The organism is Pseudomonas sp. SMV71 (genome assembly GCF_052042015.1).
In the GTDB taxonomy this organism is placed as follows: domain Bacteria; phylum Pseudomonadota; class Gammaproteobacteria; order Pseudomonadales; family Pseudomonadaceae; genus Aquipseudomonas.
On record NZ_JBKGGU010000003.1, the window covers coordinates 173,014 to 228,305 of the forward strand.

Annotated in this window: 48 protein-coding genes and 3 pseudogenes (2 of these 51 only partly in view); 29 read left to right on the forward strand and 22 right to left on the reverse strand. The window is 60.7% G+C overall.

All coding sequences use genetic code 11. From position 1 onward, the window contains the following. The 5 genes from ACLEJQ_RS03885 to ACLEJQ_RS03905 form a co-directional block, all read right to left on the reverse strand. A protein-coding gene (locus ACLEJQ_RS03885) for an acyl carrier protein (protein WP_440792358.1) crosses the window boundary here: on the reverse strand, positions 1-93 show its 5' portion. 990 nt of this gene lie to the left of the window's left edge; the window shows 93 of its 1,083 coding nt (coding positions 1-93); it begins with the start codon at positions 91-93; its stop codon lies off the left edge, out of view. A 130-nt stretch (positions 94-223) separates the two neighbouring features. After that, on the reverse strand, positions 224-1,987 hold the full coding sequence (locus ACLEJQ_RS03890; RefSeq protein ID WP_440792359.1) for an FAD-dependent monooxygenase: 1,764 nt from the start codon (positions 1,985-1,987) through the stop codon (positions 224-226). Positions 1,988-1,990: 3 nt separating this feature from the next. Next, complete coding sequence (locus ACLEJQ_RS03895; protein WP_440792360.1) at positions 1,991-2,602, reverse strand: HAD-IB family hydrolase; 612 nt, start codon at positions 2,600-2,602, stop codon at positions 1,991-1,993. Beyond that, positions 2,592-4,112, reverse strand: a complete 1,521-nt coding sequence (locus tag ACLEJQ_RS03900) for a class I adenylate-forming enzyme family protein (protein ID WP_440792361.1) — start codon at positions 4,110-4,112, stop codon at positions 2,592-2,594. The genes ACLEJQ_RS03895 and ACLEJQ_RS03900 overlap by 11 nt, the downstream gene beginning before the upstream one ends. Before the next feature lie 81 nt (positions 4,113-4,193). Continuing rightward, positions 4,194-5,207: an SDR family oxidoreductase gene (locus ACLEJQ_RS03905; RefSeq protein ID WP_440792362.1), complete on the reverse strand. Its 1,014-nt coding sequence runs from the start codon at positions 5,205-5,207 to the stop codon at positions 4,194-4,196. Positions 5,208-5,592: 385 nt separating this feature from the next. Between ACLEJQ_RS03905 and ACLEJQ_RS03910 the strand changes: the two genes are divergently transcribed. Further along, positions 5,593-6,189, forward strand: a complete 597-nt coding sequence (locus ACLEJQ_RS03910; protein WP_440792363.1) for a TetR/AcrR family transcriptional regulator — start codon at positions 5,593-5,595, stop codon at positions 6,187-6,189. 30 nt (positions 6,190-6,219) lie between these two features. On the opposite strand, the gene ACLEJQ_RS03915 is transcribed toward ACLEJQ_RS03910, so the two are convergent. Next, positions 6,220-7,017, reverse strand: a complete 798-nt coding sequence (locus ACLEJQ_RS03915) for a helix-turn-helix transcriptional regulator (protein ID WP_440792364.1) — start codon at positions 7,015-7,017, stop codon at positions 6,220-6,222. 96 nt (positions 7,018-7,113) lie between these two features. Here ACLEJQ_RS03915 and ACLEJQ_RS03920 point away from each other — a divergent pair, with 96 nt between their 5' ends. The 6 genes and pseudogenes from ACLEJQ_RS03920 to ACLEJQ_RS03945 all read left to right on the forward strand — a co-directional run bounded on the left by ACLEJQ_RS03920 (position 7,114) and on the right by ACLEJQ_RS03945 (position 14,472). Further along, a complete protein-coding gene (locus ACLEJQ_RS03920; RefSeq protein ID WP_440792366.1) occupies positions 7,114-8,070 on the forward strand; it encodes a threonine dehydratase in 957 nt (318 codons plus the stop codon). A 393-nt stretch (positions 8,071-8,463) separates the two neighbouring features. Continuing rightward, the gene (locus ACLEJQ_RS03925; protein ID WP_440792367.1) at positions 8,464-9,786 is read left to right on the forward strand and encodes an APC family permease; all 1,323 of its coding nucleotides are present in this window, start codon (positions 8,464-8,466) and stop codon (positions 9,784-9,786) included. Between the two features lie 123 nt (positions 9,787-9,909). Beyond that, the gene (locus ACLEJQ_RS03930) at positions 9,910-10,686 is read left to right on the forward strand and encodes an EAL domain-containing protein (RefSeq protein ID WP_440792368.1); all 777 of its coding nucleotides are present in this window, start codon (positions 9,910-9,912) and stop codon (positions 10,684-10,686) included. Positions 10,687-10,945: 259 nt separating this feature from the next. After that, positions 10,946-11,623, forward strand: a pseudogene (locus ACLEJQ_RS03935) (PAS domain-containing protein); the annotation flags it as partial. A gap of 114 nt (positions 11,624-11,737) precedes the next feature. Continuing rightward, a pseudogene (locus ACLEJQ_RS03940) lies at positions 11,738-12,211 on the forward strand (methyl-accepting chemotaxis protein); the annotation flags it as partial. Between the two features lie 206 nt (positions 12,212-12,417). Further along, entirely contained in the window at positions 12,418-14,472 is a 2,055-nt protein-coding gene (locus tag ACLEJQ_RS03945; RefSeq protein WP_440792369.1) for a 2Fe-2S iron-sulfur cluster-binding protein, read from the forward strand. Positions 14,473-14,481: 9 nt separating this feature from the next. Here the strand turns inward: ACLEJQ_RS03945 and ACLEJQ_RS03950 are convergent, their stop codons facing one another. Continuing rightward, on the reverse strand, positions 14,482-15,387 hold the full coding sequence (locus ACLEJQ_RS03950; RefSeq protein ID WP_440792371.1) for an AraC family transcriptional regulator: 906 nt from the start codon (positions 15,385-15,387) through the stop codon (positions 14,482-14,484). Between the two features lie 110 nt (positions 15,388-15,497). Between ACLEJQ_RS03950 and ACLEJQ_RS03955 the strand changes: the two genes are divergently transcribed. Then, entirely contained in the window at positions 15,498-15,845 is a 348-nt protein-coding gene (locus ACLEJQ_RS03955; protein WP_440792373.1) for a carboxymuconolactone decarboxylase family protein, read from the forward strand. Positions 15,846-15,983: 138 nt separating this feature from the next. Next, positions 15,984-16,556, forward strand: coding sequence for a DUF488 domain-containing protein (locus tag ACLEJQ_RS03960; RefSeq protein WP_440792375.1), 573 nt, complete (start codon positions 15,984-15,986; stop codon positions 16,554-16,556). Here the strand turns inward: ACLEJQ_RS03960 and ACLEJQ_RS03965 are convergent. Next, positions 16,518-17,714 carry an MFS transporter gene (locus ACLEJQ_RS03965; protein ID WP_440792377.1) on the reverse strand — a complete coding sequence of 399 codons (1,197 nt, stop codon included), beginning with the start codon at positions 17,712-17,714 and terminating at the stop codon, positions 16,518-16,520. The two genes, ACLEJQ_RS03960 and ACLEJQ_RS03965, sit on opposite strands and share 39 nt — an antisense overlap. 138 nt (positions 17,715-17,852) lie before the next feature. On the opposite strand from ACLEJQ_RS03965, the pseudogene ACLEJQ_RS03970 reads away from it, so the two are divergent. Continuing rightward, positions 17,853-18,786 (forward strand): annotated as a pseudogene (locus ACLEJQ_RS03970) (LysR family transcriptional regulator). 4 nt (positions 18,787-18,790) lie between these two features. Here ACLEJQ_RS03970 and ACLEJQ_RS03975 read toward each other — a convergent pair. Further along, positions 18,791-19,738, reverse strand: a complete 948-nt coding sequence (locus tag ACLEJQ_RS03975) for a DMT family transporter (protein WP_440792378.1) — start codon at positions 19,736-19,738, stop codon at positions 18,791-18,793. Between the two features lie 74 nt (positions 19,739-19,812). Here ACLEJQ_RS03975 and ACLEJQ_RS03980 point away from each other — a divergent pair, with 74 nt between their 5' ends. Further along, positions 19,813-20,667 carry a LysR family transcriptional regulator gene (locus tag ACLEJQ_RS03980; protein ID WP_440792380.1) on the forward strand — a complete coding sequence of 285 codons (855 nt, stop codon included), beginning with the start codon at positions 19,813-19,815 and terminating at the stop codon, positions 20,665-20,667. A 6-nt stretch (positions 20,668-20,673) separates the two neighbouring features. Here the strand turns inward: ACLEJQ_RS03980 and ACLEJQ_RS03985 are convergent, their stop codons facing one another. After that, positions 20,674-22,014 (reverse strand): OprD family porin, encoded by a 1,341-nt coding sequence (locus ACLEJQ_RS03985; RefSeq protein ID WP_440792382.1) that lies wholly within the window; start codon positions 22,012-22,014, stop codon positions 20,674-20,676. A 630-nt stretch (positions 22,015-22,644) separates the two neighbouring features. Beyond that, positions 22,645-24,363, reverse strand: a complete 1,719-nt coding sequence (locus ACLEJQ_RS03990) for an amidase (protein WP_440792384.1) — start codon at positions 24,361-24,363, stop codon at positions 22,645-22,647. Positions 24,364-24,629: 266 nt separating this feature from the next. On the opposite strand from ACLEJQ_RS03990, the gene ACLEJQ_RS03995 reads away from it, so the two are divergent. From ACLEJQ_RS03995 to ACLEJQ_RS04005, 3 genes are all read left to right on the forward strand, one after another. Continuing rightward, positions 24,630-25,361, forward strand: a complete 732-nt coding sequence (locus tag ACLEJQ_RS03995; RefSeq protein WP_440792386.1) for a GntR family transcriptional regulator — start codon at positions 24,630-24,632, stop codon at positions 25,359-25,361. 135 nt (positions 25,362-25,496) lie between these two features. After that, complete coding sequence (locus ACLEJQ_RS04000; protein ID WP_440792388.1) at positions 25,497-26,786, forward strand: MFS transporter; 1,290 nt, start codon at positions 25,497-25,499, stop codon at positions 26,784-26,786. 27 nt (positions 26,787-26,813) lie between these two features. Further along, positions 26,814-27,644, forward strand: coding sequence for an amidohydrolase family protein (locus ACLEJQ_RS04005; RefSeq protein WP_440792390.1), 831 nt, complete (start codon positions 26,814-26,816; stop codon positions 27,642-27,644). Positions 27,645-27,708: 64 nt separating this feature from the next. Here the strand turns inward: ACLEJQ_RS04005 and ACLEJQ_RS04010 are convergent, their stop codons facing one another. Continuing rightward, the gene (locus tag ACLEJQ_RS04010; protein WP_440792392.1) at positions 27,709-29,064 is read right to left on the reverse strand and encodes a S8 family serine peptidase; all 1,356 of its coding nucleotides are present in this window, start codon (positions 29,062-29,064) and stop codon (positions 27,709-27,711) included. A gap of 452 nt (positions 29,065-29,516) precedes the next feature. Here ACLEJQ_RS04010 and ACLEJQ_RS04015 point away from each other — a divergent pair, with 452 nt between their 5' ends. From ACLEJQ_RS04015 to ACLEJQ_RS04025, 3 genes are all read left to right on the forward strand, one after another. Continuing rightward, positions 29,517-31,691, forward strand: a complete 2,175-nt coding sequence (locus ACLEJQ_RS04015) for a PAS domain-containing sensor histidine kinase (RefSeq protein ID WP_440792394.1) — start codon at positions 29,517-29,519, stop codon at positions 31,689-31,691. Positions 31,692-31,693: 2 nt separating this feature from the next. Continuing rightward, positions 31,694-32,074 (forward strand): response regulator, encoded by a 381-nt coding sequence (locus tag ACLEJQ_RS04020; protein WP_440792396.1) that lies wholly within the window; start codon positions 31,694-31,696, stop codon positions 32,072-32,074. Between the two features lie 213 nt (positions 32,075-32,287). Beyond that, complete coding sequence (locus tag ACLEJQ_RS04025; protein WP_440792398.1) at positions 32,288-33,115, forward strand: gamma-glutamyl-gamma-aminobutyrate hydrolase family protein; 828 nt, start codon at positions 32,288-32,290, stop codon at positions 33,113-33,115. Between the two features lie 35 nt (positions 33,116-33,150). Here ACLEJQ_RS04025 and ACLEJQ_RS04030 read toward each other — a convergent pair whose 3' ends face one another. After that, positions 33,151-34,020: an AraC family transcriptional regulator gene (locus ACLEJQ_RS04030; RefSeq protein ID WP_440792400.1), complete on the reverse strand. Its 870-nt coding sequence runs from the start codon at positions 34,018-34,020 to the stop codon at positions 33,151-33,153. A gap of 327 nt (positions 34,021-34,347) precedes the next feature. On the opposite strand from ACLEJQ_RS04030, the gene ACLEJQ_RS04035 reads away from it, so the two are divergent. From ACLEJQ_RS04035 to ACLEJQ_RS04055, 5 genes are all read left to right on the forward strand, one after another. After that, on the forward strand, positions 34,348-34,863 hold the full coding sequence (locus tag ACLEJQ_RS04035) for a hypothetical protein (protein ID WP_440792402.1): 516 nt from the start codon (positions 34,348-34,350) through the stop codon (positions 34,861-34,863). A 339-nt stretch (positions 34,864-35,202) separates the two neighbouring features. Then, complete coding sequence (locus ACLEJQ_RS04040; RefSeq protein ID WP_238962161.1) at positions 35,203-35,685, forward strand: formate dehydrogenase subunit gamma; 483 nt, start codon at positions 35,203-35,205, stop codon at positions 35,683-35,685. Beyond that, positions 35,679-37,238, forward strand: coding sequence for a formate dehydrogenase beta subunit (locus tag ACLEJQ_RS04045; protein WP_440792403.1), 1,560 nt, complete (start codon positions 35,679-35,681; stop codon positions 37,236-37,238). Before ACLEJQ_RS04040 ends, ACLEJQ_RS04045 begins: the two co-directional genes overlap by 7 nt. After that, a complete protein-coding gene (gene fdhF, locus ACLEJQ_RS04050; protein ID WP_440792405.1) occupies positions 37,235-40,111 on the forward strand; it encodes a formate dehydrogenase subunit alpha in 2,877 nt (958 codons plus the stop codon). The genes ACLEJQ_RS04045 and fdhF overlap by 4 nt, the downstream gene beginning before the upstream one ends. Beyond that, on the forward strand, positions 40,108-40,329 hold the full coding sequence (locus ACLEJQ_RS04055; RefSeq protein WP_440792407.1) for a formate dehydrogenase subunit delta: 222 nt from the start codon (positions 40,108-40,110) through the stop codon (positions 40,327-40,329). The genes fdhF and ACLEJQ_RS04055 overlap by 4 nt, the downstream gene beginning before the upstream one ends. Positions 40,330-40,459: 130 nt before the next feature. Here ACLEJQ_RS04055 and ACLEJQ_RS04060 read toward each other — a convergent pair whose 3' ends face one another. The 7 genes from ACLEJQ_RS04060 to xylA form a co-directional block, all read right to left on the reverse strand. Continuing rightward, on the reverse strand, positions 40,460-40,774 hold the full coding sequence (locus ACLEJQ_RS04060) for an isochorismate lyase (protein WP_440792409.1): 315 nt from the start codon (positions 40,772-40,774) through the stop codon (positions 40,460-40,462). 69 nt (positions 40,775-40,843) lie between these two features. After that, entirely contained in the window at positions 40,844-41,119 is a 276-nt protein-coding gene (locus tag ACLEJQ_RS04065) for a fructose-bisphosphate aldolase (protein WP_440792411.1), read from the reverse strand. Between the two features lie 498 nt (positions 41,120-41,617). After that, complete coding sequence (locus tag ACLEJQ_RS04070) at positions 41,618-42,757, reverse strand: epoxide hydrolase family protein (RefSeq protein WP_440792413.1); 1,140 nt, start codon at positions 42,755-42,757, stop codon at positions 41,618-41,620. Between the two features lie 17 nt (positions 42,758-42,774). Then, positions 42,775-43,911 (reverse strand): sugar ABC transporter permease, encoded by a 1,137-nt coding sequence (locus ACLEJQ_RS04075; RefSeq protein WP_440792415.1) that lies wholly within the window; start codon positions 43,909-43,911, stop codon positions 42,775-42,777. Then, a complete protein-coding gene (gene xylG / locus ACLEJQ_RS04080; protein WP_440792417.1) occupies positions 43,912-45,468 on the reverse strand; it encodes a D-xylose ABC transporter ATP-binding protein in 1,557 nt (518 codons plus the stop codon). Between the two features lie 195 nt (positions 45,469-45,663). Then, on the reverse strand, positions 45,664-46,665 hold the full coding sequence (gene xylF, locus ACLEJQ_RS04085; protein ID WP_440792419.1) for a D-xylose ABC transporter substrate-binding protein: 1,002 nt from the start codon (positions 46,663-46,665) through the stop codon (positions 45,664-45,666). Between the two features lie 190 nt (positions 46,666-46,855). After that, complete coding sequence (gene xylA, locus ACLEJQ_RS04090; protein WP_440792421.1) at positions 46,856-48,172, reverse strand: xylose isomerase; 1,317 nt, start codon at positions 48,170-48,172, stop codon at positions 46,856-46,858. A 152-nt stretch (positions 48,173-48,324) separates the two neighbouring features. On the opposite strand from xylA, the gene ACLEJQ_RS04095 reads away from it, so the two are divergent. The 3 genes from ACLEJQ_RS04095 (at position 48,325) to ACLEJQ_RS04105 (ending at position 51,289) form a co-directional block, all read left to right on the forward strand. Next, entirely contained in the window at positions 48,325-49,506 is a 1,182-nt protein-coding gene (locus ACLEJQ_RS04095) for a XylR family transcriptional regulator (RefSeq protein ID WP_440792423.1), read from the forward strand. Positions 49,507-49,664: 158 nt separating this feature from the next. Continuing rightward, entirely contained in the window at positions 49,665-50,792 is a 1,128-nt protein-coding gene (locus ACLEJQ_RS04100; RefSeq protein ID WP_440792425.1) for a saccharopine dehydrogenase family protein, read from the forward strand. 2 nt (positions 50,793-50,794) lie between these two features. Further along, complete coding sequence (locus ACLEJQ_RS04105) at positions 50,795-51,289, forward strand: DUF2269 family protein (protein ID WP_440792427.1); 495 nt, start codon at positions 50,795-50,797, stop codon at positions 51,287-51,289. A gap of 22 nt (positions 51,290-51,311) precedes the next feature. On the opposite strand, the gene ACLEJQ_RS04110 is transcribed toward ACLEJQ_RS04105, so the two are convergent. Then, positions 51,312-51,764: a thiol-disulfide oxidoreductase DCC family protein gene (locus ACLEJQ_RS04110; RefSeq protein WP_440792428.1), complete on the reverse strand. Its 453-nt coding sequence runs from the start codon at positions 51,762-51,764 to the stop codon at positions 51,312-51,314. 95 nt (positions 51,765-51,859) lie between these two features. On the opposite strand from ACLEJQ_RS04110, the gene ACLEJQ_RS04115 reads away from it, so the two are divergent. Further along, positions 51,860-52,759: a hypothetical protein gene (locus ACLEJQ_RS04115; protein ID WP_440792430.1), complete on the forward strand. Its 900-nt coding sequence runs from the start codon at positions 51,860-51,862 to the stop codon at positions 52,757-52,759. Between the two features lie 78 nt (positions 52,760-52,837). Here the strand turns inward: ACLEJQ_RS04115 and ACLEJQ_RS04120 are convergent, their stop codons facing one another. After that, positions 52,838-53,080: a hypothetical protein gene (locus tag ACLEJQ_RS04120; protein ID WP_440792432.1), complete on the reverse strand. Its 243-nt coding sequence runs from the start codon at positions 53,078-53,080 to the stop codon at positions 52,838-52,840. A gap of 184 nt (positions 53,081-53,264) precedes the next feature. Here ACLEJQ_RS04120 and ACLEJQ_RS04125 point away from each other — a divergent pair, with 184 nt between their 5' ends. The 3 genes from ACLEJQ_RS04125 to ACLEJQ_RS04135 all read left to right on the forward strand — a co-directional run. Further along, complete coding sequence (locus ACLEJQ_RS04125; RefSeq protein WP_440792434.1) at positions 53,265-53,606, forward strand: hypothetical protein; 342 nt, start codon at positions 53,265-53,267, stop codon at positions 53,604-53,606. Between the two features lie 179 nt (positions 53,607-53,785). Continuing rightward, complete coding sequence (locus tag ACLEJQ_RS04130) at positions 53,786-54,571, forward strand: DeoR/GlpR family DNA-binding transcription regulator (RefSeq protein WP_440792436.1); 786 nt, start codon at positions 53,786-53,788, stop codon at positions 54,569-54,571. A gap of 117 nt (positions 54,572-54,688) precedes the next feature. Beyond that, positions 54,689-55,292: the 5' portion of a Gfo/Idh/MocA family protein gene (locus tag ACLEJQ_RS04135; protein ID WP_440792438.1), read on the forward strand. It continues 323 nt past the right edge of the window; only the first 604 of its 927 coding nucleotides appear in the window; it begins with the start codon at positions 54,689-54,691; its stop codon lies beyond the right edge, outside the window.

Genomic DNA, 55,292 nt, shown 5'->3' on the forward strand with positions numbered 1-55,292 from the left:
GATGATTTTTTCCGAGAGGGAAAAGTAGCTGTGGGCTATTTTTCCATTGGACACGATGAATTCCTGCACAACATCGTTGAGTTGCAAGCGCATGAGGTTCTCCTAACCAGAGTCGAGTGAAGTTCCATGGACGGAAAAATCAGAAGACAGGAAAAATCAAAGTCATGGCCCTGGGGCTGGGCCTTGTAATGGGTCAATTCAAACGGGCAGTCGTCAAAGAGACTTAAAGTTGGAGTTCCACTGCGTCGATCTCGGCAGACGTTGTTTTAATTGCACCCTTGAGCAGTCCGGACCTGACATTCAGATAGGTGACGAGCGTCATCGCATCTGCACCCTGGAAGGCGATATAGCCATCGGGACGGACCAGCATCAGCGTGCCTTGTAGCGCGTGGTAACGCTTATGCAGGCGCCAGTCGGGGTCCAGCAGCGTCGAGTGCCAGCCCGGCAGCCCATCAATGCTCAGGGCATCGATCACGCAATACGCCTTGATGGCCGGATAGTCCTTTTCCACCGATTCGGCCAGCGAGTAATAGCCTGGCAGCAAGGGCGAGAACTGGTCGGCCGCGCTGAAAATCAACAGCGTGAAAGTGCCATGGAACAAGTCGATCAGCCGTTTCGGCGGCAGCCCTTGCAGCTGCCACAGTTCGACATCGGGCGCCAGTTGGCCGGCCCGGGGCACGGGCGATTGAAATTCGGGTTTCTGGCCTTTTCTGTCCCAATTCCTGCGTTGCTTTTTCGTCAGCGATTCCTGGATGTAGTCACTTTTGCCGTAGTGATACTGATGGCCGGAAATCATCGACGGCAGTTTGCGCTGGACTTTCTTGCGGTTGCTCAGCAGGGGCAGAATGTTGTCCCGCAGCCAGACCAGGGCGCGCTGCCTGACGGTGATCAACCCCGTCAAACGATGGGCGGTGTTCTCCACTTCGAGCGCCACCGGGTAGCGTTCTTCGTTGTAGCTTTCCAGCAGGGACGGATCCGCCAGGCCCTGGTCGACGTAGGCCATTTTCCAGGCCAGGTTATAAGCCTCGGATACCCCGAGGTTCATCCACTGCCCGCCAATCGGGCTGCCGATATGCGCCGCATCCCCCACCAGGAACACCGATCCCTGCTGCATCGTCTGCACGCGGCGATGCTGGAAAGAGGCGATGGTGGTGGAGGAAATATTCGACAAGGTCATCTTCTGCCCGCGTCCTTCGCACAGTCGCTGGAAATTCTCCAGGCTCAGTGAAGGCCGTTCACCTTCGGGCGGCAGGTTGTAGGGCATCTCGATGAACAGCCGATAGCGAGACTGGTCGCTGATGGGCGCCACCGCCACATAACCGTCCTGCGCCCCGAGGAAGAACGCGCCCTCATCCTTGCTGCCAGACCACTGGATATCGGCGTCGGCGAGCATGAAGAAGCGGTCGTAGGACGAGCCCTCGAAGGTCATGTCCAGGCGTTTTCGGATGTTGCTGCGAGCGCCGTCACAGGCAGCCACCCAGCGTGTGGTGAAGCTTTCGGCAGTGCCGTCAACGTGGCGCAGCGTCATGCGCACCGAGCCCGGCTGGTTTTCCAGATCGACCAGTTCGGTGTTCCACTCCACCTCTGCGCCCAACTCATTGAGTCGCTCGAGCAGAATCTTCTCGGTCTGCGGTTGGGGCAGGCTCAGGAGCAGCGGGTAGGGGGCGTCCAGGTAGGAGAAGTTGTAGTTCAACACTCGCTTGCCGTTGGACTGCACCGAAAACTGGTTGATGGTGAAGCCGTCGCTGACGGCCTGGTCGGCCACACCCAGGTCGCGAAAGATTTCCAGGGTGCGCGAGTGAATCGCCATGGCCTTGGTCGCGGTCGAAGGGCCGGCATTCTTTTCAATGATGCGAAACGACACGCCCCATTTTTTCAACATGATCGCCAGGGACAGGCCGATCGGGCCCGCGCCTACGATCATCACGGTCGGGTAGTTGCCGGGGCGTTTGAAGTGCTGGGGAGCCAGCGTGCTCATAGTGTTCATCGGTCAGTACCAGTTTCTGTAGAACGGGGAGTTGGCAATGCCGAGCAGCGCGTCATCGCCCGATGAGTCGCCGTAGGCGTAGATGTAAAAGTCATCGAGGTTGCTCAGGCAGCCTTTGAGCCGCGTGACTTTTTCCCTTTCGACGCAATTGGTACCCGATATGCCGCCGGTCAGCCGGTTCCTGGCCGTGGCCAGGCGGGTGCCGCACACATAGTCGAAGCCGGCGGCCTTGCCCCAGGGGATCAGGTAGTTCTCCGGTGAGTTACTGACCAATGCCGTGATGTGGCCCTTGGATTGATGCCATTGCAGACGACGCAGGGCCTCGGGCCGGAGCCAGAGCGGCAGCAGTTCGCTGATGAAGTATTTGGCGTGTTCGCGTTCCTGTTCCACCGATAGTCCGCCCAGGTAGCAGGCGATGAACGCCAGCCGGGCTTGCATCAACGGTGTGATGCCAATGATCACGCTGAGCATCTTGGGCAACAGCGGGATGATCCTGAGCCAGAAAGCGCGCGTGCCGGCGATGTAGCGCATGTAGCGCCAGAACGTATGGCGGTCGGTCAAGGTGCCGTCGAAATCGAACACGGCCAGTATCGGTTTTGTGTGGTCAGCTTGCATAACTCTCTTCCTTGAGCGCGACGATCTCGATGGTCTTGGGCAGCTTGAAGCCCGACAGGTCCCGGGCGAGCAGGGTGGCGATAGCGTTCGGGGTCAGGCTTGCGCGGCTCTCGACGCACAGGTGCAGGACGTTGACGTCCTTGTGATCGGGAACGATGTAAGCCTTGGCGCGGACCACATCGGGATGCTTCAGGGCAATGGACTCGATTTCCGTAAGGTCGACCATCTGCGCCTTGATCTTGGAAATCCGCAGGCGCTGGCAGTAGAAAAACACATGCCCGTCGTCGTCCCGCCAGACCAGGTCACCGGTGTGGAACCAGCCGTCATGGAAGAACCGTGCGTTGGCATCCTCGGCGTCGCTGTAGCCTTCGATCACCATCGAACCGCGGATCAGCAGTTCGCCGATGCGGCCCGGCACCACGTCCTGCCCCTGGGCGTCGACGACCCGCAATTCCACCCCGCTGATCGGTAGGCCCATGGCGCCACGGTGCACGTCGGCAATCGAGCTCTGGACAATCACCGGCATGCTCTCGGTCAGCCCGTAGCCTTGCAGCACCGGGTTACAGCCGAGCAACTTGCCCAGCTTGTCGGCTTCATCGGCCGGCAGGTGGCTGCCGCCCGAGTAGATCATCAGTTGCGGATGCAGCGGCAACAGCGCGCCTTTGCGTTTGGCCAGGCGGGTATTGAAGTAGCGGATGACGTCGGGCACCAGGCAGGCAAAGGTCACCTGATGTTCCGACAGGACCTCTGCCAGGTCGCGATTGAGCAGGGTGTTGGTCATGAGCAGGGTGGCACCCACGCTAAACGGAAACACCATCATCACCGAGAGCCCGAAGATGGCATACAGCGGCAATGTCACCAAGTGAACCGAGCCAACGCCCTGCGGATGGAAGTGCTCATGCAGCCCATCGCTCGATTGCGTCAGGTCGAGGTACCGGTGGCACACCGCCAGGGGTTTGCCGAGGCCGCGATAGGTGAACTGCATCGACACGATCGGGTTGCCTTCGGGCAGCTCCAACGCAGCCGTCTGACGGGGCAGTGCATACAACCCCGTCGCCTCGGCGGGCAGGGCGCATGCCCGTTCGCTGCCGGCGTCCAGGATTAATGCATGACGAACACCGTAGGCTGCCTGGAAGGTCTCGCCGTGTTGCTCCAGCAGCGTTTCGGTTGTCACCACCAGCGTCGGCCTGGCAATGCTCACGACGCTGGTCATCTCGAACGGCGTCAGCTTGTAGTTCAGGATGACCGGAATGGCGCCACGCCCGATGAGCGCCAGGTAACAGGCGATGAACGCCACGCCATTGGGCAGGACCAGCGCTACCTTGTCGCCTGGCGATACATCCAGCGCCGCGAGGGCACCGTTGTATTCTTCAGCCTTGATTCGCAATTGCCGGTAAGTGACGGTCTCTTCTTCGGCGTCCAGATGACGGATAGCAATCTGTTCGGGAACAGATTCCGAAAAATGGACAAAGCGATGCAGAAAACCTTCTCTATATAAAAGGTCTTTCATTTACCAACCTCTCTCAATCCTTGGATGTATGGCTAGTCAAAAAAAGTACTACAGAGGCAGGCTATATATGAATTGTTTCAATCAAGCATCAATGTAGTTGTTGTTCCGATACCAATTAAGCGTATCGGTGAGTGTTTCAGTTACCGGGCGGAATTTGCATTCCAGTTCTCGCGAACTTTTATTGTGGCTGAAGTGAGTGCGGCCTTGTTCTTGTTCTATGAGCTTGACCGTAGACGTACTGATCAGGACCGGCTTCCTGGTCATTCGGTAATAACCTTCGTAGAGCAGGGCGATGATCCGCAGCATGAACAGTGGAACTTTTCGTTCCGGTGCCTTTACGCCACTGACGCTGGACAGCGCTTGGAAAATGCTCTTCATGTCCATGTGTCGACCGGCCGCCAGGTAGCGCTCTCCGGATCTGCCACGTGTGATCGCCGCGAGTTGATGCTCGGCGACATCCCGGGCATCAACGACAGAAAAGCTCCCCGGCAGCACGCCAGGCAGTTTTTGTCCGACAAAATCCAGCAGGAACTGTCCTGACGAAGTAGGGCCGATATCTCCGGGACCAAACATCCAGCCCGGCAACACCATGGCGACAAACATGTCCGGATGTTGCGACAGGAATGCCTGGACCTTCTGTTCGGACAATATCTTGCTCAAGTAGTAATCGTCAGCCTCTGCTTCACTGCGGGACATGGTTTCGTCGATCACTTGATTTTTATTGCCCTTGAGGACGGCAATGGAAGAGGTATGGACGGCGCGCCGGATGCCGGCGTCGTAGGCAGCCTGGAGCAGGCGCTCGGTGCCAATGACATTGGTGTCGTAGAGTTTCTGCCAATGTTTGCCGCCCTTGTAGCTGTCGCGGAAATAGGCCGCCGTATGAAACAGCGCGTCACAGCCATGCAAGGCGTGACTGAAGGCGTCGACGTCGAGCATGTCGCCTTCGACCAGCTGGACCGGCAGGTTGCCGAACTGCTTGCGGGCTTTGTCCACCGATCGAACCAGCGCCGTTACCTTGATGTTTCGTTTCAGCAGCGCGTGAACGACATTGTTTCCGAGCAGGCCAGTAGCGCCTGTGACGAAGGCATGTTCCATCAAAATCCAGCTCCCTGTGAGGTGACTGGTCATTGCGACAGGTTGTGAATCCGTGACTCGCAACCCTGACCAGGCGTTGGGCTCCACCAACGGCGCAAGTAAAAACCATTCGGTATCTGAAAATCAAGTGGTATTTCACATCGTCTCGTCAGGCTCGCCTGGCGCCACGCTTTTCGGGCTTGGGCGCGTCCGTCGCAGCTGCGGAGCAATCTGGCACTCCCCGCTACATGGCCATTACATGGCACTTCCTAAAACTTAAAATGTAAATACTAGGCTGAGGCGAGTATAAGATATGATGTCCGACGCCGATGCCGTGCGGTGACTAGGCGATGTGTCGCAAGCAGTTGCAAGTGCGTATTTTTATTTGGCCAAAGGAGCCGAGGGCGTGATTAAAAAGAGACTAGGTCGAGAAGAGAGCCAGCAACTAACAAGAGATAAACTGTTCGATACCGCCACTGATCTGATGATCAAGAAAGGCTTTCATGCCGCCAGCGTAAATGTCATTTCCGAAGAGGCAGGTTTTTCCAAAGGCGCTTTTTTTTCCAACTTTGAAAGCAAGTCCGACCTGCTTTTGCAATTGACTCAGCGATTCAAACGCGTCGAAATCGACCGTTTGAGCGCCACCTTGAACGCGGGCTATACCTCCGAGCAACTGGCCCAAGGTTTGAATGCTTATATCGACACGCTCAAGAACAACACCAGCTGTGCAATTCTTGACGCCGAACTTCAGCTGATCGCCCTGCGCGACGAAGAATTTTCAGCGCATTACTATGACTTGCATGAAGAAAACAGCGTGGCCCTAGGCAAGTTGATTGCCATCATCTTCAATCATGCCGGCAAGAAACCGCCCTTGGCCGACGCTGCGCTTGCCAGAACTTTCACTGCCTTGTCGGAAGGCTTGATACTGCAAGGGCACAAAGATCCAGCGGCGGAAATAAAGTTAGTGTTGAACTCGCTTATCCAGACTGCGGAGCCGCTTTGAATGCTGGCTGGTAATCCATAAAAGCCTGATTCAGCAGCTGCGCAACGCCCCCGGACTGACCCCCAGGCGCTGCTTGAAAACTGTCGTCATATGCGCCTGGGAACTGAAGCCGCAGGCGAGGGCGATTGCGCTCAATCCTGCGGTCGAATCGCGCATCAGCGCGCGAGCCTTGCTGAGACGGCGGTCGATCAGGTAGCTGTGGGGACTTTTTCCCGTGGCGTTCTTGAAGGCCCGCATGAAATAGCCTTCTGACAATCCGAGCAGTTGCGCCATGGCCGATACACCGAGAGGGCCGTCGAGGCCCGCATCGATGAACTCATCCAGCAGACGCATCCGGTTGCCGCTGATTGCTCCATGAGGACTTGCTGTCGTCCCGGTCACCCGCTCAGCCAGTGCAATGGCCCAGGTTTCCCAATCGTCCACCACCGATGCCCGTAACAGCGCGCCGCGCATGCGGTGTGCGAGGATCATGGCCTGGCGGTCGATACGATTGTTGAAGGGCTGGGTTCCCGCCAGCGCCGTTGCGTAGGTGCGGATCACACGCAAGTACTCGCCGCCCTGGGGGGATTCGGAAAACACATCGCAGCCCATGGGAACGAACGCCAGGCCGTTGGGCATGGCCTCGAACGGATGCACCCGATCGCTGCCTATGGCATGCAGGCCGCGTTGGCTATCGAAGGCAAAGCCAATCGCCGACTGGCTCGCTACGTACCGGGTGGCATAGGCGCTGCCGGGTAGCAATTCAATCGCCCAGGGACCAGCCTCAATGCGGCGGACCGGTTCGGGAAGCGTCGGCTGTTGGCGGTTTTGATGGCTCATGAACGGCATAGTAATGAAGAACCCAGCTGAAAGTCAGGTCAGTTTTCTGAAAGCCTGGCTTTGGGACCTCTGGCTAGACTCTGCGCAAAAACCTGGAGGCCCATCATGCACCGACTGACCCGCCACGAGATCGAAGAGGCTGCCCGCCACGTATATCAAGTCATGCCCGCCACCGCCCAGTACGCCTGGCCATTGCTCGCCGAACGTCTCGGTTGCACGGTGTGGGTCAAGCACGAGAACCACACGCCAACCGGCGCTTTCAAGGTCCGCGGCGGCGTGACCTTCATGCATTGGCTCAAGCGCGAGCATCCGCAGGCACAGGGCATCGTCACGGCGACCCGTGGCAACCATGGCCAGAGCCTGGCGCTGGCGGCCAGTGCCCTGGGTTTGAAAGCGCTGATCGTCGTGCCCAAAGGCAATTCGCCGGAAAAGAATAATGCCATGCGCGGTTTTGGCGGCGAAGTGATCGAGTACGGGCGAGATTTCGACGAGGCCCGTGAAGAGGCTGCGCGCCTGGCGCAAGTCAACGGCCTGTTCCTGGTGCCGCCGTTCCACCCTGAATTGGTCAAAGGCGTGGCGACGTATGCCCTGGAACTGTTCAAAGCGGTGCCGGACCTGCACACAGTCTATGTGCCGATCGGGTGTGGCTCGGGCATCTGCGCGGTCATTGCCGCCCGCGATGCGTTGGGCCTCAAGACGCAGGTGGTGGGCGTGGTGTCCACCGAGGCCGCGGCGGCGAAGCTATCGTTCGAGGCGGGTACGCTGTGCGAGACCCCGTCAGCGGATACGTTCGCTGATGGCCTGGCCGTACGCCGGCCAATTCCCGAGGCGTTCGCCATCTATGGAGGCGGCGCGGCACGGATCGTGTCGGTTAGCGATCAGGAAATCGCCGAGGCCATGCGGGTTTACTACACCGACACCCATAACCTCGCAGAAGGCGCCGGCGCAGCGGCCTTGGCCGCACTGATGCAGGAGCGGGAAGCGATGCAGGGCAAAAGAGTGGCGGTGATTCTGTCCGGTGGCAATGTGGATCGTTCCGTGTATACAGCAGTGATCGGTTAACCGTGGCTGGGGGCGATCGATAAACAAAAGGCAGCCAGACAGTGCTCAATCCGTGGGAGCAAAGCCTGCGCGCGATAGCGGTATGTCAGGCGATGAGATGTCGACTGGGAAGGCCTCATCGCGAGCAAGCTCGCTCCCACAGGGATTGGCGGTGAACGCACGATCTGTGGGCAACACACTGTCCCCATGTGGGAGCGAGCCTGCTCGCGATAGCGGTAGTCAGGCAATGAGATGTCGACTGGCGGACCCTCTTCGCGAGCAAGCCCGCTCCCACAGGGGTTGGTTGGTGGCCGTAACATTTATGAACTTTCGCCGGGTGATTTTTTCCACTGCTCAGCGCTATAGCCGTTTGCATGGCAATCAGCGAATCAGTCCCCCTGCCAGAGCCCGAACATGACTGCGACCACTACGCCCTCCAGACCTTCATTGCGACGAGCCGTGACCGGGCCGATGCTTTTTCTGTTCATCCTCGGCGATGTGCTCGGGGCGGGTGTCTATGCGCTGGCCGGAACGATAGCGGGGCAGGTGGGCGGTGCGATCTGGGTGCCGCTGTTGGTCGCTCTGTTCTTTGCGATGCTGACTGCCGGTTCGTATGCAGAACTGGTGACCAAATACCCGCAAGCCGGTGCGGCCTCGGTGTTTGCCGAAAAGGCATTCAGGTCACCCCTGATCTCCTTTTTGGTCGGGTTTTGCATGCTGGCCGCGGCCGTTACCAGCGCCGCCGGTCTTTCCCTGGCGTTTGCGGGCGACTATCTCGCGCCCTTCATCAGCGTTCCACCCCACGTGGCGGCGCTGGTTTTCCTATTGGTCATCGCATTGCTCAATGCCCGCGGCATAAAGGAGTCGCTGGGGGCGAATCTGGTCATGACGATCATCGAGCTGTCGGGCCTGATGCTGGTCATCATTGCCGCCGCCTGGTTCTTCCAGTCGGGCGATGCCCATCCGCAAAGTGCGCTGCAATTCAAGCCGGGTGTCAGCCCATTGCTGGCGGTGCTGGGCGCTGCACTGCTTGCGTTCTATTCGTTTGTCGGCTTCGAGACGTCGGCCAATCTGGCCGAGGAAATACGAGATGTGCGACGCGTCTATCCGAGGGCTTTATTCGGCGCGTTGCTGACCGCCGGGGTGGTCTATATGGCCGTGGGCGTGGCCGCTTCCTCAGTGTTGTCGATGGAAGAACTGGTGGCGACCTCGGCGCCGCTGCTGGAGGTCGTCCGAGCATCAGGACTGAACATCTCACCGCGCATCTTTGCCTTCATCGCACTGATCGCGGTGGCTAACGGCGCGCTGCTCACCATGATCATGGCCAGTCGGCTCGCCTATGGCATGGCTTGTCAGGGTCTCTTACCGCAGCCGCTGGCGAAGGTGCTGCCCAAGCGGCGCACGCCTTGGGTCGCGATCATCGCCACCACGCTGGTCTCCATTGCGCTGACCTTGACCGGCACCCTAGCGACGCTGGCCGAAACCGTCGTCTTGCTGTTGCTTTTCGTGTTCCTGAGCACCAACCTGGCGGTGCTGGTATTGAGGCGCGACAGCGGCGCGGGCGATCATTTCCGGGTGCCCAGCTGGGTACCGGTGCTTGCAATTGTGTCTTGCCTGGTATTGCTCAGCCAGCAAAGCCTGGAAACCTGGCTTCGCGGTGCGGCCCTGGTGTTCGTAGGCGTGCTGCTATATTTCTGCACCCGCATCAGTCTGCCTGTGGCGATAAAACCGAACTAGAAACCGTGGAGGTCGGTGCGACGGTCAGGTCTCTTCAGAAAGTCCGGTATTTGCCGATTCAGTAGCGTTGGCTAAAGTTCTTTGCAACTGCAGGGACGTCCCGTTACCGCACGGAATATGATCATGACCGCACGCTCCCCTCACCAGACCTTCCAGCCTATTGGTTGCGCCGAGTGCCGCGATCATCAGGCACTGGGATTCGACTTCACCATGGCTTTCCAGCCGATCTTCAATGTCCGCACCGGCGCTACGTTTGCCTACGAGGCTCTGGTCAGAGGTCTCAATGGTGAGTCAGCCGGCTACATCCTGGGGCTGGTGAACGACAGCAACCGCTACCGTTTCGACCAGGCCTGTCGTGTAAAAGCAATCGAGGAAGCGGCCCGGCTGGGCATCCTGGAGATTGCCGATTGTCTGTTGAGCATTAATTTCCTGCCCAAAGCCGTTTACCGGGCCGAGACGTGCATCCGCGCCACGCTGGAAGCGGCGCGGATGGCGAATTTTCCACCCGAGCGATTGATGTTCGAGGTCACGGAAGGTGAGCGGGTGGACGATCCCGAGCATCTCAAGTCGATTTTCGTGGAATACGATCGCCAGGGCTTTACTACCGCGATCGACGACTTCGGCTCGGGGTATTCAGGGCTCAACCTGCTCGCCATGTTCCAGCCCCAGGTGTTGAAGATCGATATGGCGCTGACCCGCAGCATCGATCAGGATCCCGTAAAGCAGGCAATCGTGGAAGGCATTGTCCTGGTGGCGCAGCGCCTGGGAATCCAGGTCATCGCGGAGGGCATCGAAACCCGCGAAGAAAGCGCTGCACTTCTGGCGCTGGGTATCGAGCTGATGCAGGGCTATCTCTATGCGCGGCCTGAGATCGGCCGGCTCGCGCCTGGCAATTTCTAGCCGCGTCACGGTTAACGACGACTCTTCGCCACTCTGTTTCTTAGAACCGACTGATCGCAAGCGCCCCATCCTAGCTTCGAAACATGATTACGCCGCTTCGTTAAGCGCCTCGCCAGCGTGCCGATAACCTAAGAGGTCCGGTGATTCTCAGATTCGCAGAGGGTTCGTCATGTTTAATTCCACACTAAAAAGTGAACTGACGGCTAGGACAGCCGAATTGGCAATATACAAGGGGCTGCTGGGCGCTCTGGATCGGTCGATGGCCGTCGTCGAATTCAGCCCCGACGGCAAGCTGCTTCGAGCGAACGATAATTTCCTGAAAACGATGGGCTATCGGGCTGATCAATTGACCAGTCTGTCCCACCGCGATTTTTGTACCCCGGCGCTGGCGGCCAGTGCCGAGTATCGCGAATTCTGGAATCAACTGCGGGCCGGCCAGTTTGTCTCCGGGACGTTCCAGCGCGTCGGCGCGCAGGGCCAGTATGTCTGGCTTGAAGCCAGCTATAACCCGGTGGTCGATGAGCAGGGCCGTGTGGTGAAGGTGGTCAAGTATGCCCTTGACGTCACGGCCAAGGTTGCCAGTGAAGCGGAAACCCGGGGCCGGCTGGCGGCGCTTGACCGTGCCATGGCCGTGATCGAGTTCGATCTGAGCGGGCACATCCTCACCGCCAACGCCAATTTCCTCAGCGTCATGAATTATTCGTTGGCCGAACTCAAGGGCAAGCATCACCGGATGTTCTGCGAGCCGAGTCTGGTCAACAGTTCCGAGTACGCGGACTTTTGGCGCCGGCTCAATACCGGCGAGTTTTTCAGCGGACAGTTCAAGCGCATCGGCAAGAACGGCAAGGTGGTGTGGCTGGAAGCCAGCTACAACCCGGTGTACGACGCCGAGGGCAAGTTGAGCAAGATCGTCAAGTTCGCCAGTGACATCACCGAGCGGGTCGAGAAGTTCGAGGAAGACTCCCGCGGCGCCTCGCGGGCCTATCACATCTCCGCCGAGACCGAGCGCGTCGCGGAGCAGGGCGCTCAGGTCATCCACCAGACCGCCCGGGAAATGCGCCAGATCGCCGACAACATTGGCGCGTCGTCACGATTGGTCGGGCAACTGGGCGCGCGTTCGGAAGAAATCACCGCCATCGTCAACACCATTCGCGGCATTGCCGACCAGACCAACTTGCTGGCCCTCAACGCCGCCATCGAAGCCGCCCGGGCCGGCGATCAGGGGCGCGGGTTCGCCGTGGTGGCCGATGAGGTCCGGCAACTGGCCGGCCGTACCAGCCGCTCCACTTCGGAGATCGCCGAAATGATCGGCATGATCCTCAGCGAAACCCGCGAGGCGGTCGCCAGCATGAGCGTCACCCATGAGGGCGCGCTGCGTGGCGTGACCCTGGCGGACCAGGCCGGGTCGGTCATCGTGCAGATCCGGGCCGGGACCACCGATGCCCTGGAAGCAGTGAGCATGTTCGCGTCCAAGCTTGACGAGTCCGAGGTCATTCCGAAGACGGCGATTGGCTGGGTGGGGTGAGTCTGACTGGGGATCAGCACTCAGCCAATGGCGTCATCATTGCATTTAATGAAAGGGCGGATTGCAGTGCGCATGTATTCCTGCGCAGTCGCTTTGGGAAGAAGATGTCTCCACCGACACGCACACCCGATCCAGGGTGTGCTGGAACATCCCTAACCATGGCGCACTGACGCAGGCCCTCGTCCTGCTGGCGCGAGGAGCATCTGATGGACCAATCCCTGGAAGCAAACACCTCGCCCTGGCACGAAGGGGAGCTGGCCTTGCAACGCACCGTCGGCGCGGTCGAGATGATGGCCGGCGTCGGCCAGCGGCAACTGGCGCGTACCTGGATGCCGGACCAGCATCGCGACTTCTATGCCCAGTTGCCATTCGTGGTACTGGGAGCGGTGGATCGCCAGGGCGATGTGTGGGCCACCTTGCGCACGGGCCAACCCGGTTTCATGCGCTCGCCTGATCCGCAGATCCTGCACATCAACGTCGAGCCGCAACCCAACGATCCGGCCCAGGAAGGCATGGGCGAAGGGGATGCCATCGGCATGCTCGGCATCGAGCTGCACACCCGTCGGCGCAACCGCATGAATGGCGTGGTCCGTCGTCAGCTTGAGCCAGGGCTGGAGATTTCGGTGCGCCAGGCCTATGGCAACTGCCCGCGCTACATCAATTTGCGTCAGTACCACTTTGTCGAAGAACAGGCCGGTGCCCCTCGTCAACTGGAAGCGAACGATCCGTTGGTGCGTAAGCTGGTCTCCGCAGCCGATTCCTTCTACATCGCCACCTATGTGGAGCGCGACGGCGAGCGGCAGGTGGACGCCTCCCATCGCGGCGGCAAACCGGGCTTTGTGCGCATGGATGAAGACGGATCGCTGACCGTTCCGGATTTCTCCGGCAACCTGTTCTTCAATACCCTGGGCAACATCCTGCTGAACCCGCGGGCCGGGCTGGTGTTCATTGATTTCGAAACCGGTGACCTGTTGCAAATGAGCGGTTCGGCGCAGGTGATCCTGGACGACCCGCAGATCGCCGCGTTCCAGGGCGCCGAGCGACTGTTGCGGTTCACCCCGCAGCGCATCGTCTACCGCCCGGCGGCCATCACGCTGCGCTGGAAAGACCAGCAAGAAGGTGACTCGCCCAACTCATTGATGACCGGCAGCTGGGAACAGGCCACGGAGCGCCTGCAAGCCGAAGCCCTGCGCACCACTTGGCGTTCGCTGCAGGTCGCGAGAGTGGTGGAAGAAAGCCCCAGCATTCGCTCTTTCTATTTGCAGGCAACCGATGGCGCAGGTTTGCCCCGCTTCGACGCCGGGCAACACCTGCCGGTGCGGGTCGCGCTGGACGGGCAGAAAGCGCCCTCGATTCGTACCTACAGCGTGTCGAGCGCGCCGTCGGATGATTTCCTGCGCATCAGCGTCAAGCGTGATGGGCTGGTGTCGTCGCACTTGCATGACCGGATTCAGGTGATGCACGAGATCGAGGGCCGAGCGCCCCAAGGCCATTTCACCGTCCAGGCTACCGAGCGTCGGCCCTTGGTCCTGCTGGCGGCAGGTGTGGGTATTACACCGCTGTTGTCGATGTTGCGTGAAGTGGTTTACCAAGGGCGACGCATCAGCCGCATGCGCCCGGTCTGGCTGGTGCAAAGCGCGCGCACGGTAGAAGAGCTGGCGTTTCGTGATGAAATCGATGAACTGGTAGCACGCGCGGGCGACAAACTGCGGGTGGTGCGCGTGGTCAGCCAGCCGCCGGTCAAAACCGCTATTGGCGATGGGTACGATCTGGCGGGCCGGATCGACGTGGAACTGCTCAAGAACCTGCTGCCGCTCAACGATTACGACTTCTACCTCTGTGGTCCGGGCAGCTTTACCCAGGCCCTTTACGATGGACTGCGCAAGTTGCGCATCGCCGACGACCGTATCCATGCCGAAACTTTCGGTCCGTCGACCCTTGTGCGTGACATCGAGGTCAGCGTACCGGCGGCGCAACAGGTACCGGCTGCGAGCGAAGCGGTGAAGGTGTTGTTCGCCAGCTCCGGCAAGGAAGCACGCTGGGAACCGGGCGCCGGCTCGCTGCTGGAATTGGCCGAGGCCCGTGGACTGAGCCCGGAGTTCAGCTGCCGAGGCGGTTCGTGCGGCACCTGCAAGACCCGCCTGAGTCGCGGTCAGGTGCATTATCTGAACATACCGGCCGAGCCTGTCGCTGAAGGTGAGGTGTTGATCTGCTGTGCGGTCCCGGCCGAGGGCAGTGAAACCCTGGTGCTGGACATCTGAATACAGGGCCTAGATCCGGCGCCGGATTCTCCCCGGCGCCTCCCCATAGACTTCCTTGAATTTCTTGCTGAAGGCGGCCTGGGATTGATAGCCGACCTGCACCGCGATATCGCTCAATCCCAGGTGCGAGTGGCTCAGTAGGCTGAACGCCAACTCCATGCGCAGTTGTGTCAGCAACGCCCACGGCGAGACGCCGGCCACCTTGACGAATGTCCGCATGAAACTGGCCCGTGACATGCTCGCCATGTCCGCCAGGCCCTCGATGGTCCACTCATGGGCGGGGTCATCCAGCATCGCCTGCCAGGCGCGGCCCAGGCGTTTGTCGCCCAGCAACGCCAGGGAGCCGGTGCCCTGGCCATGGCTTGCCAGGTGCGCGCGCAGCATCAGCGTGAACAACGCCTGGGACAGCGCATCGAGCAAGAACCGGGCCCCCACCTTGTCATCGTCCGCCTCCCCACGAATCACCTCCACCAGTGCCGGCAACGGGCCGTTGGCCGGCAATGCGCCGCTGGGGATCACCAGGTAATCGGGCAGCGACGCAAACAGCAGCGAGGCACGGTTGAAGTGCAAAGCCCCGCACAGCATGTCCAGCTCGACGCTGGCGCCACCGATGCGATGGATCGGTAGGGCGCCACCGGTCACGATCTGCGGTACGACAGGGGTGACTGTTTTACCGGGGCTGTGCATGACATGTCGGGCACCGCGGGGCAGCAACAGGATATCCCCGGCACGCATCGGCAGGCGCTGCCCATCGGGAAACTCCACCCGGCACTCTCCCGCGAGCACGATGTGATAGGGCGCAACGCCCAAGGCCTGTTGCTCATGGTCCAGCGCCCAGTCACCTTGGAACTGGCAGCGCAGATCCAGGCTACCGCGGACGTTGGCCAGGCTGATGAGTTTATCGATTGCATGCATTTGAGCGTTTCGCAAAAAAAGCTGAGCGGATTGGACAAAACCGTACAGTGCCGGAGTGGAAAACTGAGGGCGTTGAAACAGTACACCCAACCCACTCAGGAGTTAATGCCATGTTCCATAACTGGTCCGAATTATTGCCCACCATCCAGAAAGCCTTCGGTGCTCTGGGCCGCAGCAACCCCAAGATGGTCAAGGCCTACATGGCGCTGGGAGAAGCCGCCAGCGAGAACAACGTGCTGGACGCCAAGACCCGCGAACTGATTGCGCTGGCGGTCGCCGTCACCACCCGCTGCGACGGCTGTATCGCCACCCACACGGACGCGGCGATCAAGGCCGGCGCGAGCCGCGAGGAGGTGGCTGCGGCCCTGGCCACTGCGATTTCTCTGAACGCCGGCGCCGCCTATATCTACTCGATGCGCTCGCTCGAGGCCTACGACACACTGAAACAACCGGCCTGACGCAGCCTGTCTCGATACCCCGGCCTTCAGTGCCGGGGCTTCGAGAAACTGACCGCTGCGCGCTGAAGAACAGTCGAACCATTGTCCGGACAGATCACCTAACGCCTATACCAGCGGCTTCTGTTCGGATACTTATCCATGGAAAATCTCATTGTCTATACGATAGGTCACTCAACCCGGACCCTCGAACAGTTCGTCGAGATCGTAAAAGGCTTCGGGGTCCAGATGATCGTCGATGTGCGAACCGTTCCCTGGTCCCGCACCAACCCTCAGTACAACCTCGATACGCTTGCCCAGCACCTGGCGCCGTTCGGCCTGCACCACGAGCAGATCGCGCAACTGGGCGGGTTGCGCAAGAAGTCCAGGACGATCCCGGATGAAGTCAATTCCTTCTGGGACAATCGCAGCTTCCACAATTACGCCGACTACGCGCTCTCGGACGAATTCGAGCAGGGCCTGGATCGGCTGCTGGAGCTGAGCCGGACCCAGCGCTGCGCGATCATGTGCGCCGAGGCGGTCTGGTGGCGCTGTCATCGCCGGATCATTGCCGACTACCTGTTGCTGCGCGGTGTAGAGGTGATCCACATCATGGACAAAGACAAGTCGAACAGGGCTGTGTTGAATCCTGCGGCGCAGGTGGCTGGACTGAAGTTGGCTTACCCCGCACCAGGATCATTGTCTGGCGAAACGATCGCTCAGGCAGGCACCTAAAAGATAAAACCCGCCCCCGGCAATAGTGAACAGCGCGAGCAGGTAGAAGATGTAGTGTGGCGGTTGTGTCGCCAATACGAAACCGCACAGCACCGGGCCGGATGCCGCGCCGAGGTTACCGAGGTTTTGCGTCGCGTAATACACGCCTCGCAGATGATGGGGGGCGATGTTATCGATGAGCATGTATTCAGCGGGGATGACGATGATCTCGCCGAGGGTGAAAACGGCCATCGAGATTATCCATATCATGACCGTACCTGAAAGGGCGAAGCCGACCAGGCCCAGGAGAAACATGCTCAGCCCGGCGCCAAGCCACAGGTTCAGATGACGCGGGGAAATCTTTCTGCCGATGGTGTACTGCAGGCTGATTACCATCAACGCATTTGTGGTGACGATGGCGCTGATGATCCGGTAGGTAAATTCGGGCGTGGTAGTGACCACCAGATATTGTGAGAGATAAGCGGTGAATTGGCCGAAGACTACCGCGCTGAGTAACCCCGCAAGGGTAAAACACACCAGTCGGTAGTCTTGGGACAGCAGCTTCCCGACGGCCAGGAACGGGAGAGGGGCACTGTTCTTTTTTACAACCCTCAAGTCTCGGTTGGCCCAGAGCAGGTAGCTGAAAAAGAATGCTGCACCCAGCGCGCCAGACATCAGAAAAGGCAGGCTGCTATCCAGCCTGGCCAATCCTGCCCCCATCAATGGCCCAGCGGCATAACCGATGTTGCCCAATGTGTACTTGATGGAGAAGGCTTCACTGCGCTCGGCAACGGGCAGCAGGTCGCCAAATCCCGCCTTGACGGCAATATCGATGACGGCATGGGCGAGATTGATCATCACCAGGCTCCCGTAGAAGAGCCAGATTTCGCGGGCCAGGAATGTGCCCAGGAAACCCATTGTGAACAGCCCGCTGAAAACCAGGATGAGCCGGTAGCTGGACAGGTTGTCCACCAGGAAACCGCCGTACAGGCTCAACAACGATCCGATGATCAACGTGCTGCCGATGACCAGCCCAATGTCGGCGACGCTCAACCCAAAGCGGTCCGACAAATAGATGACCAGATAAGGCAGGGTGATTGCCCGCGCCAGCGTCAGGACCAGAGACGCTGAAAGCAACACATTGACTGTCGAGGGATAGTTTTTAAGAGCGGTGAGCATCCGTGCCTCTTACGGGTGGTTTGACAGGTCCGCGACGTCGCGGAAGATGTGAGACGGCAGCATACTGAGGAATGAAATTCTGATTTATGATGTTTTTTCATTGGTTGGGGGAAATGAGTTCATGAATGAAGGGCGTCTATGTTTGACTCCGAACGGCTGAAAGGCATCGATGTGTTCGTCTGCGTTGCCGAGTCCGGTAGTTTCAGAATCGCCGCAGATCGCCTGAATCTGACAGCGTCTGCGGTCAGCAAGAGCGTTGCTCGCCTTGAGGGCCGGCTTGGGGTTCGATTGTTCGAACGCACGACCCGACGCGTTTCGCTGTCCGACGCAGGAACGGCTTTCTATCGCACTTGCACCGGGGTGCTGACTGACCTTGAAGAGGCCGAGCTTTCCCTGCATGCCGAGCACACCGAGCCACGAGGCCGGGTTCGACTCCACCTTCCGGGAGCCTTCGGCCGTTCCCAGGTGCTCCCCATCATTCTGCGTTGCCTGCAGGATTACCCGTTGTTGGTGCCGCATATTTCATTTTCCGATCATTCCGTCGATCCGCTCCAGGAGGGCGCAGACATCGTCGTTGCGTTGGGAGGCACGGGTGTCTGGCCGGACACGGTGGGGCACCGCCACCTGGGCCGCGAATGGCATGTGCTCTGCGCGTCTCCCTTGTACCTCGCCGAGCATGGCGCTCCCCCTCACCGAGTCGGAGCTGGAGCATCACCAGTGCATCGCCTACGGTTGGCCGGACGGGAGAATCAGCTCGTGGAATTTCGCCGGCAGCCGCCCAGGGGAAATCGTCAGAAGACAAATGACTCCGACATTGATCGTGGGCGATGGAGAAGGCCTGGTGATATCCGTGCTGTCAGGATGCGGGATTGCCCAGTTACCTTCATGGCTGATCCAGCGGCAACTTGAGGAGGGGACCCTGGTGCAAGTACTTGCTGATTCGGCGACCGATGGTATGGCGATCAACCTGCTCTGGCAGAAGCAGCGTGAAACGTTGCCCAAGGTCGCTGTTTTACTGGAAGTGCTGACGACCCATCTGACTCGGGAGCTCGAGCATCGCGAAATATCCTGAACGCTTAGGCTGCCTCCAGCCGCCGGTTTTTTTGCCGCTGGGCTTGCCGGGCTTCCATGCGCACGACCAGCCAGATGCCCATGCCGGAAACGGCCATGCCCACCACCATCTGCCATGAAAGGGGCTCACCAAACATCGCCCAGGCCCAGAGCATGGTGATCGGCGGGCTGAGGTAAAGGACGCTGGCGACCCGGGTGGCGCTCGCACGACGCAAGCACAGCCAGTAGAGTCCGTAGCCGCCCATCGTTGACAGCCCGGCGGTCCACAGCACGCTCAGCGCGAAGCCGGTGTTCAGGACCGGCGCCAGGCTGCCCTGGGTGCCTTCGACCACGGCGAAGGCTACTCCTGAAACGCAACATTGCAGCCAGAGATTGGGCAGCAGGCCCAGGGTTTCTGTGGTCGCTAGCTGCTTTTGCCACAACGTCGCTACGGCGAGCGAAAGCATGCCGAGCAGTGGCAAGGCATACGCCCATAACGGCGCGTGCCCCCATGCCAGTGCCCCATGGGTCACCAGCGCAACGCCGCCCAGGCCGATGAACAGCCCGATCCATACCTGCCAGGCCAGCCGCTGCCCGAGCACACCGGCCGCCAGTAACGCCATGCCCAGTGGCAGGAGGTCGGCTACCAGCGCGGCCACACCCGCCGGCACACCCAGGGCGATCCCTTGGGTGATGCCTGCCAGGTAGCCGGCCATGGCAAGCAGGCCGATACCGGCGTTTTTCAGCAGCACGACCCCAGATGTATGCCGCAGTTGACGGGCAACGAAGGGCAGCAGAACCAACGTGATTACCACGCAGCGCCAGAACACCACCAGCAATGGCGGCGCATAGTCGATGGAAAAGCGCGCGCCGACGAAGCCGGAACTCCACGTGAGCAGCAAGGCCGCTTCAAGTAGCGGCAGTGGCACGGCCTGATGCCATTGGCGCCGGGTGGTGCAGTTGGGCAGGTTCATGACCACAGGCTACGAAACCGGCGTAGTCTAATAAATCAAAATATCCTGCATCAGTCATTCACAAAGGATGAATCATGACGGCAATTCTCGACATCGACTTGATCCGGACGTTTCACGCAGTGGCACGCATCGGCAAGTTCAGCGCTGCGGCCCAGCTCCTGCACAAGAGCCCGGCGGCGGTGAGCGTGCACATACAGCGCCTGGAAGGGGTTGCCGGGGGCCGTCTGCTGAACCGGGACAATCAATCGGTTTCCCTTACGACCCTGGGCAGGCGCCTGCTGGCCTCGACCACGGAACTGCTCGCTACCCATGACCGGGTGCTGGCCGATCTGCAGGGTTCCCGCCTGGCAGGGCGCGTGACCCTGGGCGTCCCGGATGAATACGCCGACCATGTCATTCGCGACATCCTGCCCATATTCACGAGCGCCTGGCCAAACGTGGTGCTGGAACTCAAGACGGCGCCCAGCTACGCGCTGCGTGATCTGGTGCAGCGGGGCAAGCTCCAGGCGGCGGTCATCACCCAACCGAAGAGCGCGTCGAGCGCCGAGGCGCAGGTGTTGGTTACCACCCGACCGGTCTGGGTGGGGCCAGCCCATGTTGTCCTGGCCGGGATGGATCCGCTGCCGTTGGCGGTGCACGCAACGCAGTGTCCATACCGGCAGGTGATGATGGAGTCGCTGCGTCAAAGCGGCCGCCGAACCCGCATCGTCCTGGAAAGCCCTTCCAACCAGGCGGTCAAGGCGTGCGTCGAAGCGGGCCTGGCGATCAGCCTGATAGACCGTGCGCGGGTGACGGAGGCCATGCAGATCCTCGATGGGTTGCCCTTCATCGCGGAACACGAGGTGGTCTTCCAACGGTCGCAAGACTCACACAATGAACAGGCGGTGGACCTGCTGGCCCAGGCCATGCAGCAATATTTTCGCCTGTAGACCGGTTCAGAACGGGCCCCACTTGAGCGGGTACTGGATGACCACGTACAGCCGGTCGATGTCATCGCCGGCCTGGGCGTCGTTGGCTCGGTGAGTGACGTGGGACAGTTGCAGCGACAAGTCCTTGGCCGGTCCGGACTGCACCACGTAATGCAGATCCAGGTCGCGCTCCCAGTGGCGTCCGCCGTCTCCTTGCTGCGGTCGGTAGGTGCCACTGTCCCTATCGAACGGGTTGTAGACCCCGCCTTGTGGGGCGTGGCTGCCGTCGATGCCGCGTCCGGTGACATAGCGGGCCATGAAGCTCAGGCCGGGAATCCCCAAAGTACCCAGGTCGAGGTCATAGCGCGCTTGCCAGGAGCGTTCGCCCGGGCCGTTGAAGTCGGCGTATTTGATCGAGTTGGCGAGGTAGATCGAGTCACCACCGACGAAATCGAAAGGCGTGTCGCCGTTGATTTTTTGATAAGCCAGGGTGAACGCCTGGGCGTCGAGCCTGTATTTGCCGGACAGACTGTAGGCGGTGGTGTCGATGGCCCCGGCGGCGGCCTTGCCTTGATCACGGGTGTGGTAGAGGTTGCCGTCGAGAAACAGGTTGCTGACCGTAACGTGTAGATTGGCGTAGTACTGGCGCCAGGTGTCGCTCAGTTCGGAAGCGTAGACGGCACCCCCGACTGGCTGGTCGCTGAGCAGGTCGGCGCCGATGAAATCGATGTCGTGGTTGCGTGTCGTGGCTCCATAGCCGGAAAAGTCGCCGCGGCTGGTCGAGGCGTCCTGATTCTTGAAGGCGCTGAAGTGACCGGCTTGCAGGTCGAGCCATGCCAGTTCCTTGCTCGACAGCAGCAGGCCACTGGCGTACTCCGGTTGCAGGCGCTTGTCTGCGGTGTCGAATACCGGGGTCTCCACAGTCATTTCCCCGACCGCCAGGGTGGTGTTGGAGGTCTTGAACTTCAGCGCACCGCCAGCGCTGGAGTAGCTGTTTTCACCGCGCCCATCGTCATCCAGCGGCAGCAGTCCCGTTCCGGAATGCCCTTTGCCGCCATCCAGTTTCAAACCCAGGAAACCATGGGCATCGATGCCTACGCCAAGGGCGCCGGGGGTGAAACCGGACTCGAACGAGGCGATGAAGCCCTGGGCCCATTCCGCCTTGTAGCTTTTGCCCGATGGCGTGGGGGAGCGGTAGTCATTGTTCAGGTAGAAGTTGCGGCTGAGGACTTGCAGGTTCGCGTCTTCGAGAAAACCGGGAATCTCTTTCGGTGGTTGCGCCGCCATTGCTGACGTTGCGCTACCGGTGAGCAGGGCCAGGAGCCAGAATGGCCTGAGCGTGGCGGGGCTGTATCGAGCGTGAGCCATGACAGAAAATCCATGTCAGACGGTAATGCTGCATCCCCACGGGAGGTCAGCAGCTTCCCGTGGTGGAAGACAGATTTGAGCAGAGGGCGTCATTCTTGGAGGCGGGAGGGTGAGGGCGTGAGTTAAACGTTGTTAATTGCGTTCAGCCCTTGGCTCTGTTTCTGGGGGACGTCAGGTTGTCTGCGTTCAAGCTTTTGGGTCTGCTGCGCAGCCCAGCGGGAGCAAGCTCCCTCGCCACGGGTTTTGTGTAGGCACTGGTATTGAGCCTCGGCGCGAAGCCAAAGAGGTGGGCAAACCCCTGTGGCGGTAGGACTCATCCACGCTTGGGGGGGCACAGCAGCCTTTGATCCAGTCACCTCGGTGTATCAGGAAGGTTGCGTTTAGCCTTTTGGGGCCGCTGCGCAGCCCGACGGGGATAAATCCCCTCGCCACAGAGGTGATGCACAGGTACCGATCTTGTGGCGAGGGAGCTTGCTCCCGCGAGGGTCAGCCGGGATGGCCGGTCTGACGCTATCGCGAGCAAGCTCGCTCCCACATGGGCTTCGGGTGTTTTGCCTGTGAATATGCCGATCTCGTGGCGAGGGAGCTTGCTCCCGCTGGGCTGCGAAGCAGCCCCAAGAACGAATCAGATCACCGACCCGACCCAGCCGACAACGGTGGCGTGCGCGGTGGAATCTGGCGTTTCGACCCAGTCGCCTCGAACGCCGAAGCCAGCCGCAGCAATGCCGAATCATCATAGGCTCGGCCGGCAAATGTCAGGCCGACCGGCATGCCAATGTCGGCCATGACGCCCATAGGCACTGTCACGGTGGGCACGCCCAGGTGGCGGATCGCAAGGTTGCCATTAGCGACCCAGATACCGTTGCTCCAGGCGATGTCGGCAGACACCGGATTGACATCCGCATCCGCCGGTCCGACATCGGCCACGGTCGGGAAGATCACCGCGTTGAGCCCAAGCCGATCCATCCAGTCTTCCAGGTCGATCCGACGCGTTTGCTCCAGGCCTCGCAGTCCGTCCGGCAGGGTTGGGATCTGATCCCAAGGAGTAATGCCGCGCTGGGCCATCTTCACGTATTCGTCCATACCGGCGGCAAGATCATCCTCGCGGTTGGGCAGGGTGCCCGGATCGTGGGGAAAGATCTGCGGTCCGTCGACATCCGCCAGGCGGTTCAATTTCGGATCGCCGTTGGCCCGCAGGAAGTCGTCGAACGCCCAAGCCGACAGGTCCCACAGTTCATGGTGCAGGAACTCTTTGGACACCAGGCCCCGGGTAAACACCGTTGGCGCACCGGGTCGATCACCCTCACAGTTGGACACCAACGGGAATTCCACCTCGACCACCTCGGCGCCGTGGGCCTCAAGCGTCTTACGGGCCTGCTCCCAAAGATCGATCACCGAGGCACGGGTGACGATTCGCTGTCCGGTCGGGCCGCCGATGCCGGGAGCTTCAGAGGTACCTGCCTCGGGATCGGCATTGATGTACATCCGTGGCACGCCAAAGCGAATGCCGGCCAGAGCGCCTGGATGGCTAGCGAGGCTCGGATACGAGGCCGGGCGAACCGAGTCTACACTCGGGATCGGCACCCAAGGTTGCATCCGCCACAGGTCGCCGCGTGTGTCCGGATCGTGCGCGACCACCACATCCAGCACTTCGAGCAGGTCGGCCATGGTCCGGGCGTAGGGCACCACCACGTCCATGGTCGGCGTCAGCGGCCAGTTGCCGCGCACCGAAATCACCCCGCGTGAGGGCGTGTAGGCGCACAAGCCGTTGTTCGAAGCCGGACCGCGCCCGCTCGACCAGGTCTCTTCCGCCAGGCCGAACGCGGCGAAACTGGCGGCCGTCGCCGTGCCGGCACCGTTCGAGGAGCCCGAGGCAAACGGGGCGGTCAGATAGTCACCGTTGTACGGGCTCTCCGCCCGGCCATAAACCCCGCGTTGCATGCCGCCATTGGCCATCGGCGGCATGTTGGTCTTGCCCAGGCAGATGGCGCCGGCGGCGCGCAGACGCTCGATGGTGAACGCATCGCGGTACGCCACCAGATCCTTGAACGCCGGGCTTCCGGAAGCGGCAGTGAGGCCCTTGACCAGATAACTGTCCTTGGCCGTATAGGGAATGCCATCGAGCGGGCCCAGGGTCTGGCCGCTGGCCCGACGCGCATCGGACGCCTGCGCTTCTTTCAAGGCTTCAGGATTGCGCACCACCACCGCGTTCAGGGCCGTGGGTGTATCGGGACCGTCGTAGGCGTCGATCCTGGCAAGGTAGGCCTGGACCAATTCGACCGCCGTCGTCTGGCCGGACTCGAGCGCAGCCCGCAGTTGGGCGATGGAGACTTCGGTGATTTCGATCATGCGGTTACCGTCGCGGCAGAGGGATGACCCACGCAAGACACCTGACATTCAGATCCTGTCACAGGGACATCACAAAGTGGATATTTATCGGCTTTCGAGCACTGTACTACGCCCTCAGGCCAAGGGTCTATCTGTCTCCGGTCCAGTGATGTGTCGCGACCGTTGACTCAAGCAGGTTTGCACGATTAGTTGACAATGCCCCGATGCAAGCAAATACTCCTCGCCATATTCATATATATGACTAGATAACAAGGTGAATAAGGTCAATGAACTCGCTCCCCAGTGATGCACGCCTGCCGCTTTATCAGCGCCTACGCGATCAGTTGGCTGAACAGATTGCCAATAACCGCTGGCGTCCGGGGGAGGCGATTCCCACCGAGGCCGCGCTCTCGGCCGAATATCAATTGTCCACCGGCACGGTGCGCAAGGCCGTCGATGCGCTGGTCAGCGAAGGCATCCTGGAGCGTCAGCAGGGGCGCGGCACCTTCATTCGCCGGCCGCAGTTCCAGTCATCGTTGTTCCGTTTCTTTCGCTTTCAAAGCGCCTGCGGCGAGCGCCGGGTGCCGCAGAGCCGCATTCTGTCCATTGAGCCGGTGGCCGCGCCTTCAGCGGTGGCCCAGGCATTGGGGCTGCCGGTCGATGCGCCGGTGATACGCATCGTCCGCTTGCGGTTGCTGGAAGTAGAGCCGGTGCTCGCCGAAGAAATCTGGTTGCCTCGTGGTCGCTTCCAGCCGTTGCTGGAGATCGACCTGGACCAGAAAGGGCCGCTGCTTTACCCCATTTACGAAGAGATTTGCGGGCAGGTCGTGGCCTATGCCGAAGAAACCCTTACCGCCGAATCGGTGAATGAAATACACGCCAGATTGCTTCAGGTACCGGTCAACAGCCCGGTGGTGGTGATCGAGCGCCTGGCCCGTGATTACGCCGGCAATCCCTTGGAGTGGCGTCGTTCCCGCGGGCACGCCGAACACTTCCGTTATCAGGTGGAAATCCGCTGACGCGATCGGATTAGCAGCACGTTCAGCGGCGCATTGCTCGCCGCTGTCCTGATCGTTTTGTTTGCCTTCACTGGCCCTGTAGCGGCGCGGTTCGCTCTCGGCTGCCTATCGTTTGACGAATAAGGATAAGAAATCATGTTCAGCTGGTATCGCCAAATCACCGCGCGTGAGCGCAAGACGTTCTGGGCCTGCTTCGGCGGCTGGTCGCTCGACGCGCTGGAAGTCCAGATGTTCGGCCTGGCGATCCCCGCCTTGATCGCCGCATTCGCCCTGTCCAAGGGTGATGCGGGCTTGATCAGCGGCGTCACGCTGGTCACCTCGGCGCTGGGCGGCTGGGTCGGCGGGACCCTGTCGGACCGCTACGGCCGGGTGCGCACCTTGCAATGGATGATTCTCTGGTTCTCGTTCTTCACCTTTGTGTCGGCTTTTGTCACCGGCTTTCACCAACTGTTGATCGTCAAGGCCCTGCAGGGTTTCGGGATCGGTGGAGAGTGGGCCGCCGGCGCGGTACTGATGGCTGAAACCATCAATCCCAAATACCGTGGCAAAGTCATGGGTACGGTGCAAAGTGCCTGGGCGGTGGGTTGGGGGATGGCGGTCGGAGTTTTCACCCTGATCTATTCATTCGTGCCGCAGGACATGGCTTGGCGCGTGATGTTCATCGTGGGCCTGTTGCCGTCGTTCCTGATTATCTGGGTGCGTCGCAACGTCGAGGAGCCCGACAGTTACCAGCGCCTGCAAAAAGACCAGGTGATTCCCAAGAGCTTCTTCAAATCCCTTGGCGGTATCTTCCGCCCCGAGCTGCTGCGCGTGACCTTGTTCGGCGGATTGCTGGGGTTGGGGGCACACGGTGGCTACCACGCGGTGATGACGTGGCTGCCGACTTTCCTCAAGACCGAACGCAACCTGTCGGTGCTCAACTCAGGCGGTTACCTGGCGGTGATCATCTTCGCCTTCTGGTGCGGTTGCGTGGTCAGCGGCCTGTTGATCGACCGCATTGGCCGACGCAAGAACATCGTGTTGTTCGCGTTATGCTGCGTCGTGACCGTGCAATGTTACGTGTTCCTGCCGCTGACCAATACCCAGATGCTGTTCCTCGGTTTCCCGCTGGGTTTCTTCGCGGCGGGCATCCCGGCGAGCCTCGGGGCGCTGTTCAACGAGTTGTACCCTGCAGACGTGCGCGGCGCCGGCGTGGGGTTCTGCTACAACTTCGGCCGAGTGCTGTCGGCGGTGTTCCCGTTCCTGGTAGGACACATGAGTGATTCCATGTCCCTGGGCTCGGCCATCGGCATCGATGCCGGGATCGCCTATGGCGTGGCAGTGCTCGCGGCGCTGTGCCTGCCGGAAACCCGTGGGCGTAGCCTGCAAGCCGCTGCTGCATCGGCGCCGGTGGTTGAACGTGACAGCCAGAGCGCCCGAGCCTGATTTCCTTATTGTCGATAGATGAAACCCATGCTTGATACCTGTACTAAGCCCATGACCGGCATTGACTGCCACGCCCACGTGTTCAGTCGTGAGCTGGAACTGGCGGCTGTCCGGCGCTACACACCCGACTATGACGCCACGCTCGCTCAATACCTGAGCCACTTGCACGCTCATGGCTTGAGCCATGGCGTGTTGGTACAGCCGAGCTTTCTCGGTACCGATAACCGCTACCTGCTGGCCGCCCTACGGCAAGCACCGCAGCAGTTGCGCGGCGTCGTGGTGGTGGAGCGAGACGTCAGCCGAGCTGAGCTGGACGACATGGCCCGGTTGGGCGTGGTCGGTGTGCGCTTGAATCTGATGGGCAAAGCCTTGCCTGATTTTCGGGACGCCGCCTGGAGCGGCATCTTGGGCCACATCGCCGAACTGGATTGGCATGTCGAGTTGCATGCCAACCTGGTGGACTTGCCGGGGTTGATGGCTCAGCTGTTGCCACTGGGCATCAAGTTGGTAGTCGATCATTTCGGTCGCCCGGATGCGCGTCTGGGCCTGGATCAACCTGGCTTTGCCCAATTGATGACGCTGGGGCAGGGCGGACAGGTGTGGATGAAGGTGTCCGGTATCTATCGATTGGGCGCAACGGCCTCGCAGAACCTTGAATTCGCCCGCGCCTCGCTGGCGGTGCTGGAGCGCAGTTTCGGCCCCGAACGCCTGGTGTGGGGCAGCGATTGGCCGCACACTCAGCATGAACAACATGTCGGCTTCGAGACGGTGATGGCACAGCTGCGTGCGTTGGAATGTTCGACGTCGTTGATGCATGCGTTAACGGTCCAGGCACCCCAGGCGCTCTTCAGGTTTTGAAGCGCGCCGGCGTGTCGTGTGTAGGAGGTGCCATGGTCAGAGCGAGTGGCTGCCGCTGGGCTCTTCAGATCTCCGGCCCTGGTAGTTGGGCTGCCGACAGTGAAGCGATGGCATTCACGATATGGGGAAGTGGACCGATATGCCCACCTGTTCCTTGGGCTGTCCCCGTCCGAATCAACAGCTCTCTCATCTGTCTTGGGGTTAATACCTTGCCAGTTCTTTTACACCATGACTGCACCGCAATGACGGCTCCTCCTACAACTGCAGTGGCCGCAGAAGTTCCTGCAAAAATTGAGGTATAAGTCCTCGTACGCCCTTCATTGAAAAGATCACCCTTGCCGCAAGTAGCTATATAGCCATCACCCCACGCTTGTAAATGTATCGGGCTACCATACGTAGAAAAAACGAAGCGATTACGGCCGGTTCGTGTTCCTGCACCGACGCGAATGCTCCCATTGTCCCCGCGACTTTTATATTCGTCATAAAACGGATGGTCTAAGTCCTCACCGCCATTACCGGCGGCGGCGACAACGATAATTCCAGCATCGGTGGCCTGTTTCGTTATGTCCCAGACACCTCTGTTAAAATCAGCGGGTACCAATTCGCTATTAAGGCCGCCAGTTTGCATTTCATATATGAAAACGTCACCGGCTCTTAAATGTTTCAAGCCCTCGGCAATGCCGCCAACACGGCCAAGAGGTCCCTGTGAAATACCGTAAAATGTATCAATGTCATAGGCAATGCCCAGCATGCCAAATTCATTGTTTCTAGCAAACACGATACCAGCAACTCCCGTCCCGTGGTCATCAACATTCCCACCGGGCAGTGGAACGAGCTCTATAAAATTAGCGCCTTCCAGATCTTCATGGTCGTAGGCAAAATGGCCGTTTTCGATATCTGCACATCTAATTCCTTGTCCTGTAGCCTCAAATAATCGCCAAGCATTCATGGCATCGATACCAATAACATTTGATCCCGAATCGCCCTGGAGGTAATCCTGCCGATCAACAAAATTCGGAGTCGTACTTGCTGGGCCCGCTGACATGCCTTCGTCTGACGACGTCGGAGCAGGCCCGGCGGGATCAAGCTCAGGCTCGACTGGCTCGAGCTCGACGTATTCTACAATTGCCATGTCTCTCAACGCCGTTGCGAGGCGCTGCAATTCTTCAAATGGCATGGTGGGTGCGTTTTCAATATAAACAAGCCCCTTGTATTGAGAGAAGTCAATGCTATTTTCTTCGTTCTTTATTTCACCTGTCTTTGCTAGATCCGGAATGGCATGGCGATATTCTAAATTAGATAAAACGCTCGCATTCTTTGATGTTTTTTCTGATTCATTAAAAAAAATCTTTCCATTTGCTACCTTGGAAATACTATTTGGGGTGAACTTCACAAGCAAATTATAGGTTTTGTTCATCATGCACTCTCCATGAAGCTATCCTGAATGGAGCTATCCTGAGAAGTGCTGTTGTGAAAACTACAACCAAGGCTGGGTATGTTCAGCTTCAGCCCGACTTCCTATCCCACAGCAGTAGCGCACTTGCTGCTCTCAACTGCTCTCATTATCGTCGTTTATGCCCTTAGGACGCTGGAGTCAGGGCTGATACTGAGGATAGTAGAAGGTTATCCTCCGTCAAGCGACGTAAGCTGGCCACACATCCTGCATGACAGACCATCGGATTTGATACAGTGATAGAGCAGCTGCGCGCGTCGCGGTGTCCGAAGCCGCTACTGCGTGCGTTAATGGTGGACGTGCCTCAATTCCTGTCCGGTTTTGAGGCCCAAGGGATCTGGCGCCGGGTTCCTCCTGAACTCCTGGAGGCAAATGGACTCTAGACTCCATTGCGGCGCCGTGAAAGATTGAGGATGACAATGTCGAACATTGAAGAGCTGCCCAGGGAAAATCTGGCACCGAGCGAATACGAAAGTCTGTTTTCCATCGGCGAAAACGCGCTCGAAGCCATTCCCGGTGCGGTGTACCTGTGCGATCGCGACGGCTGGCTTGTCAGGTACAACAGCGAGGCGGCCGGGTTGTGGGGACGCACACCGGTGCTCGGCGAAAACGGCGACCGCTTCTGCGGCTCCCATCGCCTGTTCATGATGGACGGCACGCCCCTGGCTTTTGATCAGTGCCCGACCGCCCAGGCTCTCAGCACCGGTGTCACGGCGCGAAACCAGGAAGTCATCATCCAGCGCGCGGACGGTTCGCGGTTCGTCGCGCTGATGAACATCCGTGCCCTCAGGGATCGGCACGGTGTTATCCAGGGCGCGATCAACTGCTTCCAGGACGTCTCGGCACACCATGCCGTGGCCGAGGAACTGCGGCGCAAAACCGCCGACCTCGAAGACTTTTTCGAAAACAGCGCGGTCGGCTTGCACATTGTCAGCGGCGACGGCGTCATCCTGCGCGCCAACAAGGCCGAGCTGGCACTGCTGGGCTACTCGGCTGACGAATACATCGGCCGACACATCGCTGAATTCCATGCCGACGAACCGGTGATCGGTGACATCCTCAACAAGTTGAGCAGCGGCGATTGCCTGGAAAGCTATCCGGCGCGCCTGAAGGCCAAGAACGGTTCGATCAAGCATGTCACCATCACCTCCAACGGCCGTTTCGAAGCCGGCAAGCTGTTCAACACGCGCTGCTTCACCATTGACGTGACTTGCATGCATGCCGCCGAGGCAGCCCGCCAGGAGAGCGATAACCGCCTGGCGGCCACCTATGAAGCCGCCACCATTGGCATCGCCGAGGCCGATGCCAACGGTCATCTGCTGCGGGTGAACGATGCGCTGTGCCACATGCTCGGCCGCTCGCGGGAAGAACTGCTGGCGATGTCTTTCCTCGACTACACCCATCCGGAATCCGTCAGTGAGGACGCGGCTTCATACGCTCGGCAGGTCGCCGGCGAAATGGACAGCTACGTGTTCCGTAAGCGCGCCGTGAAGCCCGATGGCCAAGTCCTCTATCTGGACGTACACAGCTCCTCGGTAAGGAATGCGGCCGGCCAGTTTAGCTATGGCGTGCGAGTCATCCAGGATGTGACCGCGGCGCGGCGCATGGAAATGCAGGTCCGCGAGAGCGAACGGCACATGCGTAACCTCCTCGAAGCGCTGCCCGCCGCGGTGTATACGACCGATGCGCAAGGCCGCATCACGTTCTACAACCGCGCAGCGGTGGAACTGTCCGGCCGTACCCCGGCGCTGGGCGACATGTGGTGCGTGACCTGGAAACTCTTCAACACCGACGAGACACCACTGCCCCACGATCAGTGTCCGATGGCGGTGGCCTTGAGGGAAAACCGGCCGATACGTGGTGTCGAAGCCATTGCCGAGCGCCCGGACGGCACCCGCGTACCTTTCGCTCCGTATCCCACGCCCTTGCATGACGCCGAGGGAAATCTGGTGGGGGCGATCAACATGCTGGTAGACATCACTGAGCGCAGGCAAGCTGAAAATCGTCAGAAAACCCTGATCGATGAACTCAATCATCGGGTCAAGAACACCCTCGCCACCGTACAGTCCTTGGCGGTCCAGACGTCACGCGACGCAGAGGATGCAAAGGACGGCTACAAACGTTTCGAAGCCAGGCTCCTGGCGCTGTCCCGCGCCCATGATCTGTTGACCCGCCGGCACTGGGGCAACACGCCGCTGGATTCCCTGGCCCAGGAAGTCCTGATGCCGGTATTCGGCAGTGATCCACAGCGGATCGTCGTTGAGGGCCCGTCCATCGACATCGGTACCCGGGTTGCGCTCAACCTCACGATGACCCTCAACGAACTGGCGATCAACGCGCTCAAGTACGGCGCGATGTCCGTGGAGACGGGTACGCTGTCCGTCACCTGGCAGTTGAACGCGCAGCCCGACGGTACGCTGTTCGCCCTGGATTGGCGGGAGCGCGGCGGGCCACTGGTATTGCAACCGGAGCGGGAAGGGCTGGGTTCCCGCCTGATGAAACGTTGCATCGAGCGCGACCTGGACGGCAGTTTTGAACTCTTCTTTGCCCCGGAAGGCGTTCGCTGCCACCTCTCATTCCTGATCGGAGCCTAGGCATGACGCCGTTTGCCGGGGTCCAGGTGCTCGTCGTCGAGGACGAAGGAGCGATTGCCATGCTGATCGAGGAAATGCTGGAGGATCTGGGCTGCGAAATCGTCGCCTCGGTTGCTCGACTCGCCGCCGCGCAGGATCGAGCCAGCACGGCGCAGATCGACCTCGCCATCCTCGACGTCAACCTGGCTGGCGAACGGGTTTTTCCTGTGGCGCAGATCCTGCGCAGTCGTGGCATTGCCTTTCTCTTCAGCACTGGGTACGGCGCCAGCGGCGTACCAGCGGAGTTTGCGGGGTACCCGGTATTGCACAAGCCGTTCTCCGAAGGCGAGTTGCAGCACAAGATCGGCTTGGCGCTGAAAGGACCCGTTACCGACGCCGTGTGACAGAGCCCCCCTGTGGGAACGAGCCTGCCCGCCATAGCGGCGGCACAGTCAACATCACTTTCAAGCTGACCCACCGCGATCGCGAGCAGGCTCGCTCCCACAGAAGTCTGGTTCAACTGTCAGGTATTAGGCTGAACGCCCATCATCCCGAATGAACAACCCGGCCCGCGTCGCAATCCATACGGTAATTGTCGACGCCACCAAGGGCCTGCCATGCATTCCAACAACATAGATGTTGATAAAACCTGCAGCGCGTCACGGCTGCCCAGGATCGGGATCATCGCCTGTTCATGGCAGATCGGTCCGCACACCGTGCAAATCAGTAACGACAAATATGCCCGTGCGGTGGCTTGCGCGGCCAAGGGGCTGCCACTCATTTTGCCAGTGTTCCCGGAATTGCTCGACCTGTCCGAGATCATGGAGAGCCTGGACGGGCTGCTGTTCACCGGCTCTCCTTCGAATATCGAACCCCATCACTACGACGGTCCTCCCAGCCCGCCGGGAACGTCACACGATCCGGCCCGCGACCACCTGGCGTTGCCGCTCTGGCGTGCTGCGGTGGCGGCGGGCGTGCCGGTGCTCGGGATCTGCCGCGGCTTCCAGGAAATGAACGTCGCCTTTGGCGGCTCTCTCCACCAGCAACTCGACGGCCCAGGCGCGGAGCACGAGCCGCCCAGTAACGAACCGGTCGAAGACCAGTATGCCCGCACCCACGCGATGACCGTGCAACCGGGTGGCGCACTGTCTCGACTGGGCTTGTCAGGCGTTATTCAAGTCAACTCTGTTCACGGCCAGGGCATCGCTCGGGTGGGCGATGGCTTGCGTGTCGAGGCCGTGGCCGAAGACGGGTTGGTGGAGGGGCTTTCTGTGGAGGGCAGCAAGGCATTCGCCTTGGGCGTGCAGTGGCATCCGGAGTGGCAGGTGACGGCCAATCCGGACTATCTGAGGATTTTCCAGGCGTTTGGTGAGGCTTGTCGGGAGCGGGTGGAGCGCAGGGCTGCGATGGTTGCAGGTGGTGGTGGAGTAGCCTATCCAGGGTAGAGCCTCGTCAGACCCGAGCCCAGGCTGCTCTGCCGCTACTGCAACGGAATATACACCTCGGTTTGCCACTGATCCTGTGGCGTTTCGGGATAGACGCTCAGGTAATGGAAGAACAGTGGATGATCACGCAGTTCTTCTCCACTGGCAGGCAGCCAGTCGCGGTAGACCGGGTAAATCGTTTCGCCGATGTGATCCGGTGACCCTGTGTGCCGCACCACAGCGCAACGACCGGCAGGAATGACGCGCTCGTGCACGCCGAATTCATTCGGCGCCACGGCCTCGTGAATCTCGCCGCAGATGGCGAAGCGGAAATGCTCCGGCGGCGTCGTATCGGGGTTGCCATAGGGAATACCAAAGCTGCGGCTCGACGCCACTGGCGATTGCCCGCTCTGCGTGCGCCACTCAATGAACCTGCGCACACTTTCATTGACGAGGCCGGGCGGGCCGCAATGCTCAAGCGCTGCCAACCGGACTTCAGCGAAATCCACGATTCGTAGTTGCATGGTGATAGTCCTGGAAAAGTGAGGGATGGTGAACACCGCGTTCCAGACCTGCCAGTTCGGCGCCTTGCGAAAGGCACTCGGTGTCATGCCGAATGCCCGCCGGAATGCCCGACTGAATGCCTCGGGACTTTCAAAGCCGGCATCGGTTGCGGCATCCAGTACCGAGTAATCAGTCGCGGCCGCGAGGCGATGGGCTGCGCGTCGCAATCGCATCAGTTGCACATAACGTGAAACCGGTACGCCGACGAACGCCGTGAACTGCCGATGAAAGTGAAACGCCGAAAAATTCACCACCTCGCCAAGCGTCTTCACTGACAGGTCGCCTTCGAGGTTAGCCTCGATGTAGGCGAGCACTGCATTGAAACGTTGGGTGTAAGCGAGGTGGGTCGGCATGTCGGGCATCAGGGAAAGGCTCTTGGAAGTACGGTCGCAATAGAGTCGGCTATAACGGTATAAATGTGCCTAGCCGCGTTTGCTCAATTTTCTTTTCTATCAAAGTAGATTGCGCGATGTAGAAAATGCCGATACCGCCGCAATACTCTTTACTTAAGGACGACACCGCCCCGTGGCGAGGGAACAAGCTCCCTCGCCACGACATGTGATAAACCTCAAGTGAACAGCATTGCGTTCCTTAGCGAGCAGGCTGCTACAGGCAACGACAGGCTAATCAACCATGCTGCTCATGCGCTAATATCCGCGCCGACCTCCCGTACCTCGGACTTTCCCTTCATGAAATTGCACCTGCTGACCGCCAGCCTGTTCCTCGCCTGTACCCTGACCCAAGCCGCCGAACCGCCCGTTGCGAAACCCCTGGAAGAACAGGTCGGGCATCTGGTGGCGCTACTGAAAGACAGCTACGCCACCGGCTACCCAGAAGCAACACTGGTGCAGACGCTGAACACCGGCGAGGACAGCGAAGTAACGCTCGCCGTATTCACCATCGAAGGCTTCGGCATGGGCAATAATTACAGCCAATACCTGGCGGCTTTTACCCCCGAAGAGAACGAAGAGGGCGTGCAGCATTTCAGCTTGCTCGACGTGATTCGCATCGGCGGTGACAGCTGGCGTTCGATCGACAAGCTGGACGCCAGGCTGGTCAGCGATCCATCCGGCGAGCAGACCTTGATCGATATTCCGGTACTGGAAAATACCGACAGCGATGCGCCGAATTTTCCTAGCAAAGCGGCGACGATTCACTTGTCGCTGGATGGGTCGCAGTCGATTCGGTTGGTGGAGTTGAAGTAGTACTGGGAGCGGCTGTGGTCGATACGTGCCCGTACGGGGTCCATAGCACCGGGAACCTTGGTAATCCTGATAAATGAGGTGGGTGCATCATTTGAACTAAGCTCACATTTCACCCCGAGTCGCTTTCAGAACACGTTCTGTCGTCCACGTGCAATCGCCACCCTTGGGGAGTGGCAAGCTGTAAGGATGCCCCGGACCAGGCGCGCCAAGACGCCTGGCTGGAGAGCAGGAATGGCGTCTGGATCAACCACGCTACCGTGACGTGGGCCGGGCGCCGCAGCCAAGACTCCGGACGGCTGCCGCTATGCGGCGGTGGCGTTCGAGATGCCGAGGTCACTTATGCTCGATGAGACGCTTCACCTGCCTCTGATTCACAGCGTGCTGGAACGCGAAAAGGCCACCCCGGGTGCCTTGTTGCCGATCCTGCATGCCATCCAGGAAGGTTGCGGGTATGTGCCCGACACCGCCGTCCCTGAAATCGCCCATGCCCTTAACCTCAGCGAGGCTGAAGTACGCGGGGTGATCAGTTTCTACCACGACTTCCGCACCACGCCGCCGGCGCGGCATACCTTGCGTCTGTGTCGGGCCGAGTCCTGCCAGAGCAAGGGCGCGGAAGGGTTGGCGGCGCAATTGCGCGAACACTTGTCCCTGGACGATCACGGCACCAGCGCCGATGGCAGCATCAGCCTGCGGCCGGTGTATTGCCTGGGTGCCTGCGTGTGTTCGCCGGCCCTTGAACTGGACGGTGAGCTGCATGCACGTCTGACCCCGGAGCGCCTGCGCCAGCTGGTGAACGGTTGCCTGGAGGAGGGCTCATGCTGACGCTCTGCATCCCTCGTGATTCGGTGGCCTGCGCCGTGGGCGCAGACAAGGTGGCGGCGGCACTGGTCAGTGAAGCTGAACGTCGACAAGTGCCGCTGGAGTTGCGTCGCACCAGTTCCCGTGGCCTTTATTGGCTGGAACCGCTGCTGGAGTTTGAAAGTGCCGGCGTACGCCTGGGTTTCGGTCCCGTCACGCCGCAAGACGTACCGAGCCTGCTCGATGCTCTGGCGGGCGATCCCGGCAGCCATCCGCTGGCCTTGGGCCCGGTGGAAGAAATCCCGTATCTCAAGAGCCAACAGCGCCTGCTGTTCGCCCGCGCCGGCATCACCCAGCCGCTGTCGTTGGATGAGTACCGGGCCAAGGGCGGCTTCCTGGGCCTGGCCCGGGCGATCCAGATGGATGGCCTGGACGTGGTCACCAGCGTGCTCGATTCCGGCTTGCGCGGTCGGGGTGGCGCGGCGTTTCCGGCGGGCATCAAGTGGCGCACCGTGCGCGACGCGGTGGCGACGCAGAAGTATGTGGTGTGCAACGCCGATGAAGGCGACTCCGGCACCTTTGCCGACCGGATGTTGATGGAAGGCGACCCGTTCCTGCTGATCGAAGGCATGATCATCGCCGGCATCGCGGTCGGTGCGACGATGGGCTACATCTACGTGCGCTCGGAATACCCGGCCGCCGTCAGCACCCTGAACCAAGCCCTGGGCATCGCCCGTAGCGCCGGTTACCTGGGCGCGGACGTGGGCGGCAGCGGTCGCCGCTTCGAGCTGGAAGTGCGGGTGGGGGCGGGTGCCTACATCTGTGGCGAGGAAACCTCGCTGCTGCAATCGTTGGAGGGCAAGCGCGGCGAGGTCCGCGCCAAACCACCGCTGCCAGCGTTGCAAGGTCTGTTTGGCTTGCCGACCCTGGTGCACAACGTGGTGACCCTGGCCTCGGTCCCGGTGATCCTGGAAAAAGGCGCGCAATTCTATCGTGATTTCGGCATGGGCCGTTCCTTGGGGACGATGCCGTTCCAGCTGGCCGGCAATGTCCGTCAGGCTGGCCTCGTGGAGCGTGCTTTCGGCCTGAGCCTGCGCGAATTGGTGGAAGGTTACGGCGCAGGCACCGCCAGCGGTCGGCCCTTGAAGGCCGCGCAGGTGGGTGGGCCGTTGGGCGCCTGGGTGCCACCCTCGCAGTTCGACACACCGCTGGACTACGAAGCGTTCGCCGCCATGGGCGCGATGCTCGGTCACGGCGGTGTGGTGGTGGCAGATGACAGCCTGGACATGGCCCACATGGCCCGGTTCGCCTTGCAGTTCTGCGCCGAGGAATCCTGCGGCAAGTGCACGCCGTGCCGGATCGGTTCCACCCGTGGGGTGGAAGTGGTGGATCGTCTGATCGCCAGCACCGATGCCAGTGCTCGCCAGGAACAGGCGCTGCTGCTGCAAGACCTGTGCGACACCCTGCAATACGGTTCGCTCTGTGCCCTCGGTGGGATGACTTCATACCCCGTCGCCAGCGCCCTCAAGCACTTTCCCGCCGATTTCGGTCTGGCGACCACGGAGGCCGACCAATGATCAACATCTTCGACCCCAGCACTGACATCGACCTTGGCACACCCGCTCGCGAAAGCGAAGTGCAGGTCAACCTGACCATCGACGGCCGGGAGATCAGGGTCCCGTCCGGCACTTCGGTGATGCGTGCCGCCGCGTTGCTCGGCACCACCATTCCCAAGCTCTGCGCCACCGACAGCCTGGAAGCCTTCGGTTCCTGCCGCATGTGCCTGGTGGAGATCGACGGCATGCGCGGTTACCCGGCCTCCTGCACCACGCCGGTGACCGAGGGCATGGTGGTCCGCACCCAGACCTCCAAGCTCGCCACGCTGCGGCGCAATGTGATCGAACTGTACATCTCCGACCACCCACTGGACTGCCTGACCTGTCCGGCCAACGGCAATTGCGAATTGCAGACGGTGGCGGGGCAGGTCGGCCTGCGCGAGGTGCGCTACGGCTACGACGGCGCCAATCACCTGGCCGAGACCAAGGACATTTCCAACCCCTATTTCGACTACGACCCGAGCAAATGCATCGTGTGTAGCCGTTGCGTGCGTGCCTGTGAAGAGATCCAAGGCACCTTCGCCCTGACCATCACCGGGCGTGGTTTTGATTCCCGTGTGGAAGCAGCCGGCGGTGACAATTTCCTCGACTCCGAATGCGTGTCCTGCGGCGCCTGCGTCCAGGCCTGCCCGACCGCTACGCTGATCGACAAGAGCGTAGTGGAGATCGGCCAGCCGGAACGCAGTGTCATCACCACCTGCGCCTACTGCGGTGTCGGCTGCTCGTTCCGTGCTGAAATGAAGGGCGAGCAACTGGTGCGCATGGTTCCGGACAAGAACGGCCAAGCCAACCACGGCCACTCTTGCGTCAAGGGTCGCTTCGCCTGGGGCTATGCCACGCACCCGGATCGCATCACCAAACCGATGATCCGCAAGCATATCAACGACCCGTGGCAGGAGGTCAGTTGGGACGAGGCAGTCACCTATGCGGCCAGCGAGTTACGGCGCATCCAGCTCAAGTACGGGCGCGACTCCATCGGCGGCATTACCTCTAGCCGCTGCACCAACGAAGAAACCTACCTGGTGCAGAAATTGGTGCGTACCGCGTTCGGCAACAACAACGTCGACACCTGCGCCCGCGTCTGCCATTCGCCCACCGGCTATGGCCTGAAGCAAACCCTGGGCGAATCCGCCGGGACCCAGAACTTCGACTCGGTGATGAAGGCCGACGTGATCCTGGTGATGGGCGCCAACCCCACCGACGCTCACCCGGTGTTCGGCTCGCAGCTCAAGCGCCGCTTGCGTCAGGGTGCGCGACTGATTGTCATCGACCCACGGCGCATCGACCTGGTGGATTCGCCGCATGCCCGCGCTGAGCTCCACTTGCAACTGCGTCCCGGCACGAACGTGGCGATGCTCAACGCATTGGCCCACGTGATTGTCACTGAAGGACTGGTCAAGCAGGACTTCGTCGACGAACGCTGCGAACCGGCGGATTTCGCCCGCTGGAGCGATTTCGTCAGCCTGCCGGAAAACTCACCGGAGGTCTTGGGCCCGGTGTGCGGCGTGCCTGCCGAACAGATCCGCGCTGCTGCCCGGCTCTACGCCACCGGCGGTAACGCAGCCATCTATTACGGCCTCGGCGTCACCGAGCACAGCCAGGGCAGTACCTCGGTCATGGGCATTGCCAACCTCGCCATGGCCACCGGCAACATCGGTCGCGAAGGTGTCGGCGTGAACCCGTTGCGCGGGCAGAACAATGTCCAGGGCTCGTGCGACATGGGCTCGTTCCCCCACGAACTGCCTGGCTATCGGCACATCTCCAACGAAACCGTACGCGCCCAGTTCGAACAGGCCTGGAACGTGACCCTGCAGCCCGACCCGGGCTTGCGTATTCCGAACATGTTCGAGGCCGCCCTGGACGGCACCTTCAAGGCGCTTTACTGCCAGGGTGAGGACATCGCCCAGAGCGACCCCAACACCCAGCACGTGACCGCAGCCCTGAGCGCCATGGAGTGCGTGATCGTGCAGGACATCTTCCTCAACGAGACGGCCAAGTTCGCCCACGTGTTTCTGCCGGGCAGCTCGTTCCTGGAAAAAGACGGCACCTTTACCAACGCCGAGCGCCGGATCTCCCGGGTACGCAAGGTGATGGAGCCCCTGGCCGGCAAGGCCGACTGGGAAGCCACCATCGCCCTGGCCGACGCCTTGGGTTACAAGATGGACTACAGCCATCCATCACAGATCATGGACGAGATCGCCCGCCTGACGCCGACCTTCACCCGTGTCAGCTACGCCGAACTGGAGCGCCACGGCAGCCTGCAATGGCCATGCAACGATGCCGCACCGGACGGCACGCCGACCATGCACATCGAGCAATTCGTACGCGGCAAGGGACGCTTCATGCTCACCGGCTACGTGCCCACCGAAGAGAAGGTCAACAACCGCTATCCGCTGTTGCTCACCACTGGCCGGATCCTCAGCCAGTACAACGTCGGCGCCCAGACCCGGCGCACCGAGAACGTGGCCTGGCATGAGGAAGACCGCCTGGAAATCCACCCGACCGACGCCGAGAACCGTGGCATCGTCGATGGCGATTGGGTCGGCATCGGCAGCCGCGCCGGGCAGACCGTACTGCGGGCGAAAGTCACCGAGCGGGTCGCGCCGGGGGTGGTGTACACCACCTTCCACTTCCCCGAATCAGGGGCCAACGTGATCACTACCGACAACTCCGACTGGGCCACCAACTGCCCGGAATACAAGGTAACGGCGGTGGAAATCGTGCGGGTCAGCCAGCCTTCCGAATGGCAGAAGCGCTATCAGGCATTCAGTGATGAACAAGTGCGCCTGCTGCGTGAACGCCGTCATGCGGAGAAAGCCGAGGTGCGCCGATGAGTTCTGAAAGCCTGATCAAGATGGCCAACCAGATCGCCCAGTATTTCTCCAGCGAACCGGACAACACCCTGGCGGTGAAGGGCGTGCGCCAGCACATCCAGAGCTTCTGGACGCCGGGCATGCGCAGGGAATTGTCGGCCTGGCAGCAGAAGCATCCAGAGGCGGTGTTGCATCCGCTGTTGCTGGCGGCGTTGACGGAGGGTGGTGAAACCTCCTAGTCATCACAATCGATGCATAAAGCCCCGGCCGTCGTCCCTCGTTTCGACGAGGACTCTGGTCGGGGCTTTGTGGTTTCAGTTATTGGTTATTGACGGTGACGTAGGGGTCCAGAATGGGAGTGCGCCTGTTTCAGGGCTGACGCGCAGCCCAGTGCTTCATCTCCTCGGCAATGAAATGATTCACCAGATCGCTGTACATCTTCTCGACCGCATCCGGATTCAGGCCCTCGGCCTCGGCCCACTCACGGCGCGTCGCCAGCATTGCCTTGAAACGTTCCGGCGCACGCACTGAAGTGGCCGAGGTCTTGAACTTCGAGGCCGCCAGCACGTACTGAAAGCGTTTGCCCAGAAGTTTGATAACGGCTTTATCCAAAGCATCGATTTCGCCACGAATGTCCTCCATGTTGGTGCATTGCGAAGGTTGCAGCGGGTTACGGACTTCCATGTGAATCTCTCCATATGTTGATTCGGGCCGATGTGGGTCGGCGTAAGTATGAGCATTTGTGGCGAGGGGCTAGTCTTCGAGGCCGCGGCGTTCGATGACGGCAAACATGTCGGTCACGTCCTGGACCAGGATCCGGGCGACGTTGGTGACGGTGTTGAGGTCGGTGCTGGCGGAGTCCCGCAGGGTGGTGCAGGCCATCAGGGTCAGGTAATCGAGAGTGGCATGCAGGCGTTCGCTGACGCAGGCATGGAGCTCGGGGAGTGGGGCTTGGGTGTTGATCAGCAGGACGGGGTAGGCGGTGGCGGTCTGGGTGATTGGGGTGAAGCGTTGATCGTCATGTTTCATGGCTTTAGTTACTCGTCTTCGTATCAAAGAAAAGCTACTACGATCCGCTGCGAAACGAATGGGTGGTAGCTGCACGCGGGTTCGCAGACCGAGGATACGAAGGAACCCGGCAGACCCGAAGGCCTCCCACGCACAGCCACCATAAAAATGACGTCGAACGCCAACGGCGCACATTGTTACTTTTATGATGCTTGGTTGCTAGCGTATCTGTAGGGCTGCGAAACCCTGCCACCGACCAAAGCCAGCGGCGAACCAACTATAGAAGTCGATTCCCGCCACAACAACCGCCCTGTAGGACGCCCCCGATCCCCGTGGCGAGGGAGCTTGCTCCCGCGCGGTGACGCAGTCACCGCAAAACCGGGGCCCGCGGTGTGCCTGGGGAAACAAGGCGGCCGGTTTGGGGCTGCTACGCACCCCAGCGGGAGCAAGCTCCCTCGCCACGGGTTGTACTAGGGCTTGAGTTCTGGGGCGGCAGGTTATGCCATCGTCCAATCTGCACTACCGCAAATCCCGATAAAACGCCCTGATTTCCTCCGCCAATAACTGCGGCTGTTCCAATGCCGCAAAATGCCCACCCTTGGGCATCACGCTCCAGCGTTTTACATCGCAGCAACGCTCCACCCAACTGCGCGGCGGCATAGGCAATTCCTTGGGAAACACCGCCACGCCGACCGCAGGCTTCACCCGTTCCCCATGGCTGAACGCAATCGGTCGCTTGCTGCCTTCAACGTACTGCCGGAACGAAGAGCCGATGCAGTTCGTCAGCCAGTACAGCGTGACGTTGGTCAGCAGCCAGTCGCGGTCAATGGCCGGGCGGGTGTCGCACCAGGACAGGATCTTCTCGCCCATCCAGGCCAGCAAACCGGCCGGTGAGTCATTCAGGCCCACCGCTAGGCTTTGCGGTTTGGTGCGTTGGATGTGTCCATAGGCGCCTTCGGCATCGGCAAACGCAGCGGCGTGATGCAGGAAGGCGGTTTCGGCTGCGGTCTGCGGTGGTTCGGTTTCGCCAAGGGGAGGGCGATAGGAGCCTGGGATGTAATTGAGATGGATGCCTGTCACCCGCTCGGGAAACCGCACGCCGAGCCAGGTCGAAACCCCCGCGCCGATGTCCCCGCCCTGGGCGCCGAATCGCTCATAACCCAAGCCGCTCATCAACTCGCCCCACAAGCCGGCCACTTCATAAGGTCCGTTGCCGGGCTGCTGGAATGGCGCAGAAAAGGTGTAGCCGGGCAGGGACGGCACTACCACATCGAAGGCATCCGCCGGATCACCGCCGTGACTGGCCGGGTCGGTCAGCAGCGGGATGATCTGCTGCATCTCGATGAAGGAACCGGGCCAGCCGTGAGTCAGGATCAACGGCATTGGTGCCGGGCCGACACCGCGTTGATGAATGAAGTGAACCCGTTGGCCGCCGACATCGGCGACAAACTGCGGCAGGCGATTGAGCGCCGCTTCCTGGACGCGCCAGTCGAATGCTGTCGACCAATAGGCGAGCAGGTCGCGTAGCACATCCATGTCGATGCCTTCGCTCCAGCCTTGCCCGGCCAAAGGCTCGGGCGGTCGTGCGTTCAACAGGCGACGCCGCAGGTCCTCCAGTGCGCTTTCGGGGATATCGATGGAGAACGGTTCGATGTGCATGGGTGCTTTCACTCCGTTCACCGCCGCCCAGTCCGGGTACTCACATCCACCCACACCGCCAGCACCAGAATGCTGCCTTTGACGATCATCTGCCAGTAGCTGTCGACATCGAGCATCGACATGCCGTTGTCCAGGCTGGTGATGACCAGCGCGCCGAGCAGGGCGCCGTAGACAGTGCCCGAGCCGCCGCGCATGGAGGTGCCGCCGATGAAGCAGGCGGCGATGGCGTCGAGTTCGCCCATGTTGCCGGCCGAGGGCGAGCCTGCGGCCAGTCGTGCGGTGTTGACCATACCGGCGAGGGCGCACATCACGCCCATGATGCCGAAGATCCACAATTTCACCGCCTGCACGTTGATGCCCGACAGGCGTGTGGCTTCCATGTTGCTGCCCACCGAATAGACCCGCCGTCCGAACACGGTCTGGCTGGTGACATAGCTGAACACTCCCAGCAACACCAGCAGGAGCAGCACCGGCACCGGGATCCCGTCGTAGCTGTTGAGGGTGTAGACGAACCCGGCAAGCACCGCGCCGATCAGCACCACCCGCAGCACATCGCGTACCAACGAGTGCGCCGCAAGGCCATGCAAAGCACGATTGCGCCGCTGCTTCCAGGTCAGGAACAGGGTCAGGACAAATAGCACCACGCCCAGCCCGGTCCCTACCGCGTGAGGCAAATAACCCTGGCCGACGTAGACCAGTTCCGGTGACACCGGGGCGATAGTGGTGCCGCCGGTCACACCCAGCAGGATCCCGCGAAACGCCAGCATGCCGCCCAGACCGACGATGAACGAAGGGATGCGCAGGTACGCGGTCATGTAGCCATTGCCCAGGCCGATCACCAGGCCGCACAACGCAACCAGGCTCAGGTTCGCCAGCAGCGGGATGTGATAGACCACATCGAGGATCGCCGCCAGCCCCCCCAACAATCCAAGCAACGAGCCCACCGACAGGTCGATCTCACCGCTGATGATCACCAGCACCATGCCGCAGGCCAGGATCCCGGTGATGGACATCTGCCGCAGCAGGTTGGAGAGATTGCGCGGGGTCAGGAACCCGCCGTCGGTCTGCCAACTGAAGAACAGCCAGATGAGCGCCACGGCGATCACCAGGGCGAGCATTTTGTAGCGGGAAAAGAGTTGTTTGACCTGATTCATTTACGCGGACTTCCGATCATTATTGTTATGGCCATCGGGCTGGCTGAGCGCCGCAGCGAGTACCTGTTCCTGGGTCAGGCCCTGGTTGATGAAATCTCCGCGCAACTGGCCTTCACCGATCACCAGAACGCGGTCGGAAACCCCCAGCACTTCGGCCAGTTCCGAAGAGACCATGATGATCGACACACCTTCGGCCGCCAGCGCGCCCATCAACTTGTAGATCTCGTACTTGGCGCCGACATCCACGCCACGGGTCGGCTCATCGAGGATCAGCACTTTCGGTCGGGTCAGCAGCATTTTCGCCAGCACGGCTTTTTGCTGGTTGCCGCCGGAAAGGCTGGTGATGGGCAGGAACGGGCTCGCGGTCTTGAGATGCATGCGCGAGATTTCCCTGTCGATACTGCCCAGTTCGGCCTCGGCATCGATGCGGGTCATTTTCGAGTAGTTTTCCAATACCGCCAGGGTGATGTTCTGGCCCACCCCCAGGTCGGGAATGATGCCCTGGCGCTTGCGGTCCTCGGGGACCATGCACAGTCCGGCGCGGATCGATTTGAGTGGCGTGCGCGTGTCGACCAGTTGGCCGTCCATCCAGACTTCGCCCTCGTAGCGCCCTGGATAGGCGCCGAACAGTGCCGACACCAGTTCGGTGCGGCCGGCGCCGACCAGCCCGGCGATGCCGAGGATTTCCCCGCGCTTGAGCATGAATGAAATATCGTCGACCCGTTTGCGTCGGGGATTGTCGACGTCGTAGCAAGTGACGTGGCGCGCCTCGAATATCACCTCGCCGATCTCATGGGGTTCGGTGGGGTAGAGATTGCTCATTTCCCGGCCGACCATCTGCGTGATGATCCTGGGGATGTCCATGTCGGCCATGGCAGTGGTCGCGATGTGCTTGCCGTCGCGGATCACCGAAATGGTGTCGCACACCGCAGCCACCTCATCAAGCTTATGGGAGATGTACACGCAGGCCACGCCCTTGGCCTTGAGATCGCGGATGATGTCCAGCAGCACTTCGATTTCCGAGCGGGTCAGGGCGGAAGAAGGCTCGTCGAGGATCAGCAGGCGCGCCTGTTTGTTCAAGGCCTTGGCGATTTCCACCAGTTGCTGGTAGCCACCGCCGTACTGGGACACCGGCAGCGACACGTTCATGTCCGGCACCTTGAGTTCGCGCATCAGTGCTTCGGCGCGGTGGATCATCGCCGGGTAGTTCATGCGCCCGCCGGGCAACGTCAGCTCGTGGCCCATGAAGATGTTCTCAGCCACCGACAGGTCGGGGACCAGGGTCAGTTCCTGGTGAATGATGACGATCCCGGCGGCTTCTGTTTCGCTGATGGATTGCGCCTTGAGCGGCTGGCCGTCCCAGAGGATTTCACCGTCCCAGGTGCCGTGGGGATAGACCGCCGACAAGACTTTCATCAGCGTGGATTTACCGGCACCGTTCTCGCCGCACAGGCCGACGCATTCGCCCGGCCTGACCTTGATGTCGATGCCGTTCAGGGCTTTGACACCGTCGAAGGTTTTGACGATGCCGTTCATTTGCAATAGGTAATCGGACATGGCAAGGACTCTTGGAGAAGGACTTACACATAAGCGAGCTGCCAAGTGTGAGCGTCATGCTGGTCAATCCCCTGTGGGAGCGAGCTTGCTCGCGATGGCGGTGGTTCAGCTTGCATCAATGTTGAATGTGCTGCCGCTATCGCGAGCAAGCTCGCTCCCACAGGGATTTTGCTTGATTGACCAGATTCGTTCAGATCACTGCCCGGCAATCTGCGCCTTGGTATAGAACCCATCCTTTTCCAACAGGTCGATGTTGTCTTTGGTCAGCGGGGTCGGCGTGAGCAGGATGGTGTCGACTTTCTTGCTGCCATTGTCGTACTGCGAGCTGAAGGCAGGCTTCTCGTTGCGCGCCAGTTGCACCGAGAGCTTGGCCGCTTCGGAGGCGATCAGTTTCAGCGGCTTGTAGACGGTCATGGTCTGGGTGCCATCGATCACGCGCTTGACCGCCGCAAGGTCGGCGTCCTGGCCCGAGATCGGTACCTTGCCGGCCAGTTGCTGCGCGGCCAGGGCCTGGATGGCGCCGCCGGCCGTGGCGTCGTTGGAGGCGACGATGCCGTCGATCTTGTTGTTGTTCCGGGTCAGCGCGTTCTCGACGATGCTCAGGGCTTCGGTGGGGTTCCATTCCTTGACCCATTGCTGGCCGACAATCTTGATGTCGCCCTTGTCGATGGCCGGTTGCAGCACTTTCATCTGGCCTTCGCGCAGCACCTTGGCGTTGTTGTCCGTCGGCGCGCCGCCAAGCAGGAAGTAGTTGCCCTTGGGCGCGGCCTTGAGCACGCCGCTGGCCTGCATCTCGCCGACTTTTTCGTTATCGAAGGAAATGTAGGCGTCGATGTCGGCGTTGAGAATCAGCCGGTCATAGGACACGACTTTGATCCCGGCCTTCTTGGCTTCGGCGACGGCGTTGGTCAGCACGGTGGCGTTGAACGGCACGATGACAATCACGTCGACGCCACGGGAGATGAGGTTTTCGATCTGGGAGATCTGTTTCTGCTCGTTGGCGTCGGCGGACTGGACGAAGACCTTGGCATCGAGTTTTTCCGCCGCCGCGACGAAGTAGTCACGGTCCCGCGACCAGCGTTCCAGCCGCAGGTCATCGATGGAAAAACCGATTTTCGGGTGAGCGGCGTCGGCCATGACCGGGAGCGAGAGCAGGGCCAGGGCGCCGGCGATTAACGTGCGTTGGAACTTTTTCATGTGGTGCGTCCTTTTATTGTTGTTTGAAAGACACTTCCTGACGATGAGCGTGGTGCCGGTAGAACTGTAGAGTGCTGAGTGGCGCCGTGGGCAGAGATTTGTCGCGCGAATGTCACAAGCCTTCGGCAAGCATCCTGTTCCGGGGGCTGCTTCGCAGCCCAGCGGGAGCATGCTCCCTCGCCACAGGTTGTCAGGTGTAGATAAACCGGTTGACCACGTTTTCGAGCATCTCCTGGCGACCGCTGACGGCCTGCGGATTCAGCTCGTTGGCAAAGGCGTGTTCGGCCAGTGACGCGAGGCTGAACTCGCCGGCCAGCACGGCCTGGCCGAACGGTTTCTGCCAGCCGGCGTAGCGTTGGTCCTTGAACTGCTGGAGCTGATCGTTCTGCACCATCGCGGCGGCGCGTTCCAGTGACAGCGCCAGCACATCCATGGCCGCGACATGGCCGTGGAACAGATCGAGCTCGTCCACGCTCTGGCGGCGGACCTTGGAATCGAAGTTGAAACCACCATTGCCGAAGCCCCCGGCCTTGAGGATTTCGTAAGTGGCCAGGGTCATCTCTTCGACACTGTTGGGGAACTGGTCGGTGTCCCAGCCGTTCTGCGGATCGCCCCGGTTGGCGTCGATGCTGCCGAAGATCCCGAGGGACGCGGCGGTGGCGATCTCATGATGGAAACTGTGCCCGGCCAGAGTCGCGTGGTTCGCCTCGATGTTGACCTTGATTTCGTTTTCCAGGCCGAACTGCTGCAGGAAGCCGAACACCGTGGCACTGTCGTAATCGTATTGGTGCTTGGTCGGCTCCTGGGGTTTGGGCTCGATCAGCAGGTCGCCCTTGAAGCCGATCTTGTGCTTGTGCTCGACCACCATCTGCATGAAGCGGCCCAGTTGTTGGCGCTCGTGCTTGAGGTCGGTGTTGAGCAGGGTTTCGTAACCCTCGCGGCCGCCCCACAGCACGTAGTTGCTGCCTTTGAGGCGCTGCGTGGCGTTCATGGCGCTGAACACCTGGGCGGCCGCGCAGGCAAAAACCTCCGGGTCGGGATTGCTGGCAGCACCGGCGGCAAAGCGCGGGTTGCTGAAGCAGTTGGCGGTGCCCCACAGCAGCTTGATCCCGGTCCGCTCCTGATGACGTTCCAGGTGGTCGACCATCTGCGCGAAGTGGTTGCGGTACTCCTTAAGCGAACTGCCTTCCGGGGCGACGTCGGTGTCGTGGAAGCAGTAGTAGTCGATGCCCAGTTTGGAGAAGAATTCGAACGCTGCTTCAGCCTTGCCGATGGCCAGTTCCATCGGGTCTGCGACGCGTTGCCACGGGCGCTTGAAGGTGCCGGCGCCGAACACATCGGAGCCCGGCCAGACGAAGGTGTGCCAGTAACAGACCGCCATGCGCAGGTGCTCGCGCATCGGTTTACCGAGCACCAACTTATCGGCATCGTAGTGGCGGAAGGCGAGGGGTGATTGGCTGGTGGGGCCTTCGTAGCGAATCTTGTCGACACCGGGAAAGTACGGCATGGGCGGTTTCCTTTTTATTCTTGGCGGTGCCTCGATACTAGCGCCGGTCCCAGGGCTGCTGATTATGAAAATCACCAACCGGGCGTTCGATTTTGTATTGAGCTTCGGCGCGTGGGCGCCTAGTCTGTGTCCATCGGCCCAGGGTCAACATCATGAAAACCGTACCTCCTGTCCACCGCATCGCGCTGTTGTTCAATGGCAGCAAGATCTACGACCGCGGCATCATCAGCGGCATCGGCAACTACCTGAGCAGCACGCGGGCGTCCTGGGATTTATTCCTTGAGGAGGATTTTCTCTGTCGCTTGAAAGGCATCGAGCGCTGGCAGGGGGACGGGATCATCGCTGATTTCGACGACCCATTGATTGGCGAGGCGCTGGCGGGGATCAACATGCCGGTGGTGGCGGTGGGCGGCTCGTATCAGGATCCGCGCGCCTACCCCAAGGGCATTCCCTATGTCGCCACCGATAATGACGCATTGATACGGCTGGCCTACGAGCATCTGATCGAGGCCGGATTGACCCGCTTTGCCTGCTTCAGCCTGCCTGAAGCGCAAGCCAATCGCTGGGCGCAAGAGCGGGAGAAAGCCTTCCGCCGATTGGTGCAACGCGATGGTCTGCCCGCCGAGATCTATCGGGGCATGGGCACCAGCGCGCCGCTGTGGGACAGCGCTGTCGAACAACAAATTGCCTGGTTGCAGAGCCTGCCCAAGCCCATCGGCATCATCGCCGTCAGCGACGCTCGTGCCCGGCAACTGCTGCAAGCCTGCCTGACCGCCGGAATCGCCGTGCCGGAAGAGGTGGCGCTGATCGGCATCGATAACGATCCACTGACCCGCAGCCTGACCCGAGTGCCGCTGAGTTCGGTGATCCAGGGCACCGAGACCATGGGCCGCACTGCGGCACGGCTGCTCCATCAGATGCTCCATGGCATGCCGTCCACCGGCACGCAGATTCTGGTGCCGCCGGATGCGATCAATGTGCAGGTCTCCAGCCTGCATCAACCGTTGGGCAACCCCTACGTGATGCAGGCGCTGCTGTTCATTCGCCAATACGCGTGCCAGGGCATCAAGACCGCCCAGGTCGCGGCGTATGTCGGGGTGTCGCGATCCTCGTTGGAGTCGCACTTTCGCAAGGAGCGCGGCTGCAGTGTCCACGACGAAATCCTGCGCTTCAAACTCGCCGCTGCCGCCAGCGGCCTGGAAAATACCGCTGCACCGATTGCCGACATCGCCCAGAATTGCGGCTTCAAATCGGCGCAGTACCTGCACACGGTGTTTCGCCGCGAGTTTGGGTGTACGCCCAGGGAGTATCAGCAGGGGACGATGCAGCATTGATTGCTTCTGTGGCGAGGGAGCTTGCTCCCGCTTGGGTGCGAAGCGCCCACAAAAAAGGGGCTGCTGCGCATCCCAGCGGGAGCAAGCTCCCTCGCCACGGTGATTAAGGCAAGCCTTGCGCGAGCCGCGTTAATTCAGGTGTTTTAGGGAAGAGTTGAATGGCTTTCAGGGTGTTGGTAATAGGCGGCTACGGCAATTTCGGCAGCATCGTCAGCCGTCATCTGGCGATGATGCCAGACGTAGAACTGGTGATCTCAGGCCGCGATCCCGCCAAGTTGCAACGCAAGGTCGAAGAGTTGAAAAGCCAATCCGGCGCGACCTGCGAAGGTTGGTGCGGCGACGCCATGGGGCCGGGGTTCGAATCGGTCCTGGGGGCGATGAACATCCAACTGGTCGTTCACACTGGCGGCCCGTTCCAGGGCCAGTCCTATACCGTGGCCGAGAGCTGCATCGCTGCCGGCGTGCACTACTGCGATCTGTCGGACAGCAGGGCCTTCGTCACCGGCATCGGCGTCCTCGATGCCCAGGCCAGACAGGCAGGCGTGGCGATCCTCAGCGGTTGCAGTTCGGTGCCGACGCTGTCGGCGGCAATCATCGATCAGCAGCGGCATCGCTTCCAGCGCATCGACTCGATCGAACATGGCATTACCTCGTCGGCGAAGATGCCGGGGCTGTCCACCGTCGAAGGCGTCCTGGCCTACGCCGGCAAGCCGATCAAGCAACTCAAGGATGGCCGGGTGCATGAGGTGCTGGGTTGGCAGGACCTGACGCTGCGCAAAATGCCAGGCCTCGGCACCCGCGTGCTAGCCAATGTCGACGTACCGGACCTGGATATCTTCGCCGGCCGTTACGGTGCCCATACATTACGCTTCCAGGCCGGCGCCGGGCTGAAGCTGGGCGGCGTTGCCAACTATCTGCTGGCCCAGGCCATGCGCATGGGCATGATCACTGATCATCTGCCGTGGGCCGCCAGGCTCCATCGCTGGGGCCTCTGGTTCGAACGATTCGGCGATGGCAAGAGCGCGATGTACATCGATGTCCACGGCATCGGCACCGACGCCAGACCATTGTCCATGTGTGCGCAGCTCACAGCGCTGAACGACAAAGGCCCGGAGATCCCCAGCTGCGCCGCTGTGGCGCTGGCCGCGAAAATGGCCCGAGGCTACTTGCCCGAACCCGGTGCCCGGGCGTGCGTGGGCGAAATCAGCGTCGACGAATACCTGGCTGCCATCAATGATCCGCAGAACCTGAGCCTGTCTGTGCGCTTCTGCGACGAGCAGGGCTGAGCATGCTTTATCTTGGCCTGAAGTACTTGCACGTCATCGCCGCCATCTTCCTGTTCGGCTTCGGCATGGGCTCGTACCTGTACCTGATCGCCGCCAGCCGCACACGCAATCCTCAGGTGATTGCGTACGTGGCGCGGATGGTGGTCCGCTATGACACCTGGATCACCACGCCAGCCGGCTTCGTCCAGATCATGACGGGCTACCTGTTGCTGCAACTGAGCGGGCTCGCCCTGACCACGGCCTGGGTCATGACCGCGCTGATCATTTTCTTTTGTGTGGGTTTGCTCTGGCTCCCGGTCCTGGTGTTGCAGAAGCATCTGCATAGGCTGGCCTCAATGGCGGCCGAGGCGGAGACGGAGCTCGATGAACGCTATCTGGCGGTTTACCGCAAATGGTTCTGGATGGGCGTTTGCGGGTTCTCGGGGATGTTCGTGATCGTAATGATCATGGTGACGAAAATGACCCCGTGGCAGTGGGCCGATCTGGTGCTGGGCTAGTAGCGATCAGCCCGTTTGTTATTCACATCGGTGACTTAAGGAAGCGGCGTTCGTGATCAGGATGGGGCAGCAGGCAGATGTCGTATTTGCCAAAGAGCCAATAACGATTTAGCGCTATGCGATCGTAAGCCCAGTCTCGCAGCCTGCGAGGCACGTAGCGCAGCAGCCTTACCGGGCGCCAGCGGCGGGGCAGCAGGACAACAACTTCGAAAACTGCATCCGAACGCACCCAGAAGTGGTGGTCGCGAATCACCGCCATCGTGTCGAAATGATCCTGTGGCAAACCTGCCCAAGCCAATAGCGCCTGTCCCTCGGGTGACTGTACGGCGGCCAGTCGTATGCTTTGGTCATGGTCATGGCGAATCAGGAACCGCGCCCAGCCGTTGCACAGCTTGCAGACGCCGTCGAACAGTACGACGGTCTCGCCTGGCCTGAGCAATGGTGCGGGTGTCGGGCGAATTTGAGAAGTTGGCATAACGTGGCTCTACAGGACGCCTGGTTATCCGGATAATACGCCGGTTCTGGCGCAGAGAGCGCCTCGATCGTCCATTCAAGAGCCTGTTTCGATCCATGAGCAACGACGCCTACGCAATGTACATGCGGTTCCAGACCCCCGATCCAGCCATCGGTGCGCGTGAACAGGCGCCCATGCTCCCTCAGGAACAGGCCTGGGCCCGGGAGCATGCGGCGATGCACCGCTTCAACTGGCTGCAGGTGTTGGTCCCGCCGTTGTGCTTCGGTCCCATGCTGCCGCCCATCGTATGGCTGGTGGGGCTGTTGCTCTATCGGGCGCTGTTCGCTCCCAGCCTGGACGTGGACCGCCTCGTCGGTGATGCCCTTGGCTGGCTTGTGGTTGCAATGTTGCTGTTCACCACGGCTTGGGCGCTGCGTAACTTCCTGCGGGACAAACGCGACCCCACCAAGCGCTATTGGCAATCGATGCCGGAGCAAGGGCTCGTCGAGCTTGAACGCCATACTCTGGTCTCGGGTTTCAGCATGTGGTCCAACGACTACGACCCGGATTGCAATACCCTGATGCACTGGGCCGACGGTAAGCTTGAGCGCCTGCAAGACAGTGGCGTAGCGCAATGGGTCCTGGCCAGGACAGCGGCGGGGCAGTGGCTGGTGCTCAAGGAGCAATTTCCAGGCAGCTTTACCTATGCTCGGGAGGGGCAGATGCCGGCGCTGGACAGACAGTTCCAGCCTCGCGAACAACTGGCGATTGCCTTTGCCCCTGGCACAAACCTTTCGCTGGGGCGCCGGTTCGATGGAGCACCGATTCCCGTGCAGGGTACGGCGTATTGGCTGTCCCCCGAAGAGCTCAGACAGTTGGCAAAGGTTGCCCATCACTGGATGTTTTTTCCGCCGGACCGTTATGCGCTGATCAATGAAGGGGATGCCGAGTGGGTAGAAAGACTGGTGCAAAGAGCCCAGGCCGACTCGCGAGCAGGCTCGCTCCCACAGTTTTGATCGCGGCGTTCCCATATCCCGTGCTCGCCACAAAGCCCCTGTGGGAGCGAGCCTGCTCGCGATGGCTGCGAAGCAGCCTTATTCACCGAGCCAAGTATTCACCACCCGCCGATCCAACTCCTCCCACTCGGCCATGCCTAACACCCGCGTAGTGTTCAACCCGCGCAAATAACCGCGCAACTGATGGGCAGTGGCGCGCTTGAGCTCCGGGTCAATCGCGTCCTTTGCCAGGAGCACGGCCTCGTACTGGAGCAGGTAATCGGCCACCCGCTCCCGGAAATCGGGCAGTACTGCATCGCGGATCAGGTCAAACGTTCTCATGGCAAGCCTCTTGTCCTTATGGGTATTCGCCTCGGCGGCGTTCAACTATTGCTAGAAGTAATAGTCACCATCACGAAAGGCAAGTTCTGCTTTGTCGCGATTGAAGGGACAATCGCCTCCATCGAACAGGCCGCTCCAGTCCGTTGACGGATGAGCCGACCCCTTTATTTTCAGGATTACACCGATGCGCGCTTTATTTTCACTGTTCATGGCCTCTGCTTCGTTGCTGCTTGCCGGCTGCGCGTCAGCCCCGAACGACCCGACCCTGACGCTGCAAACCAGCAAGACGCCCGCCGAATACGCCGAGTGCGTAGTGCCGAAACTGCAGGGCAGCGCCTTGAAACCGACCGTTTCCCAGACCCAGCGCAGCTATCGGATCGTGGTGCCCAGCAAGGTCTCAGCCGACAACGTGCTGGAAGCCTACAAGGTTGGTAATGGCGGCAAGGTGTTCGTCTACGAGCGACACCTGCTGGCTTCCAACCTGCTGCCGTCGAGTTTCGAGCGCGCCGCACAGGACTGTATCTGACCGGCTCGTAACCGTTTTGCCGTGCTCCTTTGGTTGGCCGCAACCAACCAATTCCCTTGCCCCGCACCGTATCCGGTCGCGGGGTTTTTTTTTGCCAAGGGGATTTGACGCTGAATGGTCGAAACGGCATATTTGCTCGATTGTGATCATTGATGCTCGTTTATGCAGGTTTATAGTGTATGACTTCAGTCCACGAAGCGTTTCCCGGTGAACGCCAGCAACTGATCAGCGAGCGTCTCGCCCGGTATGGCCGGGTGATTGCCGCTGACCTTGCCAGCGAGTTCAAGGTGTCTGAGCACTCGATCCGGCGCGACCTCGGCGCTTTGGCGGCGGCGGGGGTGTGCAAGCGTGTCTACGGCGGCGCGATCCTGTTGCCGGCGGCCGAGAGGCCGATAGACGTTCGGGTACGCCAGGACCCGGTTCGCAAGAGCAGCCTCGGGCAAGTGGCCGCTTCATTGCTGCGAGCGGGCCAACGGGTGTTCATCGATGCCGGCTCGACCAATTTGGCGATCGCCCGCGCCATTGACCCGCAACTGAAACTGACCCTCATCACCAATGCGCCGTTGATTGCGGTGGAGTTGATGAAGCTGCCCGCTGCCGAGGTGATTTTGCTGGGCGGACGCTTGAACGCGACCTCCGGCGGGGTGATCGGGCTGACGGCCGTCCAGCAGCTGCGCCAGTTCAATGTCGATCTGTGCTACCTGGGCACCTGTGCCATCGACCCAGACAATGGGGTTACCGCCTTCGGCCTGGAAGACGCCGAGTTCAAGCGCGCGGTGGTCGCGGCCAGTGGGCAAGTGGTAACAGCGGTGACCAACGAAAAGCTCTCCAGCGTGGCTCACTACCAGGTCGCTTCGTGTGAGGACGTCACCGCCCTGGTGGTGGAACACGATGCGCCACGGGAACGGCTGGAACCTTTCCTGGGCCGGATTGCCAGCGTCGTCACCGCGTCGCAACCGGCTTGAAGGGCAGGGGCTGCGCTGAGAATAATCCGGCAGATGTCAGACAACCCCATTGTCCGCCAGGCGATTTCCGTCTAGTTTGCTGCCCCACATAAGTACAAAAGCAATCAGGAGTCAGCGATGCAACCGATTCGTCTCGGTCTGGTGGGCTACGGCAAGATCGCCCAGGATCAACATGTTCCCGCGATCCAGGCCAACCCCGCGTTCCAACTGGTGGCCGTCGCCACGCAAGGCCAGCCTTGCGCCGGGGTCGAGAACTTCAAGTCCCTGGGCGAGCTGCTGGAAAACGGCCCGCAGGTCGATGCGATTGCCTTTTGCACGCCACCCCAGGGCCGATACGCATTGGTGCAGCAGGCCCTGGCCGCCGGCAAACACGTGTTGGTGGAAAAACCACCGTGCGCCACCCTGGGCGAAGCGCAGGCCCTCGTCGATCAGGTGCGCGAACAGGGCGTCAGTGGCCTGTTCGCCTGGCATTCGCGTTACGCCCCAGGCATTGAAGCCGCCCGCGACTGGCTGTCTGGCCGCACTTTGCAGAGCGTGAAGATCGAATGGAAAGAAGATGTGCGCAAGTGGCATCCCGGCCAGGCGTGGATCTGGCAACCCGGCGGCCTGGGGGTGTTCGATCCCGGCATCAATGCTTTGTCGATCGCCACTCATTTGTTGGCGCTGCCGCTGTTTGTCGAGGCCGCTGAATTGCGCGTCCCCAGCAACTGCCAGTCGCCGA

Excerpts from the sequence above, each read along its gene's own strand:
- ACLEJQ_RS03890 (WP_440792359.1), bottom strand. The coding sequence starts at position 1,987 with ATGAACACTATGAGCACGCTGGCTCCCCAGCACTTCAAACGCCCCGGC.
- ACLEJQ_RS03895 (WP_440792360.1), bottom strand. The coding sequence starts at position 2,602 with ATGCAAGCTGACCACACAAAACCGATACTGGCCGTGTTCGATTTCGAC.
- ACLEJQ_RS03900 (WP_440792361.1), bottom strand. The coding sequence starts at position 4,112 with ATGAAAGACCTTTTATATAGAGAAGGTTTTCTGCATCGCTTTGTCCAT.
- ACLEJQ_RS03905 (WP_440792362.1), bottom strand. The coding sequence starts at position 5,207 with ATGGAACATGCCTTCGTCACAGGCGCTACTGGCCTGCTCGGAAACAAT.
- ACLEJQ_RS03915 (WP_440792364.1), bottom strand. The coding sequence starts at position 7,017 with ATGCCGTTCATGAGCCATCAAAACCGCCAACAGCCGACGCTTCCCGAA.
- ACLEJQ_RS03920 (WP_440792366.1), top strand. The coding sequence starts at position 7,114 with ATGCACCGACTGACCCGCCACGAGATCGAAGAGGCTGCCCGCCACGTA.
- ACLEJQ_RS03925 (WP_440792367.1), top strand. The coding sequence starts at position 8,464 with ATGACTGCGACCACTACGCCCTCCAGACCTTCATTGCGACGAGCCGTG.
- ACLEJQ_RS03930 (WP_440792368.1), top strand. The coding sequence starts at position 9,910 with ATGACCGCACGCTCCCCTCACCAGACCTTCCAGCCTATTGGTTGCGCC.
- ACLEJQ_RS03945 (WP_440792369.1), top strand. The coding sequence starts at position 12,418 with ATGGACCAATCCCTGGAAGCAAACACCTCGCCCTGGCACGAAGGGGAG.
- ACLEJQ_RS03950 (WP_440792371.1), bottom strand. The coding sequence starts at position 15,387 with ATGCATGCAATCGATAAACTCATCAGCCTGGCCAACGTCCGCGGTAGC.
- ACLEJQ_RS03955 (WP_440792373.1), top strand. The coding sequence starts at position 15,498 with ATGTTCCATAACTGGTCCGAATTATTGCCCACCATCCAGAAAGCCTTC.
- ACLEJQ_RS03960 (WP_440792375.1), top strand. The coding sequence starts at position 15,984 with ATGGAAAATCTCATTGTCTATACGATAGGTCACTCAACCCGGACCCTC.
- ACLEJQ_RS03965 (WP_440792377.1), bottom strand. The coding sequence starts at position 17,714 with ATGCTCACCGCTCTTAAAAACTATCCCTCGACAGTCAATGTGTTGCTT.
- ACLEJQ_RS03975 (WP_440792378.1), bottom strand. The coding sequence starts at position 19,738 with ATGAACCTGCCCAACTGCACCACCCGGCGCCAATGGCATCAGGCCGTG.
- ACLEJQ_RS03980 (WP_440792380.1), top strand. The coding sequence starts at position 19,813 with ATGACGGCAATTCTCGACATCGACTTGATCCGGACGTTTCACGCAGTG.
- ACLEJQ_RS03985 (WP_440792382.1), bottom strand. The coding sequence starts at position 22,014 with ATGGCTCACGCTCGATACAGCCCCGCCACGCTCAGGCCATTCTGGCTC.
- ACLEJQ_RS03990 (WP_440792384.1), bottom strand. The coding sequence starts at position 24,363 with ATGATCGAAATCACCGAAGTCTCCATCGCCCAACTGCGGGCTGCGCTC.
- ACLEJQ_RS03995 (WP_440792386.1), top strand. The coding sequence starts at position 24,630 with ATGAACTCGCTCCCCAGTGATGCACGCCTGCCGCTTTATCAGCGCCTA.
- ACLEJQ_RS04000 (WP_440792388.1), top strand. The coding sequence starts at position 25,497 with ATGTTCAGCTGGTATCGCCAAATCACCGCGCGTGAGCGCAAGACGTTC.
- ACLEJQ_RS04005 (WP_440792390.1), top strand. The coding sequence starts at position 26,814 with ATGCTTGATACCTGTACTAAGCCCATGACCGGCATTGACTGCCACGCC.
- ACLEJQ_RS04010 (WP_440792392.1), bottom strand. The coding sequence starts at position 29,064 with ATGATGAACAAAACCTATAATTTGCTTGTGAAGTTCACCCCAAATAGT.
- ACLEJQ_RS04015 (WP_440792394.1), top strand. The coding sequence starts at position 29,517 with ATGTCGAACATTGAAGAGCTGCCCAGGGAAAATCTGGCACCGAGCGAA.
- ACLEJQ_RS04020 (WP_440792396.1), top strand. The coding sequence starts at position 31,694 with ATGACGCCGTTTGCCGGGGTCCAGGTGCTCGTCGTCGAGGACGAAGGA.
- ACLEJQ_RS04025 (WP_440792398.1), top strand. The coding sequence starts at position 32,288 with ATGCATTCCAACAACATAGATGTTGATAAAACCTGCAGCGCGTCACGG.
- ACLEJQ_RS04030 (WP_440792400.1), bottom strand. The coding sequence starts at position 34,020 with ATGCCCGACATGCCGACCCACCTCGCTTACACCCAACGTTTCAATGCA.
- ACLEJQ_RS04035 (WP_440792402.1), top strand. The coding sequence starts at position 34,348 with ATGAAATTGCACCTGCTGACCGCCAGCCTGTTCCTCGCCTGTACCCTG.
- ACLEJQ_RS04040 (WP_238962161.1), top strand. The coding sequence starts at position 35,203 with ATGCTCGATGAGACGCTTCACCTGCCTCTGATTCACAGCGTGCTGGAA.
- ACLEJQ_RS04045 (WP_440792403.1), top strand. The coding sequence starts at position 35,679 with ATGCTGACGCTCTGCATCCCTCGTGATTCGGTGGCCTGCGCCGTGGGC.
- fdhF (WP_440792405.1), top strand. The coding sequence starts at position 37,235 with ATGATCAACATCTTCGACCCCAGCACTGACATCGACCTTGGCACACCC.
- ACLEJQ_RS04055 (WP_440792407.1), top strand. The coding sequence starts at position 40,108 with ATGAGTTCTGAAAGCCTGATCAAGATGGCCAACCAGATCGCCCAGTAT.
- ACLEJQ_RS04060 (WP_440792409.1), bottom strand. The coding sequence starts at position 40,774 with ATGGAAGTCCGTAACCCGCTGCAACCTTCGCAATGCACCAACATGGAG.
- ACLEJQ_RS04065 (WP_440792411.1), bottom strand. The coding sequence starts at position 41,119 with ATGAAACATGACGATCAACGCTTCACCCCAATCACCCAGACCGCCACC.
- ACLEJQ_RS04070 (WP_440792413.1), bottom strand. The coding sequence starts at position 42,757 with ATGCACATCGAACCGTTCTCCATCGATATCCCCGAAAGCGCACTGGAG.
- ACLEJQ_RS04075 (WP_440792415.1), bottom strand. The coding sequence starts at position 43,911 with ATGAATCAGGTCAAACAACTCTTTTCCCGCTACAAAATGCTCGCCCTG.
- xylG (WP_440792417.1), bottom strand. The coding sequence starts at position 45,468 with ATGTCCGATTACCTATTGCAAATGAACGGCATCGTCAAAACCTTCGAC.
- xylF (WP_440792419.1), bottom strand. The coding sequence starts at position 46,665 with ATGAAAAAGTTCCAACGCACGTTAATCGCCGGCGCCCTGGCCCTGCTC.
- xylA (WP_440792421.1), bottom strand. The coding sequence starts at position 48,172 with ATGCCGTACTTTCCCGGTGTCGACAAGATTCGCTACGAAGGCCCCACC.
- ACLEJQ_RS04095 (WP_440792423.1), top strand. The coding sequence starts at position 48,325 with ATGAAAACCGTACCTCCTGTCCACCGCATCGCGCTGTTGTTCAATGGC.
- ACLEJQ_RS04100 (WP_440792425.1), top strand. The coding sequence starts at position 49,665 with ATGGCTTTCAGGGTGTTGGTAATAGGCGGCTACGGCAATTTCGGCAGC.
- ACLEJQ_RS04105 (WP_440792427.1), top strand. The coding sequence starts at position 50,795 with ATGCTTTATCTTGGCCTGAAGTACTTGCACGTCATCGCCGCCATCTTC.
- ACLEJQ_RS04110 (WP_440792428.1), bottom strand. The coding sequence starts at position 51,764 with ATGCCAACTTCTCAAATTCGCCCGACACCCGCACCATTGCTCAGGCCA.
- ACLEJQ_RS04115 (WP_440792430.1), top strand. The coding sequence starts at position 51,860 with ATGAGCAACGACGCCTACGCAATGTACATGCGGTTCCAGACCCCCGAT.
- ACLEJQ_RS04120 (WP_440792432.1), bottom strand. The coding sequence starts at position 53,080 with ATGAGAACGTTTGACCTGATCCGCGATGCAGTACTGCCCGATTTCCGG.
- ACLEJQ_RS04125 (WP_440792434.1), top strand. The coding sequence starts at position 53,265 with ATGCGCGCTTTATTTTCACTGTTCATGGCCTCTGCTTCGTTGCTGCTT.
- ACLEJQ_RS04130 (WP_440792436.1), top strand. The coding sequence starts at position 53,786 with ATGACTTCAGTCCACGAAGCGTTTCCCGGTGAACGCCAGCAACTGATC.